The sequence below is a fragment of the Saccharopolyspora sp. NPDC045839 genome (assembly GCF_056431645.1).
In genome coordinates this window covers 173,015-230,685 of sequence record NZ_JBWKKH010000003.1, presented here as the reverse complement: position 1 = coordinate 230,685, position 57,671 = coordinate 173,015, and the positions used below count along the sequence as shown (strand labels likewise).

Genomic DNA, 57,671 nt, shown 5'->3' with positions numbered 1-57,671 from the left:
CTGCGCGAGTGGCTGTTCACGCTGCGCCGATCGAAGTTGCGGGACGGCGGCGTGCGGTTCTCCTAGCACTGGGCGCATGTCGGCGGCCGCTCGCCGGCCTTGGCGAAGCGGCAGACCTGCTGATCCTGGCTCACGAGGTCGGGTCGCCCAGGCATTCCGTGGCGAGAGCGAGGAAGCTTCGCGCCGCCGGTGAAAGCGGCACGGGTCTTCTGACCACGCAGTTCGGCAGCGCGAGAGGAGGGGCCAGGCGCCTGATCAGCGCGCCGCGCTCCTGTGCCCGCATGGCTTGCTGCCGCGTGGTGAAGGCCATGCCGATGCCCCTGAGGACCAACGAGGTCTGGGTGCTGCGGTGCGCGGTCACCAACGCGATCCGGGTGCGCACCCCCGCTTTCCGCAGAGCGGTTTCGACGAGGGATCGCCCGTAGGCGCCTTCGGGAATCGCCGTGCTCGGAATGTCGGGGATCTGCTCAATCGGCAGCGGATCCGGTAGCCCGGGGTCCGTGTCGGGCGGGAGCACGAGCATCAGGGGCGACGGTGGGAACGTCGTGATCTCCACGCCCCGGCGCTGGTGCGGATCTTCATCCGGGGACAGCGGGGTGAAACCGAGCTCGCTGTGCCCCTGGCGCACCTGGTGCACGAGCTCGGACTCCATCGACGGGCACTCCAGGCGGACGAACACCTCCGGGTGCCGCCGCCGGAAGGCCCCGACGGCGGGCAGGGCGAGCTCCAGCGTTCCACCCATGGCAGCGATGTCCAGCTGCCCGCCCCGAATTCCGGCGACCTCGGCGACCGACGCACGTGCGGTGGCGAGATCTCGCAGCAACTGGCGTGCCGGTTTCACCAGTGCTTCGCCGGCCGAGGTGAGCACCAACCCGCGACCGACCCGGTGGAACAGCGGAGCCTTCAGCTCACGTTCGAGGGTCTTGATCGTCTGCGACAGCGAGGGCTGCGCCAGGTGGAGCGCCGCAGCGGCATGCCCCAGGCCGCCGTGCTCCACCACGGCCAAGAACTGCTCTGCTTGCCTGAACTCCATTCACCCTCCAGGCGGCTAAGGTGACCCCATTGTGCGGTACGCGTCGCGGCACGGGCACCTTTCCGGCGGCTTCCCGGTCGGGGACGGTCGGCACCACCTCCTTGCCGGGAACTGGCGCACGGAGCCGCGGAAGATGTCCTGGCCCGGGTGAACAGATCGCGGTGCAATTGGGGAACCTCCACAAGGGTGGGAGGTGGATCAGTTTGCTCTTCGGGGGGATCGGACGACGCCGGCGGAGGTGAGGTCGTCGATCGCGACGTCGGAGTAGCCGAGCCCCGCCAGCAGTTCGCCCGTGTGCTGGCCCAGCCCGGGGGCGCCGGTGGTCGGGAACCGGGGAACGCTGCTCAGGTGCCAGGGCGAGGCCAGCGCGGTGTGGCTGGTCCCCGCCGGGTCGGTGACCTCGATGAAGATGCCCGTGGCCTCGATGTCCGGGTTCTTGCGGACCTCGCCGTAGGAGCTGATGCGGCCCGCGACCACGCCGTTCGGGGTCAACAACGCCATGGCCTCGGCGCTCGTCATCTTCGCGAACTCGGTGCGCAGTTCGGTCAACAGCGGCTTTCGGTTGGCCACGCGCTTCTCGTTGGTCTTGAAGCGCGGGTCGGAGGCGAGCTCGGGTCGGCCCAGCAGCTTGCAGAGCCGGTCGAAATGCACCACCGAATAAGCCGAAACCACGACGGCGCCGTCCAGGGTGGGCATCACATCCGCAGCGGGCGCCACGGTGGGCTGGCCATTGCCCTTGCGCTTGGGCTCGTCGCCGCTGATGAAGTATTCGCCCCAGTTCGGGCCCTGCAGGTGCACCGCGACTTCGAGCAGCGATGTCTCCACGGTGTCGCCGGCGCCGGTGCGCAGGCGCCGGATGTAGGCGCCGAGGATCGCTTGGGCGAACACATGGGCGGCGGCCGCGTCGACCACGGGGAACCCGACGCGCTGCGGTTCTCCGTCCGCCTCGCCGGTCACCGACATGATGCCGCTCTCGGCTTGTGCGGCGATGTCCAGGCCGGCCCGGAGCTTCGACGGGCCGTGCAGGCCGAACCCGCTGATCGTGGCGTAGACGATGTGCGGATGCGCTGCGCGGACCGCATCGGCGCCGAGCCCGAACGAGTCCATCACGCCGGGGCGCAGGTTCTGCACGACGATGTCCGACTCCGAGATCAACTCCTGTGCGATCCGCCGTCCGCGCTCGTCCTTCAGGTTCAACGCGATGCAGCGCTTGTTGCGGTTGTAGTTCCGCAGGATCGCTTCACCATAGGTGCCGATCAATCGCGACGACTCGCCGTCCACCGGCTCGACTTTGATGACGTCGGCGCCGAGATCGGCCAGGATCTGAGTCGCGGCGGGGGCGGCGATGAACTGTCCGAAGTCGACGACCCGGACATCATCCAAGGGTGCATTCACTTCGCAACCTCCTGCATTCGTTCGGCGAGCTTGACCGCATCCCTCTCAGGACGCACGAGGAAGGTGGCGGCTGTGCCGCCGATGGCCATGAGAATGCCGACGAAGCCGAAACCGATCCCGTAGCCGCTGCCGCTTTCGGCTGCGCTGCCGGCGAAATAGCCGAGCACCCGGGGCGGCAGGTGGTCGTTCAGCGAAATAGCGGAGGGTCGAAGCAGATTCTGCTTCGTCGCCCTCGAAGGCTTCGGCGCCGGATGTCTCGCGCTGCGTCATGTAACGACTGCGTGAACCACGGCACGCAGTCATTGAAGGCGTCACGGACCGACTAGGTCAAAGACGGATTTTCACCCGGATCAGGTGAGATCAACTATAGGTTGGGGCGGACCTCGGTGTTGAGGTGGTTGCGCTCGCGCATCCGGTCGTCCGCGTCCTGGGTGGCCAGCGACGCCGCCTCGATCATCGATTCGCCCCGCTCGACGTGGCTCTCGATGTCGCGCAGCCAGTCCTGCAACGAGTGCTTCGCGTAGTTGAAGAACTCGCTGGTGGCCGCAGTCATCCCGGCCTTTCGGTACACCGCTGCGATGGGCCGGGACAGCGCTGGTGCCAGCTCGCGCACCACCCCGCCGCGATGACGGGCATCAAGCGCGATGCGCAGCGGCATGATGGCGGCTCCGCCACCGGAGAGCACCATCGGCAACACCGCACCCCGTTGCGGAACCTCCACGACAACGCGCGGCTCGACGCCGTTGGCCCGCAACGACTGCTCGATGTACTCCCTCATCGCCGTGCCCTTTCCACTCATGACCAAGGGGACGCCGGACAGCGCGGCAATGGGCGTGGGAGCCGGCCAGAACGACTCGGTACCAGGCGGGCAGACCAGGACGAACCGCTGATCGGCCAGCTCCTCGTGGACCAGTTCGGCGGCGATCGACGTGGACAGGAAACCGATCTCGCAGGCGCCGGACCGGACGAGGTCCACGACTTCGGCCGCATCGTCGCGCTCGTCGATGCGGAAGCGCACATCGTGGAACCGGGTGCGAAACCTCGCCGCCCATACCGAGAGCGGATCCGTGGACATGTCCGACAGCGCCGCGATGTCGACGCGCCCGCTGCGGCCGTGCCCGATGCTGCGCACGGCGTTCTCGGCAGCCTCGGCCTCCCGCAAGATCATGCGCGCCGAACCGATCAGGGCTTCGCCAGCGGGCGCGAGTACGAGGCCCCGGCCCACCCGGTGGAACAGCTCCGTGCCCAGCTCCTTCTCCAACCTGCGCACCGCCTGGGACAGCGACGGCTGTGCCACCCGCAAGGCCGCTGCGGCGCGGTTGATGCCCCCGTGGTCGACGACCGCGAGGAAGTACTCCATCTGGCGCAGATCCATGGAGCCAACCTAATGATCGCGAGTTGGTGGCTGGACTGGCGATGGGGAGATCGCTCAAGGTTGCGGTTGCCGGGTGGTGGGTGCGGTGAGGAGTGCTTCAGCGGCGTCGACGAGTTCGGTGACCCAGGGGGCCGGGCGGTCGGGGGCGCTGGGTTCTCCGGTTCGTTCGTGGTCGGCGACCGTGTGCAGGACGACGTGCTCGAGCATGCGCAGGCGTGCCCGCAGCGTCGGCTCCGGCAAGTGGGCCAGGCGGCGGCGGAAGCCGTTCCAGACCAGTCGTAGGCTTGTCGCGGTCTCCCAGTCCCACGAGGTGCGGTAGCGCGGGTCGGTCGAGAACTGCGCGAGGAACCGGGCGTAATGGCTGTCGGGTTCGGCTGTGCTGGCCGCGAGCGGGAGGACGAATGCTTCCAGCAGCGAGCGCAGCTCGTTGCCGCTCCCTTCGACCTGCATCTCTGCGAGAAGCCGCAGGCGCTGCTCGTTGATCGTGCGCATCCGGTAGTCGAAGATCGCCTCGATCAGCGCGGCCTTGTTCCCGAAGTGGTACTGCGCTGCGGAGGTGTTGCGCTGACCTGCCGCGGCACCGACCTCCCGGAGCGACACCTCGCCGATGCCTCGCTCGGCGAAGAGCCGCTCGGCGGCGAGGATCAGTCGCTCGCGAGTGTCGTGCGCCGGTGCGGCCGGGCTTGCCATGTCATCTCCTCCGGGCCTGTCGTCGGGACCGATCCATTGTGCCAAGTCCCTTGTGCGATTAACGCAGGCTTCTTAACATTTGGCACACGAAACTTACTGAAGCTCGATGGGGCGGATCGCGACCTCGCCGAGCGCTGCCACGGTCCTCGGATGCCCCACCGTTCCCGGCTGTGGGCGGAGTTGTGCTGCCCGCGCCGTCTGCATGCCTGCCGGCCCTCGAGGAGGAGTGCTGCCATGACCGCACCTGAGCTGGATTGGGACGACACCGCTGATTGGCAGAACGCCAACCGCGGTCTGCTCGGCCGCCTTGACCCCTGCATCATTCGCGATGCGTCCGGGCGCGTCGTCTGGGACAACGAGCGCTGGTCCTTCCTGGCGACGGACTGCCCGGTGACCGCGAATCCCAGTCTGTGGCGGCAGGGTCGGCTCAACGCCGTCGACGGCCTGTTCGAGGTGGTGCCCGGCGTCTACCAGGTCCGGGGCTTCGACATCTCCAACATGACCTTGGTGGAAGGCGAGACCGGGATCATCGTCGTCGACCCGTTGATCAGCGAGGAATGCGCCGCTGCGGGGCTGGCCCTCTACCGCCGCCACCGCGGTGGTCGGCCGGTCACCGGGGTCGTCTACACCCACAGCCACACCGACCACTTCGGAGGCGTGGGAGGTGTGGTGGACCAGGCCGACGTGGCAGGCCGGCGCGTCCCGGTGATCGCTCCCGCAGGCTTCATGGAGCACGCGGTGAGCGAGAACGTCTTTGCCGGTCCCGCGATGCTGACCCGCGCGCGCTACATGTTCGGGAGGGGGTTGCCCGCGGGACCTGCCGGCATGATCGGTTTCGGCCTAGGGCAGGGCACGTCGGCCGGGCGAGCCGGCCTGATCGCTCCTACGGAGTCCATCACCCGCACGGGACAGGAGTTGGAGATCGACGGAGTCCGGATGATCTTCCAACTGACGCCGGGCACCGAGGCGCCGAGCGAGATGAACTTCCTGCTGCCCGAGCAGCGGGTCCTGCTGGTGGCCGAAAACGCCAACCACACCCTGCACAACGTGCTGACGCTGCGCGGCGCCGAGGTCCGCGATGCTCGGGCGTGGGCCGGCTACCTGACGGAAACCATCCAGCTCTTCGCCGATCGGGCCGATGTCCTGGCGGGCTCGCACCACTGGCCCACCTGGGGCCGCGCCGAACTGGTCAGGTTCCTCTCGGAGCAGCGCGACGCCTACGCCTACCTCCACGACCAGACCGTGCGGTTGATGAACCGAGGGCTGACCGGTCCGGAGATCGCCGAGGAACTGCAGGAATTCCCACCATCGCTGGCGAAGGCCTGGCACGCGCGGGGCTACTACGGCTCGCTCAGCCACAACAGCAAGGCCGTGTACCAGCGCTACATGGGCTGGTTCGACGGCAACCCCGCCCACTTGTGGCAGCATCCGCCGGTCGAGGCCGCCCGGCGCTACGTCGACTTCATGGGCGGCGCGGATGCCGTTGTCGAGAAAGCCCGGAAGTCCTTCGAGGATGGTGACCTGCGATGGGTCGCAGAGGTGCTCAACCACGTGCTCTTCGCCGAACCGGACCACACCGAGGCCCGGGAACTGCAGGCCGCGACCTTCGAACGGCTCGGGCACAGCGCGGAGAACGGGACGTGGCGCAACTTCTACCTCTCCGGCGCGCAGGAGCTACGGCAGCCAACCGAGGAACGGCGGAACATCGCCGGTGGCTTCAACGCGGGCATGGTCTCGGCGTTGTCCACCGAGCAGCTGTTCCAGTCCTGGGTGGTCCGCCTCGACGGCCCGGCAGCCGCTGCCCACCGTCTGATGCTGCGATGGGAGTTCTCCGACCGAGCGGAGACCTGGACGTTGTTGCTCGCCAACGGAGTGCTCACCCCGTTGCGCGGCGACGCCATCGGTGGGGAGCAACCGGACGCCGTGCTGCGGCTCGACCGGTCGGTGTTCGACCGAGTCCTGTCCGGCCGGACGAACTTCCCGGACGCCATCGATGCGGGGGAGGTTGTCATCGAGGGGCACCAGCAGGCTCTGCGAACCCTCCTGGGCCTGTTGGAACAACCCGCCCGCTCCTTCCCGATAGCGCTGCCGTAGAATCGGTTCCCTGGGCGCGGGTTCGAGCCGAGTTAGCCTTCATCGCACGAAAATGGTGGGTTCCTGGCTGTTCTGCTGCGCGTCACCGAGCGGTGCACACAGCGACGCGTTCAGATCATCGAGCAGGCACCCGCCGGCTGGGCCGGTTCGACGACGTGGTGCTCTCGCTGTTCGGCGAACCGATGACCAACCGCGATATCGCCGAGCGCCTCGAGATCACCTGCGGCGCGGAGATCTCCCACGAGACGACGCCCGGTCAGCCCTGCTGGAGGAGGTCGGCGAACGTCCGGGCCGCGGTGGAGAAGCGCTGTGGTCGGTAGAGAACGCCGATCCGTCGCTGGACGGCGGGACGCAACGTGACGATCTCGGCGCCAAGTGAACGTGCGAGCGTGGCTCGGTCGGTGGCCAGCCCGCATCCGAGCCCGGCCAGCACCAGGTAGACCACCATGTCCCGGAAATCGGTGTGCGCGATCGTGAGCGAATCGAGCTCCGGGTGCAACGCCCGAACGCGACGGGCCGCTGCGGAGTTGGCCCAGTAGGGGCCGACCACGAGACCGTGCTCGAGAAACTCGCCGAGCGGCATCACGCCGGACGGCGGGACGGCCGTCCCGGGCGGCAGCATCCCGACGTACTCATCCATCCCGAGGTCGAGGACCGACAGGCGCTCGGGCTGGTAGGTCAGCTCGGTGACCGCGAGATCCGCGGCGCCGGACTCCACTGCGAGATCCAGGTAGTGCGGGACCGGGCGCTCGGGCGCGGTGATCCGGAGCGCCACACCGGGGTGCTCGGTGCGGAAGCGGAGGGCGGCCCTGGCCACGACCCGCTCCGCCAGGCTGGGCAGCGTCATCACGGTAAGGACGCCCCGCTCCAGAGTCTCGACGGCGCCGACCTCGCGCGGGATCGCGTCGAGGAACTGCAGCGCTCGTCGAGCCATCTGCACCGCGATCTGGCCCTGCTGGGTGAGCCGGGGCGGCCGGCTCATCGGCTCGAGGAGGGTCGCGCCGAGGCGGCGCTCCAGGGAGTGCAGCGATCTCGAGATGGTGGCTGGGGCGACCCCCAGTCTGCGTGCGGCGGCGGCTACCCCTTGTGCCTCGACGACGGCGAGGAGGTGCTCGAGCTGGCGGGGCGAGATCCGTTCCGCGAGCCGGGTGGACGGGTTCATCTCAGGACTCCGGGCCAGGCCCGGCCGTGACGCAGAGCCGTGACCAACGTGCGTGCGGGCTCCTGGAGCGCACCGTCGCCATGCACCACGTGGAACTGCTGTCGCAAGCGCGGGGTCAGTGCCCGGATCTCCAGGCCGAGCTTGCTCGCCCCCAGCCGGGCCTGCCGCTCTGGCAGCACCGTCGCGCCGGCGCGTGCCGCCACGAGCAACATGATCGTCTCCCGGTGCTCGATCTCGACCATGACCGACCGGTCGACCGTGAGCGGGTCGGTCACCTCCTGCAGGGCGGTCCTGAAGGTGTCCCCAGGTGGGCCGAGCACCAGGTCCATGTTCAGCAGGTCGGTCACCGGCAGCGGTCCCGGAGACAGATCGGATCCCGGAGGCAGGACGGCCACGTACTCGACCTGGCCGGCCGGTGCGCTGCGGTGCGCCGGCCGGTCGGTGGGGGCGTCGAAGGTCAGCAGTACGTCGACCTCTCCGGCGGCCAACGGGTCTTCGCCGGAGGTCGCCTGGGGATCGGAGATCACCACCTCCAGCGAGGGGTGTGCGCGACGTGTGGTGCCCAACGCCGGCGCGAGGATGTCGCTGGCAACGGCGGCCGGGCAGGCGATCCGGAGCAGATGCCGGCCGCTCTCACTCGCGGCCCGCACCCGGCTGGTGGTGGCCGCCAGCTCGGCGACCACATCACGTGCCGGACGCACGAGCTCATGACCGGCGGGGGTGAGGCGGGCGCCGGCCCGCGTGCGCATGAAGAGGGGGCCGCGGAACTCGGCCTCGAGCGCACTGATCGCCTGGGAGACGGCGGACTGGCTCACCCCGAGCGCGAGCGCGGCCTCGGAGAAGGACCCGTGCTCGACCACCGCCAGGAAGTAGTCCAGCCCGCGAACACGCACGCCATGAGCATAAACATCTCTTATGTGAAATGGCATCCCTGTGACGTTGCCCGGCATGACGCCTGTCGCCAAGACTTGCGAACGCAGTGGCCGTGCCTGGCCAGCTTCGGAGAACGCGGGATCCGTGGACAGCGCGATATCACTGGCCGCCCGCATGACAGCCGTCATCACAACAGGAAGGGGTTGGGGTGTTCGATCTCGAGAACCATCCGACCAGCCGATCGCTCGGCTCGCGGTATCCGATCTTCGGCTTGAGCCACAACCTCGACGTCGTCGCAGCCATCAGCAACGCGGGGGGAATCGGCATCTGGGCGGCCGCCAGGCTCCTGCCCGAGGAGATCGTCGAGCAGAGCCGGATGCTGCGCGAGCGTGTGGGAGACAAGCCCTTCGGGATCAACCTCATGCTGCCGACGAAGGTTCCGCCGGTGCAGGACCGGGTGGCCGTGGAGAGGGGGATTCCGGAGGAGCACAAGGCTTTCGTGGCCGGGCTGTACGCGAAGTACGGCGTACCGGACGATGGTCTGATCGGTGAGCGCAACCGGATCGTGCGGTCCGATGAGCTGTTCGACGACCAGATCGAGGCGGCCTTGCGGTCCTCGGCGAACCTGTTCGCCATGGCCGTGGGGTCGCGGCCGTCGGTGCCGGATCGGGCCCGCGCCGCTGGGATGCTGGTCGTGGCGATCGTGGGCGCACCCCGTCACGTCCCGTCGGCGCTGGGGCTGGAGCCGGACTTCATCGTGGCCCAGGGGTACGACGCGGGTGGCCACACGGGGCAGGTGGGAACGTTCACGCTGGTCCCCAAGATCGTCGAGATGGCCGGCGACGTACCCGTGCTGGCCGCGGGTGGCATCGGCACCGGTTCGCAGATCGCGGCGAGTCTCGCGATGGGCGCCGCGGGGGCCTGGCTCGGGACCGTGTGGCTCGGCACGAGCGAGGAGCATCTCCCGGAGGCGCTGCTGGGCAAGGTGCTCCGGGCCGGATGCGAAGACACCGTGATCACGCGCTGTTCCAGTGGAAAGCCGATGCGGCAGGTGAAGACCGCCTGGGCGCAGGAGTGGGCGGGTGAAGACGCGCCGGTGCCGCTGCCCATGCCCTGGCAGGATCTCCTGGTCGGATCCCTCGAGGGCGCCGCCAAGCGGCACGGCATCGAGCCGTTGCTCTACACCCCGGCCGGCCAGAGCGTGGAGTGGGTGCGAGAGGTGACGCCCGTGGCCGAGGTCATGAACCGGCTGGTCTCGGAGACGAACAAGGCCGCCGCGGTTCTGGCGAGCGCCACGCAGTAGGCGGAGGACTGACGAGGACGACGTCGTCAGCTACGCCCGCCGACCCGGTTCGCCCGAGAGCGCCGAACCAGCTGCACGGCGGTGCGCGCCTCCGCAACGACAGAACCGGAACCGCCTGCGCCGGCCCCACCGGGCCGGTTCAGGTCATCGCAGAGCGGATCATGAGTGCAACGGGTCGGTAGCAAGGCATTGCAGGTTCTCGGGGGAGAGGGCATCGTCGACCGTCACATCGTCTCGATCCTGTATCGCGACGCTCGTCCTCCAGGCCATTCACCGGAGCGATGGTCGACCCGCTACCGGTCGGCTGGGTCGACGGCACCCTCACCACCGGCTGATCCCTCACCGGCGGACGTCTGCTTGAGGAGTTCGTCCAGGCGCTTCAGGACGCGGAGCTGCGCGGGGTTGTACAACTCCGCCAGGGCGTGCGCCACCGCGCTCGTCGCCAGCTCGGCTCCCCGCGGGGAGTTCGCCAACGGGTCCACCATCCTCGGATGCTGTTCCTGGTTCTTGCGGATGACCGGCACCATCCGCTCGGCGAGCCGATCGACGGTGGCATCGTCGGCATCCGCAGGCAGCTGCTCGAACTCGTCGTCGGTGTCGTCCGGCGTGCCCACCATCTCGCGGAACTCCGCCAAGTCCTCCTCGCTGAAGATCGTCGAGTACACCGTCAGGAGGGAGCGCTGGGTGTCGGAGAACTCCCGGGCGAGGGGGCGAAGCCGGGCGGCACCTCGGGCGGTGCGCGATGACGCAGGACCACCGCCAGTTCTTCGCGGATGCGGGTCAGCCGTTCGATCGTGGCCGCGAGCTCGGCATCCAGCACGCGGATCGCCTCGTCCGGCTCCTCGTCGGCGCGCTCCATCGCGGCGATCTGCGACAGCGTGACCCCGAGGTCGCTCAACCTCCGGATCTGCACTAGCCGCACCAGGTGCGACACCCCGTACCGCTTGTAGCCGTTCGACGCGCGTTCGGGCTCATCGAGCAAACCGATCTCGTGATAGTGGCGCACCGCCTTCACCGTCGTGTTCGCGAGATCGGCGAGCTGCCGAGTGCTCCACGCCATTCCCCGCCCCTCCTTCGTCGTCGCGGGGCACCGCCCCGACGGCATGATCAAGCGAGTTGCCGCGGCCGGGTCGAGCCTGCCGCAAGGCTGCCACTCTCACCATCGAGTTGCGAACGGCGGTCACACCGCCTGTGCGACCGAGCCCGAGGTCATCCTCGGAGCAGCGGCGGGATCAGGTAGATGATCTCGAACGCCTCGTAGAGCGCGCCGATGACGAACAGCACCAGCGCGGGCAGGCTCAGCCAACCGAACCGCTGCAACCCACGGACGTACCCCTGCCGACGACTGCGAGCACCGACGATCGCGGGGCGGAGCCATGACCTCCCCAGCAGATAGGCACCGAGCATGAGCAGGGTGTACGCCTGGAACTCGATGAGGGCGGTCAGGGAGTGCGGGATCATGATCTTCGCCGCGGTCTCGTCGACCGGAGCGAGGGTCACCCCGGTGTTGAACGCCCAATACGCGTAGACGGCGATGCCGCCGAAGGGCACGACCATCGAGGGGAGCAGGATCTTCAGCACCCCGACCGTGAGCGTGTTGACCGCGAGGATGGTCAAGCTGAACAGCCATGCGTTCCCGAGCAGTGATCCGACCAGGCCCGCCGTCCCGTCCGCCTGCAAGGAAGAGACCTGCGCGGCGGTCAGGCCGGGGAAGATCAGCCCCGCCCCCATGCCGATCAGGGCCGCTCCGTACACGATCGCGTTCATGGCGAGGTAGGCGCCAAGGTTGCCGCGAATAAGCTGGAAAGGCCTGCGCAGGAACGGCTTCAGCCTGGCGCGGCGGTCGCGGTGCGTGGTGTCGATCAGCTCGGTCCGGGACCCGTGATCCGGTGCGGTGGTCATCGAACGCTCCTCAACAGCAGGGAGTGCGGAGGCGCGGCGCGCCCCGGCTTCACCACCACTCAAGACCGTGCCCCAAGGGCACGGTCAAGTCGCGCCTCATGGGGCTCGCTCGTCCGGGAATGTGAGGGCCAACTCGGAGTGAACGGCCGGAGGACCAGCAGCCCCTGTCCGCCGCGACGACGCGAACCTGGGCGACTACCTGCGCACGGACGGGCTGGTGGTCGTCTATTCCGGTCCGGATTGGACTCTTGAAGAGGTGTCGACGCGACAACAAGTGTCGTTGCAGTACTACGGCTGGGGCGAGTAGGGGTTGGGGGTCAGCGAGCGGGCCAGGGGTGGGCGTCCCGCAGCAGCCCGAGCATCCCGGAGACGAGCCGCATCTGCTCGACCGTCCGGATGTCCGCCTCCAGCAGCCGCGGGCTGCACACCAGCACCGCCACCGACTGCGCTCGCGACAGTGCCACGTTCAACCGGTTGCGGGACAACAGGAAATCCAGTCCGCGGGGCAGGTCGATCGCCGACGAGGACGTCATCGTCGTCACCACCACCGGGGCTTCCTGGCCTTGGAACCGGTCCACCGTGCCGACGCGCACGTCGCCGAAACCGGCGTCGGCCAGCGCGTGCGTGACCGTCCGCGCCTGCAGGTTGTACGGCGCCACCACGAGGAAGTCCGCGTCCGTCAGCGGACGGCCCTGCCACGTGCGCCCGTGCAGGTCCGCGATCACCGACACGACCTGCGCCGCTTCCTCGATCGACCGCGTGGTGTTCCCGCGGTGCTCCACCGACGCGAGGTACAGCCCGGAGGCGAAGCCGTCGACCGAACGGTCCGCGGACGGGTGCGAGTGCAGCAAACCCGCGTACGACAACCGGGAAACCGGCGCGCACACGGCAGGATGCATGCGCCGTGTCTGATCCAGGAAGTAGCCCAGCTCGGGCGGCATGATGTCCGCGTCACCGATCAGGTGCCCCAACGCCGACGCCTCCGCGCCCGCCGGGTGCGTGCCCTGCACTACCTGCGGCAGCTGCTGCGGATCGCCCAGCAGCACCACGTTCTTCGCGCACATCGACACGGCCAGCGCGTCCGCGAGCGCGAACTGCCCGGCCTCGTCGATCACCAGTACGTCGAACGGTTCCTCGCGCACGGCGGCGTTCGCGAATGTCCACGCGGTGCCGCCGACGAGGTGCCCGTCGTTGTGCTCGTCGCGCCACTTGGCGAGCGCGTTGTTCGTCTTCGGCTGTTCCCACGGCAGCGCGGGATCCGGCGTCCGGCGCGGCCGCTTCGCGCACGCCATCGACGGCGCGTTGCCGAGTGCGGCGGACAGCACGTTCTCCACGGCCTTGTGGCTGTTGGACGTCACGCCGACCGTCCGCCCGGACCGCACGAGGTGCGCGATCAGCTTGCCCGCCAAGTACGTCTTCCCCGCCCCGGGCGGGCCCTGCACCGCGAGCACCGACCCGTCGAGCGCGTCGACCGCCTCGATCACGGTGGCCACCGAGTCCTCGCCGGGTGCGGGCAGCGCACCGCCGCGCAACCGCGGGATCCGGCGCAGCAGGTCCACGCCCGGATGCGCGGGCAGCTCCGGGAGCGTTTCCCCGACCAGCCGGGCCAGGTCGGCCACGGCCTCGTCCTTCGGCGCGGGCCGCACCGGGCCGCCCGGCAGGACCGCGACCGGTCGCTCGTTCGACGTGCTGTCCGGTGCGCTGCTCTCCTCCAGCGTCAGCTCGACCGCCGACGCGGCCACGACTTTCGCGTCCCGCGCATCGGCGCCGTACCGCAGCCGCACGCCGTCCCCGACCGCGAACGGATGCGGCCGGTCCGGGTCGCACGCCACTGTGAGCGTGCGCTTGGCCGTGCGCAGCCGTCCCGACGGCGGCACCCATTCCCCCGCGGACACCGACACCGGCACAGCACAGGTCGTGTCCACCTCGAGGTCGCCGACCGGTGCGGCGAGCTGCCGGAAGAACTCCCACCACGCCGGGTTCGTCTCGCGCCGGTGGTAACCGACGGAGGCGGCGAGCAGTGCGCGAGCGTGGTCGTCCGGGGTGAAGTCGGCGGGATCATCGGGCAGGCCGTCGAGCAGCGGGTCGACCAGCGCCGCCAGCGCGGCCGCGCGTTCGGCCCGGCGCAGCGCGGCCTCTTCCTCCTCCGTCCGCCGCAGCAGAGCGTCCACTTCGGACTCCGGCGCCGGGGTCGCGAGCTCGATGCCCGCTTCCTCGCGGACGCGGTGCAGGAATTCCAGCAGCCGCAACGTGGACACGCAGTCGTACTCGTTGTAGTCGGCGATGCCGCGCAGCACCTCGTCGGCCTCTTCGACGTCGCCGGCCTTGGCGAGCGTCAGGTAGTCCTCGTACGCCTCGATGCTCGACACGGCCGTCTTCACGTCGCCGTCGCGGGATTCCGGCATGTACAACGGTTCGAGGTACTTGATCGAGTACGACCGCTGGCCCACGCGCAAAGCCTTGCGCACCACCGCATACAGGTCGACCATCCGGCCGCTGCGCAGCAGTTCGTCCACGGCTTCCTCGCGCGTTCCGTGCACCGCGGCGAGCCGCTTGACGGCCGTGACCTCGTACGGCGCGTAGTGGAAGATGTGCGCGTCCGGATCGTCGGTCAGCCTGGCGGTGGCGAAGTCGACGAACTCCTCGAAGGCACGCTTCTCCTGGGGACGCGTATGCGCCCAGAACGGCGTGAAGCGCGCGTCGGGCGTGACGGCGCCGAACAGGTACTCCAGCCCGGTGCCGGCGAGCGCATACGGGTCGCCTTCCATGTCGAAGAAGATGTCGCCCGGGCTCGGTGGTGGCAGCTCGGCCAGCGCCGACGGGTCGATGATCTCGTACGCCAATTCCCCGGTTTCGTCCTGCCGCACCTGGATCGCGGCCTGCGCGCGCAAGGTCGCGAACGTGCCCGCCGACATGTCACGCGGCCGGTCCGCCGGCTCGGCGGTGGCGAGCGCGTCGATCGTGCCGAGCCCGGCCGTCACGAGCTTGCGCCGCTGTTCGCCACGCATGCCCGCGACCAGCGACAGGTCCCGGTCCGTCTCGCGCGCGGACGAGCAGTGGTCGGCGAAGCCGCAGCCGGTGCAGGCGGGGCGTTCGTCGGCCCACGTGCGTTCCGGCAGCCGTGGCGGCCGCGTGACGAGCCGGTCACGGAGGCGATCGAGCAGCGGCAGGAAGTCGTCGACGCGCAGGCTGCGCGTGGTGCCGTCACCGAGCAGCAGGTGCATCTCCGGCCCGGTCGGCCAACCGGCGCGGCGCAACGCGTCGGCGTACGCGGTGAGCTGCACGACTGCGGATGGCTTCGCGTGCCGCGCGAGCTTCGTGTCGTAGACCTCGTAGCGGCCTTGGTCGTCGCGGAGCAGGAAATCGGCGCGGCCGGAGAACTCGCCGTCGTGGAAGACGGCCTGGTAGATCACCGGCGCGCTCGCCCGCAGCGCTTCCTCGGTGGCCTTAGCGGCGGCGACCTGGTCGCCTTCGTCGATTTCGATCACGGTCTTGCGCTCGCCACGCAGGCGTTCGAGCGTGGCTGCCTCGTGCGCGTGGCCGTGCTTGACGGCCAGCCGGTCGGGCCCGGAGCTCGGGCGCGGCGCGCCGGGCAGTCCCGCCGCCAACGCTTGCTTGAGGATGCTGCGGTGTTCGCATTCGAGCAGGTCGGCGAGGTCGGACGGAGTATGCATCGCCTGGCAGTCTGGCATGCGCGCCCGTCCGGGTCGGCGCCGTGGGTGCCGACACGCCGTGGCTCGCGGCTGCGGTGGGAACGGCGCCACGTCCGGGTTCCAGGTGACGTAGATCTCGCCGAGGTGACGCGGGGCGCGGGGCGCGGGCTGGCCGCGCCCCGCATCGGGGCTTCAGCGTTGGAAGAAGCGGCGGTACTGGTCGGCTATCGCATCCGCTTCTGCCGCTGTGTTCAGGAACATCAGCGAGTCCATCCGGCAGTTGCAGGGGTTTCGCTCCGCAGTGTTCTGCGGGAAGCTGCCGCCGATCTTGATTCCTCGCGGGTTCGTCCTCGTCGTTCCCGACCCGTCGAGCTGCCACGGATCGCCCGGGACCGTGTAGAAGCCGGGGAGCGGTTCGCCGTTGCGGTAGAGGGCGATTTCGCCCGTCGTGTAGTCGAACGTCGCCGCCAGGTGCACCCATTCGCCGGGCGGGAGCAGCTCGCGCCAGTCCTGCTGGGCGGCGAACGTCTGGGAGCTGCCGCCGTCGATGCGGCGACCCAGCCCCACCAGTCGCAGTTCACCGTCGACCTGGATCAGCTCCAGCAGCGCCCGGACGTCGTGGCCGTCGGAGTTGCCGCTGAGGATCCCGGCGAGACCGACGGCGTTGTACCGGTCGCCCGGGTCCGGTGTGTTCGGGTTGGGGCTGGGGTTCTCGCCGGTCGTCTTGAACCAGCCCATCACGGTCGCGCCCTCGGTGCCGTTGAACGCGCTGAGCGACGAGACCCCGTTGCCGTCCCAGACACCGGCTTTCCAGTCGTCGTTGCCGGCCACATCGGGGTTGACCTGCTGCGTTCGGAGGGCGTTGTTGCTGCCGGCGAACGCGCCGTCGGCCACCCGCGTGTCCTCGCCGCCGCCCAGCAGGCTCAGCAGGGTGCGGGACGCGCCGCGGTCGAGCTCGCGGGAATCGTCGGCGGCGAAGGGGCGCTCGAAGTCGTAGTGGGCGACCAGGTTCCGCCGCACCTGCTCGGTGACCTCCGAGCCGGGGGCCGCGCGGGTTCCGGCCACCTTCCAGATCTTGCCGTTGGCCTTGGCGAGCAGGTACAGGTTGCGCTGCGAGTCCGTGCCGAAGCGCAGGTCCACCCGGCCGTCCCCGGCGAAGTCCGTCATCCGCATCTGCTTGCCCGCGGTGTCGAACAGCTGCAACTCGTGCAGGGGCGCGCGTTCCGCGCCGCGCTTCATCCGGTTGACGTCGGTGTAGAAAACGCGTCCGTCCACCAGGTCACCGAAGACGTACTTGCCCCGCAGCAGCGGGAATTGCGCTCCCCGGTACACCTGACCGCCGGAGATCGCGTGGCCGCTGTCGGAGTTGCACGGCCAGCCCTGCGGCGGATCGTGGTCGTAGGCGGCGACCGGGTAGACGTAGCCGTACTTCTCGTCGTCCGCCGGCAGCGGGTACAGGTAGCACTGGTTCTCCGGGCGGAAGGTGAAGTCGCCTTCGCGCTCGCTCCACCCGAAGTTGTCCCCGGCGCGGACCTCGTACACCGCCTCGATCGCGTGCTGGCCGATGTGGCCGAGGTACATCGCGTGCCGACCCTCGGGATCCCAGCTGAACCGGTGCGGGTCGCGCATGCCGACTGCGTAGATCTCGCCCAGCGCGCCGGGTGTGCCGGCGAACGGGTTCGACGCCGGAATGCCGTACCGGCCGTTCGGGCCATCGTTGCCCGCCGGGTCGATCCGCAGGATCTTGCCCGCCGGGGTGCTCATGTCCTGCGGCACGTCGGAGTCCAGACCGATGCCGCCGTCACCGACTCCCAGGTACAGCAGGCCGTAGTCGGGGTCGCCCGGCTTGGCGGTGGGGTTGAAGTCGATCTGCTGGATCGCGTGGATCTGGGTGGTGAACCCGAAGCGGAAGATCTCCCGCTGGGAACCCGAGAACACGTCGGCGGCCGGATCGTCGGCGGTCCACTCGGTCACCACGCTCTGCACGGACGCGTTCGGCTGGTTCGGATAGGTCGGCTCCTCGGAGTCGATGGCCGCCTTGTCCTCGCTGTGCACCGTGTAGAACTTGCCGTTGCGCGCGAAGTCGGGGTGGAAGGCGACGAATCCGAAGCCGCTGCCCATCCCGCGCCCGGAGAAGAAGTGCTCGAAGCGCGCCTTGAAGTCCAGGTACACGTGCTGCCGACCGCCGTCCAGCAGGTACAGCGGGCCGTTGAGGTCGGGCACGAACATCCGGCCGGAGCCGTCGGGCACCTCTCCGATGTAGTTGATCCGGTTGTGCCGGATCAACCGCGGGTCGGTCGCCGGTGGCGTCGCCTCGGACGCGGGCAGCTGCGCGACCTCCTGGAGCACCAGGCCGAGCCGGGACTGCTGCGGCTCTTCGGGGATCGGATCGATGATCGGTTCGTCGGCGGCACCGGCCGCCGGTGGTGCTAACAGGGTCGCTGCGGCCACCACTGCGGTGATCGCGGCGCACCAAGATCTGCGCACGCGCATGGTCGGACTCCATCCCTCGCCGTTGTGGGTTGGTCGTGCACCGCAGGCCGCCGGCGGAAACCGGCGGACTGCGGGAGAAAGGCCGGAAACCGCCGTCAGGAAGCGGGCGCGCCGATGACGGTGACGTCGCGAACGCGCCCGTAGTTGTCGAACGAGCCGAAACCGACCCGGCCACCGGAGAAGGTGGTGTCGGTCGCGGTCATCAGCGGCTCGTCGGCTCCGTCCACGCACACCGCGATCTCACCCGTCGCGGCGCGGTAGTCGAGGCGGACGTCGTGCCAGTCGGTGTCGTCGATGGCGGGCGGTGCGCCGGTGGTGCCGTCCCACTGGTCGTCGATGCGGACCCGGTCGGCGTTGTCGACGACGAAGATCCCGTTGTGCGGGTAGATCGTGTTGTCCTGCGACAGGTGCGCGTAGTAGAAGCGGGTGGGGGACTGGTAGTTCAAGATCAGCACGACATCGCGATCGTTGCGGGTCACCGGTTCGTCGATGCGGACCTCGCCGGTCAGGCTCAGCGAGCCGAATTCTGGTCCTTTTCGGACGATTGCGTACTCGAACGGGCGGCGCGGGCCCTCCGGCGGCACCCCGCGACCGGTCATGACCACCTGGCCGCCGGTGAACTCCCACTTCTCGGGCGTCAGCGGGGCCCAGTGCCGGTTCGCGGCGGCGGGCCGGACCACCACGATCCCCTGGGCGGCGGACGCGGTCGGGACGGCCGTCGCGCTCAGGCCGGCGACCAAACCGGTGAGCAATGTTCTTCGTCTCATGTGGACTTCCTCCTGGCGGCTAGAGGTGCGGCTCCACGAACTCGACGTATCGGCGGGTCAGGGTGGCGACGACGTCGGAGCCGGGGGCGGCCCAGACGTCGGCGTTGAAGATCTCGACCTCGACGTCCCCGCCGTACCCGGCGGCGGAGACGGCGCGCGTGAGCGCGGCGAAGTCGATGTGGCCGTCGCCCACCATCCCGCGGCTGAGCAGCGTGTCCGCGGGCAGCGGGGTGATCCAGTCGCAGATCTGGTAGCTGACGATCCGCTGCCCGGCGCGCGCGATCTGCTCCAGCACGCCCGGCTCCCACCACACGTGGAACGTGTCGACCACGACTCCGACCACGTCCGGCGGGTGCTGCTCGGCGATGTCCAAGGCCTGGGCGAGGGTCGAGATGACCCCGCGATCGGCGGCGAAGATCGGGTGCATCGGCTCGATGCCGAGCCGCACCCCGCGTTCGCGGGCGTGCGGGACCAGTGCGGCGACGGCATCGGCCACGCGCTGCCGAGCACCGGTGAGATCGCGGTCGCCCGGGGGCAGCCCGCCGGGCACGAGCACCAGCGCGTCGCAGCCGAGAGCCGCCGCCTCGTCGAGGGCGGTGATGTTGTCGCCGATCGGATCGCCGGAGGTGAAGAAGCCGCTGCGGCACAGCGAGGAAACTCTCAGCCCGGCATCGCGGATCATCCGCGCGGCGACCTCCAGCCCGACCTCCGCGACCGGTTCGCGCCAGACCCCGAGGGAGCCGAGCCCGGCGGCCGCGCAGCCCTCCACCGCCTCGCGCAGCGACCAGTCGGCGGTGGTGCGCTGGTTCAGCGAAAGCCGGGCCAGCCGCCGGTCACCGGGCTGCGGAGTCGGTACCCGGGCCGGTGCGTTCATCGGCACGTCGTGCGTGCTCATGACACGGCTCCCGAGGCTTCGAGCCACAACCGCATCCGGTGTGCGGCGAACTCCGGATCGACCAGCAACCGCGCGTCGTTGGCCAGCGCGAAGATCCGCGCCAGGTGCACGGTGCTGCGCGCGGACTGCAACCCGCCGAGCATCGTGAAGCCCGGCTGGTGGCCGTTGAGCCAGCTCAGGAAGGCGATCCCGGTCTTGTAGTAGAAGGTCGGTGCGCTGAACACGTGCCGCGACAGCGGGAGCGTCGCGGCCATTTCCGCGTCGTAGGTCGAGAGGTCGCCGTCGTCGAGCGCGGCCAGCGCCGCCGATGCGGCCGGTGCGATCGCGGCGAATGCGCCGAGCAGCGCGTCCGAGTGGTGTTGCGAGTCGCCGCGGATCAGCTCCGGGTAGTTGAAGTCGTCACCGGTGTAGAGCCGCACGCCGGCCGGCAGCGCGGCGCGCAGGCCACGTTCGTGCTCGGCCGACAGCAGGGACACCTTCACGCCGTCGACCTTCGCGGCGTGGTCGCGGACGAGGTCGAGGAAGGCTTCGGTGGCGGTGGGCAGGTCGGTCGATCCCCAGTAGCCGGCCAGGTGCGGGTCGAAGACCTCGCCGAGCCAGTGCAGGATCACCGGCTCGGCGACCTGCCGCAGCACCGCGTCGTACACCCGCCGGTAGTCGTCGGCGGTGCGGGCGATGGCGGCCAGCTGGCGGGAGGCCATCACGATCACCTGCGAGCCGGTCGACTCCACGAAGCCGGCCTGCTCCTCGTAGGCGGCGACGACCTCGTCGAGGGTGGTGGCCCCGGCTCGGTGGTCGGTGCCCGCCCCGGAGGCGATCCGGGCGTCGAAGGAGCGGGCCTGTTCGGCGCTGCGGCGGACGAGTTCCTGCACCGCGGGCCAGTCCAGGCCCATGTTGCGCTGCGCGGTGTCCATCGCCTCGGCCACCCCGAGCCCGTAGCGGAACAGCTCCCGGCGGAAGGCCAATGTGGACTCCCAGTCCACCGCGGCGGGCGCCCCCGGGGTGTTGTCGCCGAGCGGATCGGCGACCACGTGCGCGGCGGCGAACGCGACCCGCGATCCGTAGGGCTGCGGATGTTCCTTCCACCGCCTGGGTTCGCGCAGCACGACCTGCGCCCAGGTGCCCTGGCCGGTGGGCAGTTCGATCGTGCTCATGCCGCGCCGCCGGTGGGCAGCTCGATGCGGCGGCCTTCGGCCGACGAGGTGAGCCCGGCGTGGGCGAGCCGGAGGCCGCGCACCCCGGCTGCCAGGTCGTAGGGGTGCGGCCTGCCGTGGTGCACGTCCAGCAGGAACCGCTCCCACTGCGCGCGGAAACCGTTGTGGAACTCCGCGTTGTCGGGGATTTCGTCCCACTGGTCGCGGAAGTCCTCGGTGGTGGGCAGGTCCGGGTTCCACGACGGCCGCGGGGTGCGCACCCGCGGCTGGATGCGGCAGCCGAACAGGCCCGCGACCGCCGAGCCGTGCGTGCCGTCGACCTGGAACTCCAGCAGTTCCTTGCGTTCCACCCGCACCGCCCACGACGAGTTGATCTGCGCGATGATCCCGCCGTCGAGCTCGAAGATCGCGTACGCCGCGTCGTCGGCGGTGGCGTCGTAGCGCTGCCCGTCCTCGTCCCAGCGCTGCGGGATGTGCGTGACGGCCTTCGCGGTGACCGCGCGGACCCGGCCGAAGATGTTCTCCAGCACGTAGTTCCAGTGGCAGAACATGTCCAGCACCACGCCGCCGCCGTCCTCGGCCCGGTAGTTCCAGCTCGGCCGCTGCGCGGGCAGCAGGTCGCCCTCGAAGACCCAGTAGCCGAACTCCCCGCGCACCGAGAGGATCCGGCCGAAGAAGCCCGCGTCCACCAGCCGTTTGAGCTTCTGCAGTCCTGGCAGGAAGATCTTGTCGTGCACGACGCCGTTGACGACCCCGGCGTCTTCGGCCGCCGTCACCAGTTCCTCGCCTTCGGCCACGGTCTCGGCCACCGGCTTCTCGGTGTAGACGTGCTTACCGGCGGCCACGGCCTTCAGCACGGCCTTGCGGCGCTCGCTGGTGACCTGGGTGTCGAAGTAGATCTCCGCGGCGTCCTCGGCCAGCAGCGCGTCGAGATCGGTGCTCCACTCGGCGATGTCGTGGTCAGCGGCGATGCGGGCCAGCTTCTCGGCGTTGCGGCCGACGAGGACCGGCTCGACCTGGATGCGGCTGCCGTCGGCGAGCGGCACGCCGCCGTCGTCGCGGATCGCCAGCACCGAACGCAGCAGGTGCTGGCGGTAGCCCATCCGTCCGGTGACGCCGTTCATCAGGATGCGGTAGGTGCGGTCGCTCATGAAAGCGGGCTCCCTGTCTTCAACGTCTTCGAGGATGCGGTGCTGGAGCGTCGGTTGCCGAGGTAGAGCTCGCCGAGCTGCGGGTCGGCGAGCAGGTCGGATGCCGGGCCGGAGATGTGCACCCGGCCGAGGTCGAGGACGCAGCCCAGGTCGGCGATCTCCAATGCGCGGCGGGCGTTCTGCTCCACCAGCAGCACCGCCGTCCCGGCGTCGCGCATCCGCGCCACCTGGGTGAACACGGTCTCGGTCGCCTTGGGGTCCAGGCCCATCGACGGCTCGTCGAGCAGCACGACCTTCGGGCTGACCATCAGCGACCGGGCGAACTCGACCTGCTTCTGCTGTCCGCCGGAAAGCGCCCCGGCCAGCGCGTCCCACCGCTCGGCCACGACCGGGAACAGCTCCTTGACGAAGGCCACGCGGTCGGCGATCTCGGACCTGTCCCGCAGCGTGTACGCGCCGAGCAGCACGTTCTCCGCGACCGTCATCTCCTTGAACACGCTGTGCCCCTGGAGCACGTGGGACAGACCGGCTTCGAGCATCTGCTGCGGGCGGCGGCTCGTGACGTCCTTCCCGCACACCAGAATCCGGCCGGATCGCGGCGCGAGCATGCCGCTGGCGACCTTGAGCACCGTGGACTTCCCGGCACCGTTCGGCCCCACGAGGCAGACCACGCTGGCCGGCGGCACCCGCACCGTCAGCCCGCGCAGCACCAGCGCCGCGCGCCCGTAGCCGGCCTCGACGTCGACGAGTTCGAGCAGGTGCTCGCTCGAACCCCGCTGCTCAGATCCCAAGGTAGGCCTCCAGGACTCGCGGGTCGTTGCGGACCTCGTCGGGCGTGCCCGCGGCGATCGGCCGCCCGCGGTCGAAGACGACCACGTGGTCGGACAGGCTCATCACCAGGTCCATGTTGTGCTCCACGATCAGGAAGGTCCGGCCCTCGGCGTTGAGCGCGCGCACCAGCTCCCCGATCCGCTCGATCAGCGCCGGGTTCACCCCGCCCGCGGGCTCGTCGAGCAGGACCGTCTCGGGATCGGCCATCAGCACCCCGGCGAGTTCGAGCAGCTTCTGCTGGCCGTAGGACAGGTCGCGGGCCTGCACGTCGGCCAGGTGCTCGATGCCGACGCGGGTGAGCAGTCCGCGGGCCCGGTCCAGGTCGGCGCGCTGGCGTGCGGAGACCAGCCGGCCGAGCAGGGTCCGGGAGCGGACCGGGACCAGCAGGTTCTCCAGCGCCGTCATCCGGGGGAAGATCCGGCACAGCTGGAAGCTGCGGCCGATGCCCGCGCGGGCGATCCGGTGCGGCGGTCGGCCGGTGATGTCCCGGCCGCGGTAGCCGACGGTGCCGGCATCGGGCTTGATCATCCCGGTGACGCAGTTGAAGAACGTGGTCTTGCCCGATCCGTTGGGGCCGATCAGCGCGTTGACCTTGCCGTGCCGGAAGGCGACAGTGGCCTCGTCGACGGCGAGCACGCCGCCGAAGGACTTGGTCAGTCCGGTGGTTTCCAGTCCCGCGCTCACAGCCGCGCCTCCTCGACGGTCCCGGCCCGGCGCTGCTCGGCGAGCTCCGCCTGGCTGACTTCCCGGATGGACGCCGTTCGCGGGCGGAACCGGTGCAGCAGGTCGCGCAGCGCCGGGATGATCCCGTCCGGCATGAACAGCACCACCGCGGCGAGCAGCACGCCCAGCGCGACCAGGTGCAGCTGGGTGTCGCCGTACTGGGCCTTGAAGTACTCCACGGCGTAGCCGACGATCACCGCGCCGAGCACCGGCCCGAACAGGCTCCGCACGCCGCCGAGCAGGCTCATCAGCACCAGGTAGGAACCGGTCAGCACGGAGAACTGGAAGATCGGGTCCAGGAACCCGAACCACAGCGCGTAGAGCCCGCCGCCCAGCGCGGTGAAGAACGCCGAGACCACGAACGCGACGAGCTTGTAGGTGAAGGTCGGCACCCCGAGCGCTTCGGCCTTGTCCTCGTCCTCCCGGATCGCCTTCAGCCCGGAACCGAACCGGGAGCGGTCGATCGCCCACCAGCACAGCAGGGCGACGGCCAGCAGCGCGGCGTGCAGGTAGAAGAACCGCTCGTGCTGCTCGGGGCGGAGCACGTCCGGACCGAACGGGCGCGGCACGCGCAAACCGTTGGAGCCGCCGGTGAAATCTCCCCAGCTCTGGAAGATCAGCAGCGTGATCAGCACCAGCGCGATGGAGACGATGACGAACGACGCACCGCGCACCCGAAGGCTGGCGATGCCGATCGGCACCGCGAGCACCGCGACGACCACGCCGCCGAGGACCAGTGCGAGCCACGGGTTCAGGTCCGCGCGCACGACCAGCAGTGCGGTGGCGTAGCCGCCGAGCCCGGAGTAGGCCGCGTGGCCCAGCGAGATGTAGCCGGTGAATCCGCCCACGAAGTTCCACGACGTGGCCAGCACGGCATAGCTCGTGATCACCACGCCGACCGACAGGATGAACGGATCCGGTGCCAGCGCGGGGAAAGCGACCACCAGCGCGGCCAGCGCGAGCAGTCCGACGAGCTTCGCGGCGCGGGCGGGATCAGAAACGCTGCGCAAGGCGGCCTCCGAAGAATCCCTGGGGGTGCAGCAGCAAGGTGGCGAACAGCGCGACGTAGAAAACCGTTTGCGCCCAGGTCGTTCCGAGCGGGAGCTGGAGCAGGCTCTGACCGAGCCCCAGCACCATGGCGGCGATCGCCGCGCCCGGGATGCTGCCCAGCCCGCCCACCACGATGATCGCCATCAGCGGTCCGATCCAGTGCCAGTGCAGCGACGGGTAGATCGTGGAGTCCAGGGCCAGCGCGGTGCCGCCGATCGCCGCGGTGGCCAGGCCCATCCCGAACCCGTAGCCGGCGATCCGGCCGGTGTTGATGCCGACCAGCTGCGCGGCCTCCCGGTGCTGGATCGTGGCGCGCAGCGCCTGGCCGAACCGGGTCTTCTTCAGCAGCACGTAGAGCCCGGCCAGCGACACCGCGGCGAGGCCGAAGGCGATCAGCTTCACGACCGGGATGCTGGCGCCGAAGAACTGGATGTCCGCACCGGCGTAGGGCAGCTGGATGCGCCGGTGGGTGCCGCTGAAGACGAGCCCGAGCGCGCCCTCGATCACCAGCGCGATGGCGAACGTCAGCAGCACCGACATCATGGTCAGCGTCGCCGGGCGCAGCCGCGCGATCAGCAGCCGCTGCATGAGCACACCGACCGCGAAGAACAGCGGGACGGTCACCAGCAGCGACAGCAGCGGGTCCAAACCGGTCTGGAGGTTGAAGAACCAGGCCAGGTAGGCCGCCAGGATCAGGAAGGCGGAGTGTGCCAGCATCACCACGCGCATCACACCGAAGTACAGCGTCAGGCCCGCGGCGAGGAGGGCGTAGAGCCCGCCGAGCAGCACGCCGAGCACCACGCTCTGCAGCAGGAGAGATCCGGTCATTTAGAGCCTCTTCTCAGACTCGTTTTGCGTTGCGGTGCGGGTGGCGGAACCCCGGTCTCTTGTGCCTCACCACGCCGGCTTGGGGTGGACCAGGTCGGCTTCCTTGGTCTCCGCTGGCAGCACGATGCGGATCCGGCCGCCGACGTACTGCTGGATCAGGTGCGCGCCGCGCGGCTTTCCGGTGGCGTCCCAGCTGAGCTTGCCGACCACGGTGTCCACCTCGTTCCGGCGCAGCCAGTCGATGAGCCTGCGCTGGCAGTCGGGGTCCGGATCGGCGCAGCCGACGGCTTGCACGGCGGTGGCCACGACCTGCCCGGTGGTCCACGCGTTGGCCTCGTCCTCGTTGGGCGGGGCGTTGAACATCCGGGTGTAGTGCTCGACGAACTCCTTGTTGGACGGGAAGTTCGCCTCCGGCGTGTACCCGGTGGGGGAGAGGATTCCCTCGGTCTGCTCGCCGATGGCCTTGGCGAACTCCGGGTTGGTCGGTGCGGTGGAGAAGGCCGCCATCGCGGGCTGGTAGCCGAGTTGGCGCAGCGACAGGATGAGGTTGACCGCGTCCTGGTACTGCGTTCCGCCGACGAAGAGGTCCGCCCGGGAATCGGCGATCTTGGCCGCGATGGAGCCGAAATCCGTGGTGTTGGGCGGGTAGACCTCATCGACCACGGTGCGGATTCCCGCCGCTTCGAGCTTGCCCTTCAAGCCGTAGGCGGTGCCTTGCGCGAACGGGTCGTCCATGGCCGCGTACGCGGCGGTTTTCGGGCGTTGGTCGGCGGGCATCGCCAGGATCGCCGCGGCCAGGTGGTCGTAGTGGTCCTCGGCGACCGCGGGCGCGGCGTAGAAGAGGTTGTCGAAGCCCTGGTCGAACACTTCCTCGGCGGCGCCGGCCGGTTCGACGAACAGGAAGCCGTAGTCCTTGGCGACCTGCGCGGCCGGGATCACCAGACGGGTGGAGAACGGTCCGAAGACCAGGTCGGCGCCGTCCTGGTTGATCAGCTTCTCGTAGTCGGCGGCGACGCGGTCGGCGTTGGACTGGTCGTCGAGGATGGTCAGCTCGACCTTGCGGCCCAGCAACCCGCCGCGGGCGTTGACGTAGTCGGCCCACGCTTCGTAACCGCGGCGGACGCCCTTGCCGGGCTCGGAGAAGTCGCCGGTGAGGGGCAGGGAGATGCCGATCTGGATGCTGTCGTCGTTGCTTCCGGCGCCCGAGCTGAGGCAGCCGGTCAGCGCGAGGCTCGCGCTGGTCACGAGTACACCTAGTCGAAGACGTTGTGAAATTTTCATGGTCCACCCGTCGTTGGGGGCATCCGCAAGCGTTTTCGTAAGCGCTTACGGCAGAATAGGAACCAGTGGGCGAAGTGGCAAGGGCCACGGATCATGATGGTGGTCCGCGGTCCGCGGCGCGGACCGGAGCGGAAGGGGTCACGGATGCCACAGCAACGCGCGAGGCTCAGGCTCATCGACGTCGCGGAGCGGGCCGGGGTGTCGATCGCGGCGGCGTCGCGGGCATTGTCCGGGTCCGCGGGCGTCAGCGATGCCATTGCCCAGCGGGTGCGCGAGGTCGCCGCGCAGATGGGCTACGTCGCCAACGTGCACGCCCGCACGCTGGCCGGCGGCGCGAGCACGAGCGTCGGGCTGCTCGTGCACGAGATCGGCGACCCCTACTTCACCGAGATCGCCAGCGGGGTGCTGCGCGTCGGTGCGCAGCAGGGCCTGACCGTGCAGATCTGCCACACGGGGCGCGACCCGGAGAACGAGCTCGCCCAGGTCCGCACGCTGATCGCCAACCGGGTCCGGGCCATCATCATCGCCGGCTCGGGTTTCGTGGATGCGCGGAAGCAGGCGTCGGTGAAGCAGGACCTCCAGGCGTTCCAGGAAGCAGGGGGCCGCGTCGCGGTGATCGGACGCCACCACCTCGGCACCGACGCGGTGCTGCCGGACAACACCGCGGGTGGCCGGTCGATCACCGAACACGTGCTTTCCCTGGGGCATCGGCGGATCGCCTTCGTCGCCGGCCCCCGGGGCCTGACCACAGTGGCCGATCGCCTCGCGGGCGCCGCGCAGGCACTGGAAGCGGCCGGACTGTCGATTGAGGACATTCCTGTCATCGAGGAAGCGTTCACGCGCGACGGCGGCACGCTGGCCATGCGGCGCGTCCTCGACGAGCACCCCGACGTGACCGCGGTGATCGCGCTCAACGATGACATGGCGATCGGCGTCCTCGCGGCCCTGCGAGCGCGCGGAATGGCTGTGCCGAAGGACATTTCGGTGGCGGGATTCGACGACGTGGCCGTCGCGGAGCACCTGTCGCCGGCGCTGACGACGGTCCGGTTGCCAATGGCGGAAATGGGGGAGCAGGCGTTGCTCCTCGCCTTGAAGGAACCGTCGGCCCGCCCCCGTCGCCGGACCACGGCGCACTCCCTGGTGGTGCGCGAGTCCACCGCCCCGCCCCCGCGCCGCAAGCGGTGACTCCTCGCCACCACTCGGGCTGCGCAGACCGGGCGACGTCACCAGGGCACGGACACCGCGGCGATTTCGCGCGAAATCGCCCAGGGGCAGGGCGGCCGGACGCGCGTTGCGCGAGGCCGTGGTGCGCAGGCCGGGGTACTGGGTTGCCGGGGCGAGCTGTCGAGTGAGCACGTGCGACGGAAGCCGTAGCCCGCCCCGGCGGGTTCAGCGGGTCACATGAACCCGCGGTTGGTGCCCAGCATGGCCTGCCATTCGGTGGTCTCCGACGCCTGGTACTCCGCGGGCGGTGCGGTCTGGCCCCCGGCGCTGTCCTGCTCGAACGCCGTGTGGTCGGTCTCCAGGTCTTCCAGGAGGTTCTTCAGCGCACCGTCCTCGGTGACGTGTGGCATGACGAACAGGTGGCACAGCGTGGTCGTCTCGTCGATCGGGACGCTCGCCAGCGAGTACTTGCGGACGATGCGCTTGTTCGGTTGCAGGAACTGCACGCTGAGCGTTTCCGGCGTGTAGCCGGGGCGCAGGTCCCTACCGAGCCGCTTTCCGAGTTCCTTGAGCTTGTGGTAGGTCTGGCGGGCGAGCTTGACGCTCTCGGCGATGCGGTGGACCTGCGCCTCCTCGGGGTATTTGGCGAGCTGGTTCCACAGCACGATGGGTGAGAAACCGTTGCGCGAGCCGGCGAACGTAGTGTCCGGCGAGGCCACGTAGGCGGCCATCGGCGGCGGCTGGATCTCGAACTCGCGCCGCGTCATGTAGATCCCGCACGCCCACGGCGATCCGGGGTACTTGTGGCCGCTGGTGACGATGGAGCTGACCTGCTCGACGCGGAAGTCGAAGTCCGGGATGTCGACCTTCTCGTCGCCCAGCAGACCGGAGTCGTGGGCCTTCTTCAGGTACGGCAGGTAGGAGGCACCCAGTGCGCCGTCCACGTGGATCCAGAACGCGCGCCGTTGGTCCTTGATCGGCTTGCCGCCCTTGGTGTTGACGGTGAACTCCCGCTCGCCCATCGAATAGTGGTCGAATACCTCCTTCTGGAGCCGTTGGGCGATGCGTCCCACGTTGTCGTAGGCGCCTTTGAACGTGGTGCCGAGGTTGCAGACCACCAGTACCGGGTGTCCCCGCCGGGCGAAGAAGTCCACAGTGGTCACGAGCCGCTCGATGTCGATGCTGCCGTCCGCGTTGGACGGGATCTCGGCGGGCCAGCAGTCCTGGTAGCCGCAGGTCTCGTACTCGCGGAACTCGCTGTAGTACTTGTTCCCGACCTCACCGAAGGTGGGGATGGCGAGCGTGTGCGCGGCCTTGGCGACCGAGTAGTGGCTGTCCTGCGAGAAGAACGCCACCGGCTGCAATGCGTTGGCCCGCTTGGTCGGCGTGTCCAGGTAGGGCGCGCTGACCGCGGCCTGCGACATGAGCAGACCCGGGTCCTTGCCGGGCTTGGCGAGCAGGATCTTACCGGACAGGTAGTCCCGGGCGTTGAGCAGCCCGTAGACGTTGCCCTCGGAACTGCCCATGGACAGCACGTAGCCCCACGCGCTCTTCCACGCCTTCTCGCTGCTGGACGGGTCGTACGGGTGGATGCCCCACAGCTCCGCGTACCGCTTGAGCACCGCCTTCTCCAGCGGCTTGGTGTGCGTGGCGAGGTTGGAGTCGACGTAGGGATCGCCGATGTTGTTCGTGTGCACGCCGAGGAAGTGCGACAGGTCGTCCCGGATCGCGTGCAGGTCCTGGTTCACCTGGTAGCCGAGGAAGCGCTCCTGGTAGTAGTCCAGGTACTTCTTCAGCTCCCCGAGCCGGGCAATGCGCGCCTCGTCGTTGAGCCCCTTGGGGGTCAGCTCGAACGACTTGTCGTCGAGCTTGGGTGGTTTCTGCTCGGTCATTTCATCCTCCTCGTGATCACTGCTGGGACAGGGCTTTGAGGAACAGGGCCTGGGCGAGCGTCATCCGCTCCAGTTCGCCGAGGTGGACGCTCTCGTGGGGCGCGTGGATGCGGGCAGCGGGCTCCTCGCAGCCCCAGAGCAGCACCGGTGCGTCGGGATTGCGGGTCTGGAGCAGGTTGACGAGCGGGATCGAGCCGCCCTGGCCGAGCGTGGTGGGGTCCTGCCCGTACGCCTCCTTCAACGCCGCCTGGGCCTTGGCGAAGGCGGTCGAGCCGGTCCGGGCCTCGAAGCCCTCGCCGCCACCGGCGTAGGTCACCTCGACCGGCAGGAACCACGGGCGGTGCTGGTCGATGTGCCTGCGCAGCGCCGCGACCGCGTCGGTGGGCTGCTGCCCCGGCACCAGCCGGATGCTCACGCGGGCGGTGGCATCGGGATGCAGCGCGTTGAGCGACTGGTGCACGGGTGGCGGAGCCCCGTCGAGCCCGGTCACGTTGATCGACGGCTTGAAGTAGAGCCGTTGGGCCACGGATCCGGTGCCGATCAGCGGTACGCCACAGCGCACGCCCGCGTTCTGCCGGTAGGTCGTCGCGTCGGGATGGTCCGCACCGGTCCACGGCTTGCTGAGCAGGCCCTCGACCGCCACGTCTCCCTTGTCGTCGTGCAGCGTCGCCAGGATGCGGCTCAACGCCATGAACGCGTCCGGGGCCGGACCGCCGTACATCCCCGAGTGCACGGGCGCGTCGAGCGTCCGCACCCTGACGTCGGCCTGGGCGATCCCGCGCAGCGTGGCGGTCAGTGCCGGACGGCCGACCGCGACACCGCCGGTGTCGGCGACGACGTAGGCGTCGGCCTTGAACCTGTCCTTGTTCTCCGGCTTCGCGAGGAACTCCTCCAGCGAGCCGGTACCGCTCTCCTCCTCGCCCTCGATGAGGATCTCCAGGTTTACCGGCGGGTTGCTGTCGAATGCCCGCAGCGCGCCGACGTGCATCATGATCCCGGACTTGTCATCGGCCGCGCCACGCCCCCGCAGGCGGCCGTTCACTTCCTTGGGTGTGAAGGCTTCCGCCTCGTCCCACGACCCGGCCGGTTGCACGTCGTAGTGCGCGTAGAGCAGGACCGTCGGCTTTCCCGTCCGGCCGGTGATGCTGCCGTGCACCAATGGTGCCCTGCCGGCTCCGATGTCCACGGTCGTGGCGTTGCCGACCCCGGCCCCCTTCAGCAGCTCCACGACCTTGTTGGCCGCTTCCGTGGTGGCGCCGCCCCTCGTGGACTTGATCCTGACCAGGTCGCACAGGTCGGACTTCAGGGTGCTCATGAGCGACGACACCTTCTGTTTCAGCGCGGTGTCGCCGGACGTCGTGGCGGTATCGGTGAGCATCAGACTCCTCGTGTCGCACGCGCGGGATCACGCCGTTCGCGCGACGCGAGCGGCGGAGAACCCGTCGTTCTGGGAAGATCCCCGGCTGAGGTGGAAGTCGGTCAGGTGCGCCGTGCGGTCAACGCGATCGTCCACGGAGGACTATTTGCCATCGAAAACGGTGACGGAGGACGACCGGCTTGCCATGGGGCGAATGGGGAAACTCGCGCACCCTGACCTCTCGAACGTTGGCGAAGGGGACGACTCCTGTATCCCACAGCCGCGGAACCGCTGGCGACCGTAACTGGCCACCTTCACTCCCCGGTGGCCGAGAACCCGCGTTCAGCCCAAAGTCGCTTCACGATCCGTGTCTCTCGACTCCGGCGAATGGCTGATCAGGTAGCAGACGAGTGATGAAGCACGCCGGGTGTCGAAAATGGGGACAGCACAACAAGAAAGGTCCTGTTGATCTATGCGCGAGTGCTGTCGGGTAGTCCGAGGAGGTAGTCGCCGCAGGGCGAGGGAGATCAGGGCATCGGAGTGTGCCGAAGGCCAGGCTGGCGGCCGGGCCGGAAACGCCGAGGGCGGCAAAGCCGGTTCGTCGGGGTGCCGGCGGTTGAGGGGTTGGCCTCGGCCGGGCGGGAAGGCGGTCCGGGCAGATTTGGTGCCCAGAGGACTCCTGATCGGCTCGTGTCGGCGAGGAGTCGGTCTTCGTGCCTTTGACTTGATTCGGAGTGCTATCAGGAGGGCCGGATTGTCTGAAGTGGATCGCCGCAGCGTGGAGATGTTATGGGAGGAGTACGAAGCGTATCGTCGGCTGGCGAAGAACGAGTTGTCGGAGTTGGTGACCCGCACGATCGCCGATGCCCGGGCCAAGCTGAACGACCAGCTCGCGGAGATCATGACGCCGATGATGCCGCCCGGATTGGACGTGAAGGCCATGCTGAACGGGGAGATCAGCGCCGAGAAGCCGGCCCTCGACGAGTCCAAGCTGCCGCCCCTGCTCAGGGAGCGGCCGAACCGGCGCTGAGATCTGGGGTGGTGTGGTCGGTGGTGTGAGTCCGAATCGGATGGTGTGGTGAGTGATGGGTGAGATCCAGATTCCCCGGGATGGTGTCTGGGCGCCTATTTACTATTCGCTGACTGCGCTGATCGAGAAGCCGCCGTTGGTGATCTCGAATGATATGTACGCGTTGGCTCGTGAGATGCGGGACAACGCGGACGCTGACGTGAACACCATGAGCAATGTCAATTCGTTGTCGTCTGGTGTGCGGGCGAATCTTGAGGGTGAGACCGCGAAGGCGTTCGGTGATCATGTTCGGGGGTTGACCGATCCGGTTCTGGCGCGTGCGGCGGCGTTGCGGTACGCGGCGGACATGGTGGATGAGTTCGGGTTGAACGGGGAGGAGGCCGAGTACGATATCCTGATCGGTCTGGCGTTTTTCGCGTCCACGATCCTCGGGCTTTATCTGAGCGGGTTCTTCGAGGCGATTCCGGCGTGGATCGCGGCTGGGCGTCGGCATCTCTCGCAGATCATCGCGACGGCCAAGCAACAGGCCACGACGCTTTCCGGGCAGTTGCGGATGGCGTGGGAGCCTGTTCAGGAGTTCGGTGAGGAGTTCTTCCAGGCATTCTTGCCCCAGGGGATCACGACGGCGAACGGTAATCGCAAGAACGGCTGGGACGTGAAGGGCATGGCGCTGGAGGGCGCTGTGGGGGCCGATTCCGCGTTCAACGCTATGATCTTGCATCGTCTGGCGAAGCTGAACAGGCACACGGACGATTTCGTGCGTAAGCCGATCGGGGCGGGGCAGCTCGACGCCGCTTCGGAGTTGCCGGCCGAGGGGATGGTCATCACGCTCGCCGGCGGCAATTTCGACCCGTTCCAGACCTATATCTCGAGTGTCACGATGGGCACGATCGAGAGGGACGCGCAGATCAGGTCGCGTGAGTGGCGGAACAACCGGAACACGAACAACTCGCCTGCCGGAGGCCCGGACCAGCCGCCGCCGCCTTCCTATGACCCGGACGGTAAGGGTCTGCCCGGCGGGGAGGGCACTCCCGGTGGGGGGCCGGATTCGAAGGTGCCACCGGTGGGGTCGGATTCGAAAGCCCCTGCGGGTTCCCCGGATGGGATGCCCTCCGATGTCCCGCCGCCTCCGTACTCGCCGCGTGGTGAGGCGCCGCTGTCCAATGAGGTGTGGGGGACCGAACAGGCCCCGCCCGCGTACCAGCCCCCGGCCGCGGAGCAGCCCGCAGGCTCCCCACCGCCTGGGTCGGCTCCACCGCCCGCGGGCGTGTCGCCTGTGTCGGCTCCGCCTGCGGGTTCTCCGTCACCCGCTTCGGTTTCGCCGCCTGTGTCGGCTCCGCCGGTGGGGTCTCCGCCCCCGGGCGTCGGCGGGGAAACGCTGCCACCTGCGGGCGTCGAAACCGGACCGGTTTCGGTGGAGCAACCGGCTGGGCAGCCGCCGGTTACCGGCGGGCCGCAGGATGTAGGCTCGGACCAGGGCTTGCCCGGTTTCGAAACGACGACGCCACCGGGTAGCGCGCCGCAGGGCGTGGATCCGGTGGTCGGTGACCAGAATCCCCAGGCCCAGCAACCGTCCGCCGAGCAGCCGCCGGTGCGGCACACGCCCGTCGAGCAGCCGCCCGCCCAGCAGCCGGGGAGCGAGCAGTCCCCGAATCAGCAGTCGCCGAACCAGCAGTCGCCCGGACAGCACGCTCCCGACCAGCAGAACCCCGGTCAGCAGCCCCAGCGCCAGCTGTCGCCCGACCAGCAGGTTCCGGGTCAGCAGTCGCCGAACCAGCAGGTCCAGGGGCAGCAGTCGCCGGAGCAGTCGGCGCCAAGCCAGCAGAACGCCGGTCAGCGCGGCCTCGACCAGAACTCGGTGTCGCTCGAGCGTGACCAGCCGAGAGCGGATCAGCAGGAGCAGGGCGAGAACGGGTCCGCGCAGCTCCGTCCGTCCGGTCAGCAGGCCGGGCTGGGGCAACCGGCGGGGACGCTGAGCGCCACGTCCACGCCGTCCGGTCAGGCCGGCAACTCGCAAGCACCCGCGAACCCCGCCGGCACGCCGAACACCTCGACCCAGGACGTGTCCCGGGACAAGTCCGGCCAGTCGGCCGTGGGCGATCAGGTCGGCCGGTCCCGGCCTTCGACGCAGCTGTCCTACGAAGCACCGACGGGTGAGACGTCGACCGGGAACCAGCCCCTGACCCAGCGCGACGCCCCGTCCACTGTGTCCTCCGGCAGCGATCAGCAGACGAATTCGACCACGCCCGGCAAGGCTGGAACTTCGAAGAGCGGCAGTGAACCGGAACCGGAGGTGGCGCCGGCACAGCCGGTGGTGCCGGTGGAAAGCTCGTTCGTCGACGAAGGTTATGAAAGTGGGGATGAGTCCGATCGCGACGTAGCTGTCCAGAGCCCGTCGGAGACTCCGGCCGAGACTGCTTCGCGTGATCTGTCCGAGTTCGAGCACTGGCAGGGCCCGCTGCCCCAGGTACCGAGTGGTTGGGGTGGTGAGTCGTCGGCGGTGTCGGGTGAGGCGCCGGTGCGTCCGGGCGTGGTGTCGGCGGAGACGTTCGAGAATGATCCTGCGGGCGCGGATGCGTACCTGAATCAGCATTTGCCGCATTTGCTGGATGTGAATGCCAGGAATGTGGGTGTCGAGGGTGGCGACACGAACTGCCTGGATTCGTCTCTTCAGACGATCAACGCGGATTTGCATCCTGAGCGGGCCGGGGAGTTCAAGGCCGAGCTGAGCGGGCTGGTGGACCCGAACCGCGTCGCGGAGTCGGGCTTGCCGCCGTTGTCCTGGCAGGGGCGGGGGCAGCAGGGTTATGACAAGGTGATCGACTATGTGGCCGGTCGGAAGAACGACGGTCCGCATGGTCTGGTGTACGCGTACTTCGGCGAGGGCAAGGGACATTTCTTCACCGTGCACAGGCGCGGTGGCGAGATCGTGTTTTACGACGGCCAGAGCAAGAAGATTGCGACGCTGGGCAACCCGGTCCAGGTGTGGTTCTCGAAGGTGACTTCGGACAAGGTGCTCAAGCATGTGGTTTCGCCGGTGGGCACCAAGGCTCATGGGAGGGCCGGGAACCAGGAGCGCCCCGCCCAGCCGCGCTCAGCGCCTCTCGAGCACATCAGAAACCTGGCCGAAAACTACCAGGCGGACATCATTCAGGCGACCAGTGCCGAAATGGACCGGCACCCGGCAGAGTCGAACAACGTTGCCCTCCGCGACGGCCCGAACATGATCTGGCTGACTCCGGCGCTAGCCCGGGCATGGCTGGCCGAAAGCGGCATCACCTATCCCCGCAAAGGTGGCATACCGCTGGCCGTCAAGAAGTACACCGCCCCCCCGCCGGACCCGCTGAAGGCGTCTCCTTCCCGGAGTTACAGCCTCGACGAGGCACAGCTCTTCTACGACACGATTCGGGATCTGGCGGACCAGCACCAGCAGGCCGAGTGGCAGGGCGTCTTGACCGCGATGGATGCGCTGGCGGGTCTCATCGTCGACATCTATCCGCCGGACCGGTACAGCTATGCGGGTATCGGCCGCAGTCCGGCTCCGGTCGTCGCCGCTCTCCTGTCCCGGGGTCACGACGCGGTGTCCATTCCGCTGTCGTCCTTCCGGCCGTCCCCGCCGCCAGATTCGGTCCTGTACGGGCCCTTCCAGACCGCTGGCCGCGAACCCACGTCCGAGCGCTACTACGAACCCACGCCCGAGCAGATGAGCATGCTCGAAAGGCATTTCGACGAGTTCCTGGGGCATCTGCCCGCGGACCGTGATGTGCTGCTGTTGGACTACACCCAGTCCGGGCGTTCGCTGATCGCGGCGCAGTACTACCTCCAGCAGCACCTGATCGACCGGGCCGGTGGTTCCCACCGGGTGGTTCGCGCGGTCGCGATGTACGCGCCCGATCAGGAAAAGAAACTGCTCGCCATCGTCGCCGGCATCGCTGACAACGCTGCTTTCAACCGGGCGAAACGCAAGCTGTGGCGGGACCAGTTCGTGGTCATGCCGCTCAACTCGAAACTCCTGGACGAACGCGCCAAGACGCTGGTGCAGGCGTTCGAAAGCCAGACGTTCGACGTACAGGCCGAGTACGGCAAGTACGAGATCCTGAGCGCGAACCCGGACGACCCCATGCCGGTGCGAGCCGACCGCCAGGACGGCCATCGGAAGCTGCGGGACGCCATGGACATAGCCCGTGGGATAAAAGACCCGGTAGCCGAGGACACCCCTCCCAGCCGAGACGGTGCGCTGCCGCGCCCGCCGGGCATGGGCGGTGCGCCATCCTCGGCGTTCTTGCGGCCGTTCCGGCATTTACGGCATTTGCGGAATGCGAATGCCAGGAATGTGGGTGGCGACACGAACGGTCTGGATGCGTCTCTTCAGGCGATCAACGCGGATTTGCATCCTGAGCGGGCCGGGGGCCTGCAGCGGATCTCCGAAGTCGCCAAGAACCTCCCAATGGACATCATTCAGGCGACCTCTGCCGAAATGGACCGGCACCCGGCAGAGTCGAACGACGTTGCCCTCCGCGACGGCCCGAACATGATCCCGCTGACTCCGGAAGTAGCCCGGGCATGGCTGGCCGAAAACGGCATCGCCTATCCCCGCGGTGGTGGCATACCGCTGGCCGTCGCGCTTTACACCGCCGGCAGAGGGGACCCGGATAACGCGCCTCGCCTGGAATACAGCCTCGACGAGGCACAGCTCTTCTACGAAACGGTTCGGGATCTGGTGGACCGGCACCAGCAGGCCGAGCGGCAGCACACCTTGATCGGGATGGATGCGCTGGCGGGTCTGATCGTCCGCACCCATCCGCCGGACCGCTACAGCTATGTGGGTATCGGCCGCAGTCCGGCTCCGGTCGTCGCCGCTCTCCAGTCCCGGGGTCACGACGCGGTGTCCATTCCGCTGTCGTCCTTCCGGCCGTTGCCTCCGCCAGACTCGGTTCTGCACGGGCCCTTCCAGACCCCCGGCCGCGGCGAACCCGCGTCCGAGCGCTACTACGAACCGACGCCCGAGCAGATGAGCATGCTCGAAAGGCATTTCGACGAGTTCCTGGGGCATCTGCCCGCGGATCGTGATGTGGTGCTGTTGGACTACACCCAGTCCGGGCGTTCGCTGATCGCGGCGCAGTACTTCCTCCAGAAGCACCTTGGTTCCGGCCGGGTGGTGCGCGCGGTCGCGATGTACGCGCCCGGGGGGAGACTGCTCGATACCCACGCCCGCATCGCTAACAACGATGCTTTCGACGTGGCGGAACGCAAGCAGTGGTGGGAGCGGTTCGCGGTCCTGCCGGTCGAATCGAACAGATGGCTGGGCAATCGCGCCGATCTGGTGGTGCAGGCGTTCGAGAGGGAGACGTTCGACGAACAGGCCGAGTACGGTTCGTACAAGATCCTGAGCGCGAACCCGGACGACCCCATGCCGCGGCGAGCCGACCGCCAGGACGGCTCCCGGAAGCTGCGGGACGCCATGGACATAGCCCGTGGGATAAAGGACCCGGTAGCCGAGGACACCCCTCCCGGCCTCGGTGGTTCGCCGCCGCGTCCGCCGGGCATGGGCGGTGCGTTGCCGACCACCATCGTCGCGTCCGGGCCGACGGGCCAGGCGCACGTCGATGAGGGGCATGTCGCGGATTCGGATGACAGCGACTACAACTCGGAGTCTGATGACGAAGAGCTGACTGTTCTTCCTGCGGCGAATCAGGAGTTCCTGGATGCTCATCCTGATTTGTGGGGTGTGAACGGTCCGCGGTACGCGGCCGGGCCGGAGGCCTATACGGAGAACTGTGCGCCGTCGTTGGTCGCGGCGGAGCGGACGCTGGTACGCAACTTGGAGAACGCCAGCGGCGACAATGCCGGTACCGCCACGAATCTTCCGCTCGACGCGCGGAACCTGCTGGTCAGGGCGCCGAATCTGCTGGTCGGGAACCGGAACGCCATCAGTGTGGCCGAGGCTCAGGACGTGGCGAGCAGGATCGTCGACCTGCCCGGTGATATCGGAGATCTGGTTCCCGGGTATGAGCGGGTCCTCACGGAAACCCAATCCGGAGCCGTGCCCGACTTCGCGGCTCTGAGCCGGGATGTGGGGCGCGGCAAAGCACTCATGGCGTTCGGTGCTGCGGCGGTCGTCGAGATGAACAGCAGCAGGTACGACCGGCACCCGTTCACCCCCGCGCAGCTGGGTGCCAGGTACGGTCTGGACGAGGCGGTGGCGACGCCGCTGGTCCATGCGGCCGCGGTGATGGATGTGCAGGACCACGCGGGATCTCGGCGTCCGCTCAACCCCGACCGGCTGGCTAGGCGGTATGGCTTCGAATTCGCCGATGCCCAGCACCTCGTGGCCGAGGCGGTGGTTGGCGTCAAGCGCATGTGGGCGCGTGCTCAATCGTTCCGGGCCGGCGCCCCGCACGAAATGTTCGAAGACCTTGCCAGAAGGTTCGATGTGCACCGCCAGTGGGTGGTCGACACGCTCCGAACGGCCGTAGTCGCCGATATACGTGCGGCCGCGGAGAACGGCCGCCCGCACTCAGTTGCGGACGTGGCCGGGAAGTACGGCCTGACCGAGCAATTGGCGGCCGACTGGATCAGGGCCGCGGTGCGGGCCGATGCGCGGGAGGCCGTTAATGGTGCCGGGGGCTACGTTGTCGGAGATCTCGCTGGGAAGTACGGGATCTCTGTTGAGGAAGCGGAGCGGCAACTGGTCGGGGCGGTGCTCACTGAAGCGTTCGAGCGTCGGGATCACGCCAATGCGGTGGCGGATTCTCTGGGCAGGTATGGCGTCGGTGAGGTGTCGATCGATGACCACGTCGATGCCCTTGCGGCCCAGGACATCCGGGCCGGCGTGTATGCCAATCGGCGCGTTGCCGTCGATGACCTTGCCGTGAAGTACGGCAGGACTGCCGGTTGGGCCCGTCGCCGGGTCGAGTCCGTCGCGATCGATTACGTGATCGAAGCCGCGAATCGCGGAAGCCTGGTCACCGGGGAGCAGCTGAACGACGGGTTCGATCTCGGCGGGCTTGGCGCGGAGGTGCTGCACCGGGCTCGGCTGGCCGATGTCCGCCGGGCAGCGGACGCCGGCGCCCCGTTCAGCGCCGCCGATCCCTTCCACAACAGACACGGTCTGCCTATCCCGGAGGCCGGGCAGCTGATCGACGATGCTGCGGTCGACGACGCGAGGCAGGCCGCGAGGGAAGGCCGGCCGTATGTCGCTGAAAAGCTGGCCAAGAAGTACGGCAAGTGGCTCTGGAACGACGAGACGTCCCGGAGTGAGCCTGACCTCGGATGGGGGAACGCCCGTATAGCCGCTGCCGTTCGTGCCGATGCGCGGGGCGGTGGGGGAGCCAGGGTGCTGGCGGTGAAGTACGGGATCAAGCTCGCTGCGGCCAAGGCCGAGGTCACTGCGGCGGCGTTGGTCCATGCGCGGACGGCGAACCTCAGCGGAGACTCGGTCACGGTTGCCGAACTCGTCAGGGATTTCGATATCAGCGGCGCCGAGGCGGCGCGGCACTTGCGGTCCGCCAGGCACGTTCCGGCGGATTCGGGCACCGAAACCGAACCGGAGGCGTTCTCCGACGATTCGTCCGACGATGATTTCGGTGGTGGACCTGTGGGTGGACCGCATCATGGTTCGGCGGGTGGGGTCCGCGTTGAGCCCGATGGCGATGTGTCCATGGTGGACGTGGATGGCGAGTTCGATGGTGGCGATTCCGATTCCGCGTCTGATGGCTCGTCGGTCTTCACCGAGCCTGAAAGGGACGAGTTCGCTTCGCCTGTGGTGATGACGGCTCGCAGTTTTGATGGGGACGCCGAGGCCGCGGCGGAGTACTTCCAGGTGTTTTTCCCCGAGTTCGTGGGGGTGAACGGGTCGAGTGGTGAGCGAGATGAGCGGGATCGCCTCCTGAATTGTGTGCTGGTGCTGGTGGCTTCGGATGAGAGGCTGTCGGGGCGTGACGGTCGTGGCGGAGGCCGGTGAGCCGGAGACGATCGAGTCGCTGGAGGGGCGTTTCGGTGCTCCTGCGGTGCGTGCGGTTTTCGATGATGTCGTGGCGCACATGAGTCGGTCGTTCGATGATGCGGTGGAGCGCACTGGTCGGCAGCCGGGGAGCATTTCGGGTGCGGCGCTGGTGCAGGGCCTGGGAAGCATGGCGCATGCCGTGCTGGTTCGGGTTGGATCCGATGGTGTTGTCCACTTCGTTGATCCGCAGTTGGAGACGATGGCCGATGCGGGCGGGGACAACGTGATCGGTTTCCTGCCGCTTCACCGGTTGGGTTCGACGCCGATGCGCGGCGAGCGAATGGATCCGGACCTCCGGGTCGGCGCGGGCGCCCGTGGTCGAGCTGCGGAGTTTTCCTGGACATTGGCAGGAAAACTCGACGCGCAAGGCAAGAACCTGCGCATCCGGGCGGGAGCAGGGCCGTTGCCCCGTCCGGAACCGTATCCCGCGCCGGACGATTTCACCGAGGTCGGGCTACCGGTGCACAGCCGGGCGACCGACGGCCGCTGGGAGATCAGCGGAGGAGCCGAGTACGGCCCGGACATGGTCTGGCACCGAGGCGCGAACCTGTTCGGCATGCGGTTGGACCGGATGCCGATGGGCAACTACGTGACCGACGAATACGGCCGCTTGTACACTGCGATGACCGATGTCCCCGTGTTCGAATGGTATGTCGGCTCGACCAGCGGAAGACCCATCGCGTACAGCCTGTTTCGAGTCACCGACCCACCAGCATCCTCGTCGAGCCTCTCCAGCAGGCCGCCGGTGAATCCGGCGGCAGTCGCGATGCCCGGCACGGTTTTCGGCGAAGCGCCTCGTTATGCGCTGTGGCGGCAAGACGCCAACATGCTCTACCACCTGAACAAGAAAACCCCCGAACAAGTGGTGGAGGAAGGTGGACTGCGGCCAAAGGGGCCAGTGACCGGAGCGGACCGTCACCTGGCGGAGTACGCGTGCATGGGGCCTACCGACACGAACTTCCTCAGCACTGCGCGGAATCCGTACGCGATGACACGTGTGCGCGATGTCAACCCCACCGTGTCGGCGAGCGGCTACAGATATATGTACTTGATCAATGCGCCCGGCGGGATCGATGTCAATGCCACGCTCGGCATCGCGTCACCTTATCCGGAACAGGAGGAAGGACTTTCATCGGCGGAGTCCGGTTGGAATACATAGCTGGTTACCAGGAGGTCGACGACGACCGTCCGGTCGGGCCTGTTCTCCCGATGCCGGGCTGGAGTTAGTCGTCGCGGCCGTTGAGGGTGCAGAACAACAACGCGATCGGTGCGTACGAGGCGGGATCCGGTTCCACCTCGGTGAACGAGAGCGTGTTCAAGTTCCTGGCGTTCGAGCAGACCTCACCGGCCTCCCGGCGTAGGCCGTGCCGGTGGGGTTTTCCCGGATGACGTGTGCGAGCCGGCGCGGAAGCCGGGGATCACGGCCCATGATGGACGTGCTCGACGGCTGCTCCAGCAGGGCGCGGCGGCCGGAGCGACCCCCCGACCGACCAGAGACCGAGCTGCCGGACGAGACATACCGAGGTGACGATGAGCCGACCCCGCCAACAGGGCAGCGGAGTGGCTGGAACGCATGTACGGGGGTCTGGTCACCCTCACCGATAGCCAGCCCCTGCTCGACGGCGAACGGACCCAGCTGTTCGGCTGCGACTGCGCGGGCGGCTCTGCCGACCCGCTACTGGCCGCCACGATCGCGGTGCCCAAGGACGGCGGGCAGCCGTTCCCGGTGTCCAACGCCGACCCGTTGGACGAGGAGCTGAACGCGACGCTGGCGATGGACCTCAACCCCGAGCCGTGGCGGTGGCGGGTCAACGCGCGCGGCTGCCTGGTCGCGACGGACGCCGCCGTGGACCGCCGCCCGGCCTCGGCGCTGCCGTGGGCACCGGCGGATGAGGCGCCCGGCTGGTGGGACCGGATGCTGGCCGCACACTTCCCGGACGCCGAGGTGTTCACCGCCTCCACGTGGGCGGACGTGACATCGACGCTGCTGGAGGGCGGTCCGGGCACGCGCACCGCGGTGTGGCTGCGTCGGCAGCTGTCCGGCGCCGAGCTCACCGGCCACCTGCTGTACGGCTTCCAGGACCAGAACCAGGCAGTGTTCCTGGACGGGCAGCGGGGTTCGCCGGCCCGGCTGAACGACGACGAGATCGGTCAGCTCGTGGTCGCGCGGTTCTTCCGCCCGGTGATGACCGAATCGGCGAACCTCACGGTTCCCTGGGAGGCACCGGCGTCGAACCTGCAGGCCGCGCTGGACAAGGCGAACAGCTGGCTGGATCACACCTACCCGGAGCCGGTAGTCGTCGTCGGGCCCGGCGACGAAGACGAAACCGAACGCGGCTGGCTGTTCGCGTGCACCACGCAGCGGTTCCTGGACACCGGCGAGTGGCAGGACCAGATGCTGGACGCCGCGCTGGTGGTGCCCAAGGAAGCAGGCCAGGCACCGTTCGGCCTGCCCAACAACGACCCGTGGTCCTACATGTCCGGATGGGATGCCGGACGAGACGGAATCGGCCGGCCCCCGGCGCCCGGGGCGGCCGCCTGGTACGCGCCGAGCGCGTGGTGGCCACCGTGTTCCGGACCGCTGCCGCCGGCCGCCATGAGTTGCGGCAGCACAGCGATCATCCACGCCATGGCGGCCATCATCATCGCGTGATGGATCTGCGCCGACCACCCGCCGTGCGAGCGGCCCGTCCGCAACCACGCACTTCCCACGGCCAGGACGAGGAACCACAGCGCCGCAAGCCCGAAGAACACGATCTGCGGGAACGCGGGCAGCTGCATTCCCCAGGGCCATGCCATCGGCACCATCAGCGCACTCATCACGGCATGGCTCGCCGAGCTGACCCGGTCCGACGTGCGCGGCCCCTGCCGCAGCGCGTGAATCAGGAACCACACCGCAGTGGCGGCGAACAGGATCGTGAGAACCCATCGGAGCAGAGCGGACTCGATCATCTTCAAGCACCTTCCGCCTGCCGCGCGAAGCGCCGCCGAGCCAGCCACCCCAACGTGATGTCGATGAAGAGGAACAGCAGCAGCGAGCCGCCGAGCAACGGCAGGGTGTAAGCGACGAACACGAAGGCGCGCTCGCCGGGACGTGCAGCTCCCGGTCGTAGACGAGCTGTTCGAGCTGCGGCGTGAAGACGTAGCGCAGACCGGTCACGGCGGCGACGACCAGGAGCGGTGCTATCAGGATCCCGGCGAAGAAGTGCAGGCGCAGGATCAGCGGCCGTAACACCGCCTACCAGGAACCCCGCCCCGGGCCGCCGGGGGAAGCGTCCGGATCTGGTTGTGCCTCGGGCGGATCAGCGGCGAAACCGACTCTGGACTCACCGGCGATCATGTTGCTCCCAATCCGTTCGCACGCGCATGAAGCCCGATCCGGCGTCCCCGGGCGAGCTTCCACTGGTGTAGATGTCGGAAGACCTCACATGCCGGTTCCCGCCGCCGCCGACAACATCAGCTTTGTCACACCGCTGCTCCGGAGCGCCGGGCCTGTTGGCGGCACGTTGGTGACGGACCCGAAGCGGTGTCCGCTCTCCAGGATGCCTCGGCAGAAGAGCGCTCATGCACCAGCGGCAGGTGGCCGGCACCGACTCTGGTCACGGTTGCGCGAAAAAGTTCGATTATGATAATCATTTTCACTTAAGACGTTCATCCAGTGACTCCGGAAGTGACGCCCGTGACAAGATCGCTTCGCATCGCCTTCGCACTGGCCCTCCTGGCTCCGCTGCTCAGCGCCGCCCCTGCAGGCGCCGAAGCAGTGCGGTTCGGCCCGTGCTCACCTGATGGCCCCGACGAGCCAGGGGCCGAATGCGCCGAAATCGCCGTGCCACTGGACTACGACGCGCCCGACGGGCGCACGATCTCGCTCGCGGTCTCGCGGGTCCGGGCGTCCGGCACGCCGGCGGAATATCGAGGAGCGTTGCTGGTCAACCCCGGCGGCCCCGGCGGCGCGGGACTTGACTACGCCGTGACCAAGCGCAGGAAGATGCCCGAGTCCGTTCGGCGCTCCTACGACATCATCGGCTTCGACCCCCGCGGCGTTGGCCACAGCAACCCCGTGGACTGCGGGCCGCTCGGAGGGGTGTTCGGCCACCCCGGGCCGGGCCCTGTTCCTTCGACCGAATCCCAGGAACACGACTACCTGGACCGCTTACGCGCGATGGCCTCGGACTGTCGTCAACACCTCGGCGCGGTGTCCGGCTGGATCAGCACCATGAACACGGCACGGGACATGGACCGCATCCGGGGCGTCCTCGGGCAATCCCGGCTGAACTTCCTCGGGGTCTCCTACGGCAGCTACCTCGGCGCCGCCTACGCGGCCGAGTTTCCCGATCGCGTTGGACGGATGGTCCTCGACAGCGTCGTCAGTCCGGACCGCTGGCACGACTTCGACACCCAGCAGGCATTCGCCATGCTGGAGCAGCGCGACGTGTTGTTCCGCTGGGTCGCCGATCATCCGGGTCTGGGCCTCGGGTCGACGCCCGAGGGGGTCCGCGAACGCTACTCGCGCGCTCGATCCAGGCTGGCCGAACATCCAGTGCGAGGGAGGTTCGGTCCCAGCGAGTTCGACTACCTCGTCTACCGCGCACTGTCCCGAACCGAACGGTGGGAGCCCTTCGCTCGAGCGCTCAGCGACTACGTCCACACCGGCAACGGTGACGGGCTGGCCCCCGAAATCCCCGGAACGGGACCCGATTCGCGCAACTACGAAGCAGCGCTGCGCGCCGTCAAGTGCGCCGACAGCACACGGCCCTCCGCTGCCGAGGTGATCGGCGCGGTGCGCGCGCTCCGCGCAGCCGACCCGGAGCCGGTGCTCGCCGGGCTGGAAGCGCCGACGTGCCACTATTGGCCGCAGCCTCGCGAGACCGCCCGCCTCGGACACCCGGCGATGCCGCCGATACTGCTCACGCAGGCCGAACACGACCCAACGACACCGTACGCGGGCGCTAGGAGAATGCAGGCGGTGTTGCCTGGTTCCCGGATGGTGCTCCTGCGCAACAGCTATTCGCACGGAGCCTTCGCCAGCCAGCAGAACCCGTGCGTCGACGAGACTGCGGCCGCATATCTCGTCAGTGGGACGGTTCCGTCAGGTGACGTCGAGTGCCAGGGGGCTGGTCTTCCCGCCGTGCGATGAGTGTTCCGCCGTGGCCGCAGGAATCTTGTCGCGGACGATTTTCGCGACGACTCAGTGCTCGTCGTAGTGATCGTCGTGCCACCGGTGCAGGTGGCCGTCGTGCACGTAGTCGATGTGGTCGCGGTGGGGCACGGCGACGTGCCCGCAAGCTTCGCCGTGGTCGTGGCCGGTGTGCTGCTCATGCGCGGTGGTCATCATGGCTCCGAACGGACGCGGGTGAAGGTCTGTCCGGCCCAATCGTAAGTATTGATGGCTACCCATGCATGAATAGCGGCTGAGCTTCGCGTCCTGCTGGGCCGCTGCCGTGGCATGCCGATGAGACCGGCGGGCGATGTAACACGAATCCTTCTTCGGTGCGGCTGACCTGCCTGGCCATGAGCAGCTCGAAGACGGAAGACATCCGTCTGGCCATGTTGGAGCTCGGCGTCCGATTTGGATGGACGTGCTCGTGGTGCCGAGGTCGTTGGTGACCGCGTCCTCTTCGCGGACACCGCTTGGTCACCGCCGATGGGACCGCGATCTTCGGACTGTCCACATTGTTCGGTCGAGGGTGAGTCGGGAATGTGGGTGGTACTCGCGGGCCACGGGCGGTGCCGGCGGCGACTTCGAGGAGACGGCACCGCCCGCGGCCCAGTGATCAGCGCCATGTCGGGCGTACCGCGGCGGTCGCGCTGATCACGTTCTTGAGGGCGGCGCGGCGAGCACCGTGGCCCGGAGATCGCGAGCCCGGTCGAACAGCGCGAACTGGTGGTGGATGTCGAGGTGGTTGCTGGGCTCGTCCATCACCAGCAGCCGGGGCTGGGCCACCACGGCGCGGGCGATCAGGGCGCGTTGTCGTTCCCCTCCGGAGAGCTGTCCGAACCGCCGCTGCGCCAGTTCGGTCAGCAGGTGTCCCCGGCGGAGGACGCGAGGTGGCTGATGTCGTTCAGCGTGTGCAGCGTTCGGTTGTGGAAGTAGTCGTCTTCCTGGAGGACCGTGATCCCGCCGCTGATCGAACGGAACGCGGCGTACGCACATGCGCTGACGGGGATGCCGAGCCAGGCCGCGACGACCCAGTTCAACGATCCACCGTGCGTCACGACGATCTGGTGGTCGCAGGCGCGGGTGCGGAGGTATTCCACTGCGCGGTACACCCGCTCGATCCACTGGAGCTTCGCTTCCGCTCCCTCGATGCCCTCGTCGTGCTTCAACCGCTCACCGAACTCGGGTGGCGGGACGAAATGCTCCCGGAACCAATCCTGGCGCCTGCCGCCCGCGACGCCGTACGACTTCTCGCGGAGATCGGCCAGGAGAACCGCTTCCGTCTTGAACGCGGCCTCGATCGGCCGCGCCGTCTGGACTGTTCGCCGCAGATCCGAGCTGTAGAGTTCGGCACGAGCATCCCCGGGGACGAGTTCCCGCAGCCTTGCCGCGATCGCGGCGGCGTGGGTTCTGCCGAGGGCGGTGAGTTCGGAATCGAACCACCCTCCGACACGACCGTCGACGTGATGTGTCGCTTCTGGATGGACCACGGCATAGAGCCAACGCATCAGATCACCTTCGCAGAAGGCATCGGGATCACTCACAGCGGGCGCGGAGCTCGGGGTGATTTGGGTGCGAGCGAATCAGTCGTACCCGGTGCACGGGTCAGGGAATCCGGTCGGAAGCCGGAGCTGACGCGCTAAGGATGCCGACGATGCTGTTCCCCGCCTCAGATCCGGACCGAGCCGGGCAGGCTGCGCGATGGCGAACGCGCACCGCTTGCTTTGTGGCGCTCGGCACAGGGCGATCTGGTTTTTCTCCGGGAACTTCCTGGGCGCCCCTCACGACTCTCTGGTCGGAGTGCTTGTGGACCGGCGTACGCGGGTCCACAAGCGCGATGTCCGAGGAAGGGACCGGCCGCCGCGCGGCTGTGCGTGAAAGGTTCACACGGCTTGTCTTCGAACCCGTTGCTCACCGACGACACGCACGATCGTGAGGTCGAGCTGTCAGTGGGCGGCATGACGTGCGCGTCGTGCTCGGCACGCGTTGAACGCAAGCTCAACAAGCTCGAAGGCGTGCACGCCACCGTGAACTACGCGACCGGACGCGCGAACATCCTCGCCCCTGTGGCGGTCGACGACCGGATGCTCGTCGACACTGTGGAGAAAGCGGGTTATCAGGCGGAGGTCGTTCCCGCTGCGGCGGATGCCCGGCCGCCGGAGGAATCCGATGAGCGGCTTCGCGGCCTGTGGTGGCGGCTCGTCGTGTCGATGTTGCTGTTCATCCCGCTGTGCGACCTGTCGGTCCTGTTCACGCTGATGCCGGCCGCTCGTTTCCCGGGCTGGCAGTGGCTGCTGGTCGCGCTGGCCGCCCCGGTCGTCGGATGGGCCGCCTACCCGTTCCACCGCGCGGCTTTCGTCAACGCCCGGCACGGTTCGTCGTCGATGGACACGCTGGTGTCGATCGGCATTCTTTCGGCCGCGCTGTGGTCGCTGTACGCGATGTTCGGCCAGCCCGGTCCGCCGGCGGACGCCTCCGGCTGGTGGCTGCTGATCCGAGCGGACGGGGCGATCTACCTGGAGGTCGCCGCGGGGGTCACCGCATTCCTCCTCGCCGGCCGCTACTTCGAGGCTCGAGCGAAACGCAGCGCGGGCAGCGCCCTGCGCGCCCTTGCTGCGCTCCGCGCCAACGAGGTCGCAGTCCTGCTCGATGACGGTTCGCAGCGCCAGATCCCGATCGAGAACCTGCGGGCGGGGGAACGCTTCATCGTGCGTCCCGGCGCCACGATCGCCACCGACGGACGCGTGGTCGACGGGCGGGCGGCCGTGGACCGCAGTTCGATGACCGGCGAGTCGATGCCGGTGGAGACCACGCCGGGGGACGAGGTCGTCGGCGGCACGATCCTGCTCAGCGGGTGGCTCGTCGTCGAAGCCACCAAGGTCGGCGGGGACACCCAGCTCGCGGCCATGATCCGCCTCGTCGAGCAGGCGCAGGCGGGCAAGGCGGGCGTGCAGCGCCTGGCCGACCGCATCTCCGGCTACTTCGTTCCCGCCGTTCTGGTCCTCGCGGTCGCCACCTTCGCCGGGTGGCTGCTGGCCACCGGGATGCCGGAACGAGCCTTCTCCACCGGGCTGGCCGTGCTGGTCATCGCCTGCCCGTGCGCGCTCGGGCTGGCGACGCCGACGGCGCTCATGGTCGCCTCCGGGAGAGGCGCCCAGCTCGGGATCTTCATCAAGGACTACCAGGCTCTCGAAGCGACCAAGAACATCGACACGGTGGTGCTGGACAAGACCGGCACGGTTACCGCGGGTCGACTGTCCGTTGTGGACTTCTGGTGCGCTGACGGCGCTGACCGGGCAGCGACGTTGCGTCTGGCCGGGGCGTTGGAGGATGCTTCGGAACACGCCGTCGCGGCGGCGATCAGGTCCGCGGCCCGCGACGAGCTTGGCCCGTTGCCCCGTGTGGAACAGTTCACCAACGAGCCGGGCCTAGGCGTGCACGGCATCGTCGAGGGCCGAGAGGTCGCCGTCGGACGCGCCAAACTGTTCACCGACCGGGGCCACGTGGTTCCCACCGAACTCGACCGGCAGCGCGAGACGTGGGAGCAGCAGGGGAGGACGGCGGTTCTCGTCCAGTGCGACGGCCGGATCACTGCTGTGATCGCGTTGGCCGACGAGGTCAAGCCGTCATCGAAGCGGGCGATAGCCGAACTGCACCGCCTCGGCCTGCGCACGTTCTTGCTCACCGGTGACAACGGGGCGACGGCCCGCGCCGTCGCCGACGAGATCGGGATCGCGGAGGTGATCTCCGAGGTGCTGCCCGCGGGCAAGGCCGAGATCGTGGCGCGGATGCGGCGGGAAGGCCGGACCGTGGCGTTCGTGGGCGATGGTGTGAACGATGCGCCCGCGCTAGCCGCGGCGGACCTCGGGCTCGCGGTGGGAACCGGTGCCGACGTGGCCATCGAGACCGCGGATCTCATCCTCGTTCGCCAAGACCTGACCACGGTCCCGGACGCGATCGTCCTCGCCCGCGCGACCCTGCGCACCATTCGCGGCAACCTGCTCTGGGCCTTCGGCTACAACGTCGCCGCACTTCCGCTGGCCGTCGTCGGACTGCTCAACCCGCTGATCGCCGGCGCGGCAATGGCGCTGTCCTCGGTGTTCGTCGTCTCGAACAGCCTCCGACTCCGCCCTTTCGGGAGACCACGCTGATCGACACCACCAGCGGCGCCGACCGCGCGCCCATGCCGTCCTAGCTATCCTCCGCTTCTGGGGAGACACGAACGAGCACGTTCCCAGAACACCGTGCGGTATCTCGGGAAGCCGCCCGCCGTGCAGGCGTGCGGCTTCGGCCGGCTCCGCCTGCTGGATCGAGTGGGCCGACGCCGAGCGCGCTGGTGGAGGTCCACGGTGGTGAGATGACGGACGAGCTCGGCGGGGCAACGCACGGCCTCGACCCGGCGTCCATTGTGGAAGTGCTGGCCCGTGCGATGCCGTAGGTGCCGGATCACCGTGCGCTGCAAGCGGAGTTGCTCGCGGACGTGGTGTGCCGGTCGGCGGGTACTGTGCGCGGCTCAGTCCAGTTCTTCGAATGCTGCGACGGCTTCCCAGCGGGCGCCGAGTGCGTTGAGCAGCGTTGCGATGTTGGCGTCGCGGGCGATGTCGCCGCCGGCGAGCAGTGCCTCGTCCAGTTGCCGGGCTCGGTGGTGCACCTCGGTGAGCACCGCCTCGCCTTCCTCGGTGAGGGACAGCAGTTTGCGCCGGGCGTCGCGCGGGGATTCGATGCGCTGGATGAGACCTCGCCGCTCGAGCCTGCGGCACAAGTCGGCCATCGTCGAGGTGTCCAGCGCGGCGGCACCGGCCAGCGAGCTCTGGTCGCTGCCCGGATAGGCGCGGACGGCGGAGAGCACCGCGAACTGCGGACCGGTCAGCACCGAGTCGACGTGCCGGTTCCAAGCGGCGAGGTAGGCCTGGTACAACCGGCGGGCGCCGTAGCCGGGGGCGGCCAGCAGGTCGGCGGGTGGTGCCGGAGCGACGGCAGACGTATCTCCAACACGTCGGTCCGTGCGCGCTGGCTCCCCCATTGCGTTCCTCCCAAGCAGCTCGGCACCCGGGTTGGGTGCCCATTAATAATACGTACCCGGATGGTTGTACTGGTACGGGACCGGCTTGGCCGGGGTGAATCCAGGTCGCTCCGGTGCGATCCGAGCCAGGTCGAGCTGGTCCAGGCGTGGGCTCGCCTGGATGGCGTAACTCGGTGCCGTGCAAGGGAATCATCTTGCCCAGGTCGACCGGCTCTCCGCGTGCAGCAGGGGTTGTCCGCGCGCGTGCCGGGTGCAAGCGCCGTTGCTGATGTGTGGATCTTGCTCGCGAGTTCGGCGCACACAGGTTCCGCGAAAACAACTCTTGCGTGCTCGGATAATACGTGTTCGGATTATACGCGGAGGTGGTCAACGGTGGACCAGAACCTGTTCAACGACATCTGCTTGCAGCAACTGCGCCTGTCCGGCGTGCACGAAGGTGAGACGGTCGTCGTGCTCACCCGCGGCGGGGAGCGTGCGGAGTACGCGGACGCGTTCCTGTGGGCCGCTCAGCAGTTGGGAGCTGCGGCGTTCCACATGCGGTTGCCCTCGCCGGCGAGCGCCTCGGGGGCGTGGGCCGTGGGTGACTCCGGCCTCGGGAACATCCCCAAGGCCGTGGATGCCCTCAAGGGCGTCGACATGGTCGTGGACTGCACCTTCTTGCTGTTCAGCAAGGAGCAGTTCGCGATCCAGGACGCCGGAGTCCGGATCCTGACCGCCGTCGAGCCGCCGGAGCTGCTCGCCCGGCTGATGCCGACCAGGGAACTGCGCGAGCGGGTGGAGATCGGCGCCGAGCTGCTGGCCAAGGCAGGCACGATGCGGATCACCAGCCCGGCCGGTACCGACGTCACCTACCAGCTCGGCATGTACCCGACGTTGTCGGAGTACGGCTACACCGACACCCCGGGTCGATGGGACCACTGGCCGGCAGCGTTCGTGTTCACCGGCGGAGCCGACGACGGTGTCGACGGGAAGATCGTGCTCTCGCCGGGGGACGTGCTCCTGCCGTTCAACACCTACGTGCAGACCCCGGTGGAGATCACCATCGAGAAAGGTTTCATCCGGGACATCCGCGGCGGCGCCGGGTCCTCCGGGCTGGACGCGGACCTGCTGCGCTCGTACATCGAGAGCTTCGACGACCCGCGCGGCTACGGGATGAGCCACGTCGGCTGGGGGCTCGACGAGCGTGCCCACTGGCACGGCCTGACCCAGTTCCCCGGCGGGATGGGCATGGAGCTGCGCAGCTTCTACGGCAACGTGATGTTCTCCATCGGGCCGAACAACGAGCTGGGCGGCCCGAACGACACCGCCTGCCACTTCGACATCCCGATGCGCGGCAACTCGCTGTACCTCGACGACGAGCTGATCGTCGACGCGGGCGAGCTGACCGTTGCCGAGATGCGCCCGGTCGGTGGCCGATGAGCGCCGAGGCGGCGGTGCGCGAGCACCACATCGGAATGATCGTGCCCAGCTCGAACCTCACCATGGAGACCGAGCTGCCGCGGATGCTGCGAGCTCGGGAGGAGGTCGATCCGGGGGACCGGTTCATCTTCCACTCCGCGCGGGCGCGGATGCAGCACGTGACCCCGGAACAACTGCGGGCAATGAACGCGCAGGCCGAACGAGCGGCGGCGGAACTGGCCGACGCTCGCCCTGCGGTCGTGGCCACCGCGTGCCTGGTGGCGATCATGGCGCAGGGGCCGGGTTACCACTGCACCGCGGAGGACGACATCACCCGCGCGCTGCGCACCGAGGGGTCCGATGCCCCGGTCGTTTCCAGCGCTGGTGCACTGCTGTCCGGCATCGGTGCGCTGGGCGCGCGCAAGGTCGCGATCCTGACGCCGTACATGAAGCCGCTGACCAAGGCGGTGGCGGACTACATCGAGGACGCCGGGGTCGAGGTGGTGGACGCGCTCTCGCTGGAGGTGCCGGACAACCTCGCCGTGGCGCGGCTGGATCCGGCCGATCTGCGCGAGCACTACCGCAAGCTCGACCTGTCCAACGCTGACGCGCTGGTCCTGTCGGCCTGCGTGCAGATGCCGTCCCTGCCCTCGATCCAGCCGGTCGAGGACGAGGTGGGGATCCCGGTGCTCTCGGCCGCGACCGCCACCACCTTCCGGATCCTGTCCGAACTCGGACTCGAACCCCGAGTGCCCGGTGCGGGCAAGCTGCTCAGCGGAGCGGTCGCCGCCCCGGGAGTGCCGACGCACGCGGTCTGACCCTCCGGCGCGCGACGCTCGTGGCCGGGACTGCCCTCTGGCGGGGCGTCCCGGCTCCTCGGGCCGCGCTACACGTATTCACCCGACGCGAGCTCGTGCTCGCTCGTCCGCATCCTGATCGCCTGCGCCCTCTTCGCGCTGATCAGAAGCGCATCAAGCGGTAATCACCTGCGAACAAAACCTTTTCAAACAAGACCTTGCATATCCGGATAGTACGTGTTCGGATCACCTGAATCCGACGCGGGTTCGGGCGAGGACGAGGAGGCCAGCGTGGCTGCGAGCCAGTCGTTCGAAGTCGTTGTTGTCGGTGCCGGCCTGGGCGGCCTGTGCACCGCGCTGTCGCTGCGGCAGCGTGGCCTGCGGGTCACCGTGGTCGAGGCGGCGGCGCAGCTGGGGGAGATCGGCGCGGGTATCCAGACCGCGCCCAACGCCAGCCGGATCCTGATCGGACTGGGGCTTCGCGCCGAGCTCGAGCGCGTGCGCACCGAACCCCAGGACCAGGTCCGCCGTCGCTGGGCCGACGGGAGCATCATCGGCCAGCTGCCGCTCGGGCAGCGGGTGATCGACCAGTACGGGGCGCCCTACTGGCACTACCACCGCGCCGACCTGCACGGCGTCCTGCTCGAGGCGTGCTTGGACCCGACGGGGCCCGGCCCGGTGGTCGAGGTCGCCACCTCGGCGAAGGTGGTCGATCTCGATCGCACCGATCCGGCGCGCCCGGCGGTGCTGACCGCTGATGGACGCCGGTTCACCGGGGACCTCGTGGTCGGGGCGGACGGCATCCGGTCCGCGGTGCGGGATCTGGCGGGATTCGACGACACCCTGGAGTTCTCCGGGGAGATGGCCTATCGTGCGCTGATCCCCGGCGACATGGTGGCCGCCGACCCGGCGACCCGGTTCCTCGTGGACCGCTTCCACTCCACGATCTGGTACGGCCCGGACAAGCACCTGGTGCACTACATGATCCGCGGCGGTCAGTACCTGAACATCGTCGCGATCGTCCCGTGCACCGAGGAGATCGCCCGGGACTGGAGCGGCCCGGCGACCGCGGCGCAGCTCGCCGCGGAGTACGACGACTGGGACGACCGCGTTCCGGCCGTGCTGGCCAAGGCGAAGGACGAGGACGTGTCGGTGTGGGCGATGTACCGCCGGCGCCGCGACCCGGTCTGGGTCGACGGGCGGGTCGCCCTGCTCGGCGATGCCTGCCACGCGATGCTGCCCTACCAGGCGCAGGGCGCTTCCCAGGCGATGGAGGACGCCGCCGTGCTCGCGGAGGAGCTCGGCCGGGTGACCCGCGACGGGATCGAGGCGGCCCTGGTCCGCTACGTCGATCGGCGGGCGAAGCACGCGGGCATGGTCCAGGATGCGTCCCTGCAGAACATGAGCTTCTACCACCTGCCCGATGGCCCGGAGCAGCGTGAGCGCGACGAGAAGCTGCGTCGCTTCGATGGTGAGTCCGACGTGTCCTACGACTGGCTGTGGAACGGCAGCCCGCTCACGGACCCGGACACCGAATCCATCCATTACCAGTTCGCACGCTGACGCGTGACGCCGCTACAGCACAACGGAGTGACTCATGCGTACCGGAGACCAAGTCGTCCAGGACCTGCCCTGGCGATGGAGCGTGCAAGGCAAGATCTTCCTGATCGGCGGACTGGGCTACATGTTCGATGCCTGGGACGTCGCGCTGAACGGCTTCCTCACCCCGCTGGTGGGGACCGAGTTCGGGCTGTCGCCGGGCCAGAAGGGGTTGGTGGCCACCGCTAACCTGATCGGCATGGCGGTCGGTGCGGTCGCCTGGGGGACGGTGGCCGACCGCATCGGGCGCAAGCGCGCGTTCAGCATCACGCTGCTGCTGTTCGCGCTGTTCTCCGCGGTCGGGGCGCTGTCGCCGAACCTGGAGATCTTCCTGCTCCTGCGCTTCCTCGCCGGCGTCGGTCTCGGTGGGTGCATCCCGGTCGACTACGCGATCGTCAGCGAGTTCTCACCCCGCCGGCAACGGGGACGGGTGCTCTCGGCGATGGACGGCTGGTGGCCGGTGGGGACCACGCTGGCAGGCGTCTCGGCGACGTTGCTGGTTCCGGTGCACGGCAACTGGCGCTGGATGCTGGTGCTGATGATCCTGCCGGCGGTTCTGCTGATCTGGGTGCGGCGCGGTGTTCCGGAGTCTCCGCTGTACCTGGTCCGCAAGGGCCGTGAGGAAGAAGCGCGCGCGGTCATCGACGATCTAGTGCGACGCACCGGAGCGAATCCGGAGCCCTACGTGATTCCGGCGGCGGTCGTGGAGGACACTCGCGGTGGGGCACTGGCGGCAGCGTTCGACCAGCTTCGCCGGGTGTGGGCCTTCAACCCGCGGATCACTGCGGTGTCGTGGACGCTGTTCACCAGCGTGATGCTGGTGTACTACGCCGCGCTGAGCTGGATGCCGTCGATCCTGAAGGCGGAGGGCTTCGGCGAGATCGCGGCCTTCGCTTCGACCGCGCTGATGAACGCGGTGGGCATCGTCGGCGTCGCACTGGCGGTGCTCGTCGTCGACCGGGTGGGCCGCAAGCGGGTCATCGCGACCGCGGGGCCGGTCATGTCGGTGATGCTGGTGGTGTTCTCGTTGCTGCTGGGAACGCCCACGTTGGCGGTCGTGGCGATCGGCGCCTTCGGCCTGTTCGCCCTGGTGGTCATCCCGGTCATGTACGCCTACGTCTCCGAGCTCTACCCGACGGAGCTGCGCGCCTCGGGCTTCGGCTGGGCGTCGTCGTCGAGCCGCGCCGTCACCGGCTTCGCCCCGCTGCTGTTCGGCAGCGTGCTGTGGCCGGTGCTGGGCCTGCCGTTGACCTTCACGGTGCTCGGTGTGCTCGTGGTGGCCGCGGTCGTGTTCATGATGGTCGCCGCGCCGGAGACCCGAGGCCGCGAACTCGACCACATCACCGAGCTCGGTGCTGAGCCGACGGTCGTGAAAGCCGCTGCCACAACGGAGACTTCGGCGCACTGACGGCTAAATCCGTTCCAGGTATCGAACAACGAGGAGGTTGACCGCGTGAAGCCCGCTGCGTTCAGCTACCACCGGGCGCATGACGTCGCCGATGCCGTCGGCTTGCTCGGCGAACTCGCCGCAGCGGGCGAGGAGCCGAAGCTCATCGCCGGTGGTCAGAGCCTGATACCGATGATGAACTTCCGGCTCGCCCGGCCGACGGTCCTGGTCGACATGGGACTGCTGCGCCGCGATCCGGCGATGAGCTCGATCCGGCGCGACGGCTCGGAACTCCGGATCGGGGCGTTGAGCACCCATCGTGCGGTCGAGACCGCCGGCCACACCTTGGGGCCGGAGTTCGACGTGATCTCCCGGGCCATGCGGTGGGTGGGCCACCTGCCGATCCGCTCGCGCGGCACCGTCGCGGGCAGCATCGTGCACGGAGACGCCACCGCCGAGTGGTGCCTGCTCGCCCTGCTGCTCGACGCCGTGATCGTCGCCGAAGGCCCGAACGGGCAACGGGAGATCCCGGCCGCGGAGATGTTCTACGGGTTCTACGCCACGGCCGTCGAACCCGACGAGGTCGTCGTGGAAGTGCGCTTCACGCGCCCGGCGCCGCGAGCCGCGCTCACCGAGTTCGCCCGCCGCCACGGGGATTTCGCGACCGTCGACGCAGCGGTCGCGCTCGACGCGGACCCCGTCGCCGAAGCGGGTCCGCTGACCGGAGGCCGGGTGGTGCTCGGTGGAGTGGCCCCGGCGCCCATCCGGGTTCCCGAGGCCGAGGCCGTGCTGGCCGGTGGTGTCCCCGGGCCGGATCTGTTCACCGCGTGCGGGGATGCCGCCGCCGCGGCCATCGATCCACCCGACGACGCAGCGGGTACCGGCGCCTATCGCCGTCGGCTCACCCGGACGCTCGTCGCCCAAGCCCTGCACGAGGCGTGGGAGAAAGGAGTTGCGCGATGACCGGAGGTGATGCCGGTGTCCGACACGGATCTCCGCAGTCCGGCGGGAAGCGCTGGGTCGGGGCCGCCGTCCCCCGGCGCGAAGACCCACGCCTGCTGCGCGGCCGGGGGCGGTTCATCGACGACGTCCAGCTGAGCGGGATGCTGCACGCGGGTTTCGTCCGCTCCACCGTCGCGCACGGCCGGATCCTCGGCATCGACCTCTCCGCGGTCCGCGAGGTCGAGGGCGTCGTCGCCGCCTACACCGCTGAGGATCTCGGCCTCGGCGACATCGTGGCGCTGCTCGATCGCCCGCCGGAGGAGTTCGCGCCCACCGCGATGCCCATCCTCGCAAGGGAGAAGGTGCGCTTCGTCGGCGAACCGGTGGCCGTGGTCATCGCTCGCGACCCGTACAGCGTGGAAGACGGCATCGAAGCCGCGGTGGCCACCTACGAACCCTTCGACGCGGTCGTCTCGGAGGAGACCGCGTTCGCCGCGGACGCACCGCTCGTGCACGAGGAAGCGCCCGGGAACGTCCTCCTCGACGTGTCGATGTTCGACACACCCGGTGTCGACACCGCGTTCGAGGCCGCCGAATCCGGACCGGGGTGCGTGGTCGAGGTCGTCACGCGAAGCGGGCGGCAGAACGCGCTGCCGCTGGAAACGCGCGGTGTGGTCGCCTCCTGGGACGACCGCGACGACCAGCTGCTGGTGCAGACCTGCACGCAGGTCCCGCACCAGGTGCGCACTGTGCTGGCCCGCTCGCTGCGCGTTCCGGAGCGCACCGTGCGGGTCACCGTCCCCGACATGGGCGGCGGATTCGGCCAGAAGTGCGTGGTCGGCCGCGAGGAGATCGCGGTCGCAGCGGCGGCCCGGAAGCTGGACCGCCCGGTGAAGTGGATCGAGGACCGCCGGGAGGCGCTGACCGCCGCATTCCTGGCCCGCGAACAGCGCTACCGCACCCGCGCGGCGTTCGACGCCGAGGGCAGGATCACCGCCCTGGACGTCGACGTCGTCTGCGACATGGGCGCTTACTCCTGCTACCCGTTCACGGCCGGCATCGAACCGCTGATGGCCTCCGCCGAGATGCCGGGCGTCTACCAGGTGCCCGCCTACCGGGTCCGCGGCCGCGCCATCACGAGCAACAAGGCGCCGACCGCGCCCTACCGCGGGGTCAGCCGTCCGCAGTACGTCATGGCGATGGAACGCGTCATGGAGCGTGCCGCGCGCGAACTCGGCATCGACCCGGTCGAGATCCGCCGGCGCA

43 protein-coding genes and 2 pseudogenes (2 of these 45 running past the window's edge) are annotated in these 57,671 nt (G+C 68.8%); 16 read left to right on the top strand and 29 right to left on the bottom strand.

Annotated features, from left to right (window positions below):
- On the top strand, nt 1-66 hold the end of the coding sequence (locus AC07EQ_RS06595; protein ID WP_478386923.1) for a flavin-containing monooxygenase. Its footprint begins 1,386 nt before the window's first position; the window shows 66 of its 1,452 coding nt (coding positions 1,387-1,452); the start codon falls outside the window, past its left edge; it ends in the stop codon at nt 64-66.
- A 64-nt stretch (nt 67-130) separates the two neighbouring features.
- On the opposite strand, the gene AC07EQ_RS06590 is transcribed toward AC07EQ_RS06595, so the two are convergent.
- The 5 genes from AC07EQ_RS06590 to AC07EQ_RS06570 all read right to left on the bottom strand — a co-directional run bounded on the left by AC07EQ_RS06590 (nt 131) and on the right by AC07EQ_RS06570 (nt 4,493).
- Nucleotides 131-1,033, bottom strand: coding sequence for a LysR family transcriptional regulator (locus AC07EQ_RS06590; protein ID WP_478386922.1), 903 nt, complete (start codon nt 1,031-1,033; stop codon nt 131-133).
- 198 nt (nt 1,034-1,231) lie between these two features.
- Nucleotides 1,232-2,428 carry a CaiB/BaiF CoA transferase family protein gene (locus AC07EQ_RS06585; protein WP_478386921.1) on the bottom strand — a complete coding sequence of 399 codons (1,197 nt, stop codon included), beginning with the start codon at nt 2,426-2,428 and terminating at the stop codon, nt 1,232-1,234.
- Nucleotides 2,425-2,595, bottom strand: a complete 171-nt coding sequence (locus tag AC07EQ_RS06580; RefSeq protein ID WP_478386920.1) for a hypothetical protein — start codon at nt 2,593-2,595, stop codon at nt 2,425-2,427. The genes AC07EQ_RS06585 and AC07EQ_RS06580 overlap by 4 nt, the downstream gene beginning before the upstream one ends.
- 197 nt (nt 2,596-2,792) lie before the next feature.
- On the bottom strand, nt 2,793-3,803 hold the full coding sequence (locus AC07EQ_RS06575; RefSeq protein ID WP_478386919.1) for a LysR family transcriptional regulator: 1,011 nt from the start codon (nt 3,801-3,803) through the stop codon (nt 2,793-2,795).
- A 54-nt stretch (nt 3,804-3,857) separates the two neighbouring features.
- Entirely contained in the window at nt 3,858-4,493 is a 636-nt protein-coding gene (locus tag AC07EQ_RS06570; protein WP_478386918.1) for a TetR/AcrR family transcriptional regulator, read from the bottom strand.
- Between the two features lie 234 nt (nt 4,494-4,727).
- On the opposite strand from AC07EQ_RS06570, the gene AC07EQ_RS06565 reads away from it, so the two are divergent.
- Entirely contained in the window at nt 4,728-6,587 is a 1,860-nt protein-coding gene (locus tag AC07EQ_RS06565) for an alkyl/aryl-sulfatase (RefSeq protein WP_478386917.1), read from the top strand.
- Nucleotides 6,588-6,843: 256 nt separating this feature from the next.
- Here AC07EQ_RS06565 and AC07EQ_RS06560 read toward each other — a convergent pair whose 3' ends face one another.
- Nucleotides 6,844-7,749 (bottom strand): LysR family transcriptional regulator, encoded by a 906-nt coding sequence (locus tag AC07EQ_RS06560; protein ID WP_478386916.1) that lies wholly within the window; start codon nt 7,747-7,749, stop codon nt 6,844-6,846.
- A complete protein-coding gene (locus AC07EQ_RS06555) occupies nt 7,746-8,642 on the bottom strand; it encodes a LysR family transcriptional regulator (protein WP_478386915.1) in 897 nt (298 codons plus the stop codon). The genes AC07EQ_RS06560 and AC07EQ_RS06555 overlap by 4 nt, the downstream gene beginning before the upstream one ends.
- 188 nt (nt 8,643-8,830) lie before the next feature.
- On the opposite strand from AC07EQ_RS06555, the gene AC07EQ_RS06550 reads away from it, so the two are divergent.
- A complete protein-coding gene (locus AC07EQ_RS06550; protein WP_478386914.1) occupies nt 8,831-9,925 on the top strand; it encodes an NAD(P)H-dependent flavin oxidoreductase in 1,095 nt (364 codons plus the stop codon).
- 293 nt (nt 9,926-10,218) lie between these two features.
- On the opposite strand, the gene AC07EQ_RS06545 is transcribed toward AC07EQ_RS06550, so the two are convergent.
- The 14 genes from AC07EQ_RS06545 to AC07EQ_RS06480 all read right to left on the bottom strand — a co-directional run bounded on the left by AC07EQ_RS06545 (nt 10,219) and on the right by AC07EQ_RS06480 (nt 26,617).
- Nucleotides 10,219-10,590, bottom strand: a complete 372-nt coding sequence (locus tag AC07EQ_RS06545) for a hypothetical protein (RefSeq protein WP_478386913.1) — start codon at nt 10,588-10,590, stop codon at nt 10,219-10,221.
- Between the two features lie 2 nt (nt 10,591-10,592).
- Nucleotides 10,593-10,985, bottom strand: a complete 393-nt coding sequence (locus tag AC07EQ_RS06540) for a helix-turn-helix domain-containing protein (protein ID WP_478386912.1) — start codon at nt 10,983-10,985, stop codon at nt 10,593-10,595.
- Between the two features lie 149 nt (nt 10,986-11,134).
- The gene (locus tag AC07EQ_RS06535) at nt 11,135-11,827 is read right to left on the bottom strand and encodes a stage II sporulation protein M (protein ID WP_478386911.1); all 693 of its coding nucleotides are present in this window, start codon (nt 11,825-11,827) and stop codon (nt 11,135-11,137) included.
- Between the two features lie 317 nt (nt 11,828-12,144).
- The gene (locus tag AC07EQ_RS06530) at nt 12,145-15,501 is read right to left on the bottom strand and encodes a TM0106 family RecB-like putative nuclease (protein ID WP_478386910.1); all 3,357 of its coding nucleotides are present in this window, start codon (nt 15,499-15,501) and stop codon (nt 12,145-12,147) included.
- A gap of 171 nt (nt 15,502-15,672) precedes the next feature.
- A complete protein-coding gene (locus AC07EQ_RS06525; RefSeq protein WP_478386909.1) occupies nt 15,673-17,973 on the bottom strand; it encodes a PQQ-dependent sugar dehydrogenase in 2,301 nt (766 codons plus the stop codon).
- Nucleotides 17,974-18,068: 95 nt separating this feature from the next.
- Nucleotides 18,069-18,740 (bottom strand): hypothetical protein, encoded by a 672-nt coding sequence (locus AC07EQ_RS06520; protein WP_478386908.1) that lies wholly within the window; start codon nt 18,738-18,740, stop codon nt 18,069-18,071.
- Nucleotides 18,741-18,759: 19 nt separating this feature from the next.
- Nucleotides 18,760-19,635, bottom strand: coding sequence for a sugar phosphate isomerase/epimerase family protein (locus AC07EQ_RS06515; protein ID WP_478386907.1), 876 nt, complete (start codon nt 19,633-19,635; stop codon nt 18,760-18,762).
- Nucleotides 19,632-20,789, bottom strand: coding sequence for a dihydrodipicolinate synthase family protein (locus AC07EQ_RS06510; protein ID WP_478386906.1), 1,158 nt, complete (start codon nt 20,787-20,789; stop codon nt 19,632-19,634). Before AC07EQ_RS06510 ends, AC07EQ_RS06515 begins: the two co-directional genes overlap by 4 nt.
- Entirely contained in the window at nt 20,786-21,940 is a 1,155-nt protein-coding gene (locus tag AC07EQ_RS06505) for a Gfo/Idh/MocA family protein (RefSeq protein WP_478386905.1), read from the bottom strand. The genes AC07EQ_RS06510 and AC07EQ_RS06505 overlap by 4 nt, the downstream gene beginning before the upstream one ends.
- Nucleotides 21,937-22,731 carry an ABC transporter ATP-binding protein gene (locus tag AC07EQ_RS06500; RefSeq protein WP_478386904.1) on the bottom strand — a complete coding sequence of 265 codons (795 nt, stop codon included), beginning with the start codon at nt 22,729-22,731 and terminating at the stop codon, nt 21,937-21,939. The genes AC07EQ_RS06505 and AC07EQ_RS06500 overlap by 4 nt, the downstream gene beginning before the upstream one ends.
- Nucleotides 22,721-23,455 carry an ABC transporter ATP-binding protein gene (locus AC07EQ_RS06495; RefSeq protein WP_478386903.1) on the bottom strand — a complete coding sequence of 245 codons (735 nt, stop codon included), beginning with the start codon at nt 23,453-23,455 and terminating at the stop codon, nt 22,721-22,723. Before AC07EQ_RS06495 ends, AC07EQ_RS06500 begins: the two co-directional genes overlap by 11 nt.
- A complete protein-coding gene (locus AC07EQ_RS06490) occupies nt 23,452-24,504 on the bottom strand; it encodes a branched-chain amino acid ABC transporter permease (protein WP_478386902.1) in 1,053 nt (350 codons plus the stop codon). The genes AC07EQ_RS06495 and AC07EQ_RS06490 overlap by 4 nt, the downstream gene beginning before the upstream one ends.
- Nucleotides 24,488-25,372: a branched-chain amino acid ABC transporter permease gene (locus AC07EQ_RS06485; protein WP_478386901.1), complete on the bottom strand. Its 885-nt coding sequence runs from the start codon at nt 25,370-25,372 to the stop codon at nt 24,488-24,490. Before AC07EQ_RS06485 ends, AC07EQ_RS06490 begins: the two co-directional genes overlap by 17 nt.
- Before the next feature lie 66 nt (nt 25,373-25,438).
- Nucleotides 25,439-26,617 carry an amino acid ABC transporter substrate-binding protein gene (locus AC07EQ_RS06480; protein ID WP_478386900.1) on the bottom strand — a complete coding sequence of 393 codons (1,179 nt, stop codon included), beginning with the start codon at nt 26,615-26,617 and terminating at the stop codon, nt 25,439-25,441.
- A gap of 180 nt (nt 26,618-26,797) precedes the next feature.
- On the opposite strand from AC07EQ_RS06480, the gene AC07EQ_RS06475 reads away from it, so the two are divergent.
- Entirely contained in the window at nt 26,798-27,838 is a 1,041-nt protein-coding gene (locus AC07EQ_RS06475) for a LacI family DNA-binding transcriptional regulator (RefSeq protein WP_478386899.1), read from the top strand.
- Between the two features lie 212 nt (nt 27,839-28,050).
- On the opposite strand, the gene AC07EQ_RS06470 is transcribed toward AC07EQ_RS06475, so the two are convergent.
- Entirely contained in the window at nt 28,051-29,709 is a 1,659-nt protein-coding gene (locus tag AC07EQ_RS06470) for a pyridoxal-dependent decarboxylase (RefSeq protein WP_478386898.1), read from the bottom strand.
- A gap of 16 nt (nt 29,710-29,725) precedes the next feature.
- Entirely contained in the window at nt 29,726-31,087 is a 1,362-nt protein-coding gene (locus AC07EQ_RS06465) for a M20/M25/M40 family metallo-hydrolase (RefSeq protein ID WP_478386897.1), read from the bottom strand.
- Nucleotides 31,088-31,820: 733 nt separating this feature from the next.
- Between AC07EQ_RS06465 and AC07EQ_RS06460 the strand changes: the two genes are divergently transcribed.
- From AC07EQ_RS06460 to AC07EQ_RS06445, 4 genes are all read left to right on the top strand, one after another.
- Nucleotides 31,821-32,096 carry a hypothetical protein gene (locus tag AC07EQ_RS06460; protein ID WP_478386896.1) on the top strand — a complete coding sequence of 92 codons (276 nt, stop codon included), beginning with the start codon at nt 31,821-31,823 and terminating at the stop codon, nt 32,094-32,096.
- Between the two features lie 55 nt (nt 32,097-32,151).
- On the top strand, nt 32,152-40,059 hold the full coding sequence (locus tag AC07EQ_RS06455; RefSeq protein ID WP_478386895.1) for a hypothetical protein: 7,908 nt from the start codon (nt 32,152-32,154) through the stop codon (nt 40,057-40,059).
- Nucleotides 40,034-41,260 carry a scabin-related ADP-ribosyltransferase gene (locus AC07EQ_RS06450; RefSeq protein ID WP_478386894.1) on the top strand — a complete coding sequence of 409 codons (1,227 nt, stop codon included), beginning with the start codon at nt 40,034-40,036 and terminating at the stop codon, nt 41,258-41,260. Before AC07EQ_RS06455 ends, AC07EQ_RS06450 begins: the two co-directional genes overlap by 26 nt.
- 414 nt (nt 41,261-41,674) lie before the next feature.
- Entirely contained in the window at nt 41,675-42,754 is a 1,080-nt protein-coding gene (locus AC07EQ_RS06445; RefSeq protein ID WP_478386893.1) for a YrhB domain-containing protein, read from the top strand.
- Here AC07EQ_RS06445 and AC07EQ_RS06440 read toward each other — a convergent pair.
- A pseudogene (locus AC07EQ_RS06440) lies at nt 42,700-42,900 on the bottom strand (DUF5134 domain-containing protein); the annotation flags it as partial. The gene AC07EQ_RS06445 and the pseudogene AC07EQ_RS06440 overlap by 55 nt on opposite strands.
- A gap of 880 nt (nt 42,901-43,780) precedes the next feature.
- Between AC07EQ_RS06440 and AC07EQ_RS06435 the strand changes: the two are divergent.
- Entirely contained in the window at nt 43,781-45,238 is a 1,458-nt protein-coding gene (locus tag AC07EQ_RS06435) for an alpha/beta hydrolase (protein WP_478386892.1), read from the top strand.
- 51 nt (nt 45,239-45,289) lie between these two features.
- Here the strand turns inward: AC07EQ_RS06435 and AC07EQ_RS06430 are convergent, their stop codons facing one another.
- From AC07EQ_RS06430 to AC07EQ_RS06415, 4 genes and pseudogenes are all read right to left on the bottom strand, one after another.
- Nucleotides 45,290-45,433 carry a hypothetical protein gene (locus tag AC07EQ_RS06430; RefSeq protein ID WP_478386891.1) on the bottom strand — a complete coding sequence of 48 codons (144 nt, stop codon included), beginning with the start codon at nt 45,431-45,433 and terminating at the stop codon, nt 45,290-45,292.
- Nucleotides 45,434-45,913: 480 nt separating this feature from the next.
- Nucleotides 45,914-46,048, bottom strand: a complete 135-nt coding sequence (locus AC07EQ_RS06425; protein ID WP_478387079.1) for a hypothetical protein — start codon at nt 46,046-46,048, stop codon at nt 45,914-45,916.
- 15 nt (nt 46,049-46,063) lie between these two features.
- A pseudogene (locus tag AC07EQ_RS06420) lies at nt 46,064-46,114 on the bottom strand (hypothetical protein); the annotation flags it as partial.
- Nucleotides 46,115-46,119: 5 nt separating this feature from the next.
- Complete coding sequence (locus tag AC07EQ_RS06415; RefSeq protein WP_478386890.1) at nt 46,120-46,767, bottom strand: histidine phosphatase family protein; 648 nt, start codon at nt 46,765-46,767, stop codon at nt 46,120-46,122.
- Nucleotides 46,768-47,151: 384 nt separating this feature from the next.
- Here AC07EQ_RS06415 and AC07EQ_RS06410 point away from each other — a divergent pair, with 384 nt between their 5' ends.
- A complete protein-coding gene (locus tag AC07EQ_RS06410; RefSeq protein WP_478386889.1) occupies nt 47,152-49,410 on the top strand; it encodes a heavy metal translocating P-type ATPase in 2,259 nt (752 codons plus the stop codon).
- A 362-nt stretch (nt 49,411-49,772) separates the two neighbouring features.
- On the opposite strand, the gene AC07EQ_RS06405 is transcribed toward AC07EQ_RS06410, so the two are convergent.
- Nucleotides 49,773-50,282 (bottom strand): MarR family winged helix-turn-helix transcriptional regulator, encoded by a 510-nt coding sequence (locus AC07EQ_RS06405; protein ID WP_478386888.1) that lies wholly within the window; start codon nt 50,280-50,282, stop codon nt 49,773-49,775.
- A gap of 372 nt (nt 50,283-50,654) precedes the next feature.
- Between AC07EQ_RS06405 and AC07EQ_RS06400 the strand changes: the two genes are divergently transcribed.
- The 6 genes from AC07EQ_RS06400 to AC07EQ_RS06375 form a co-directional block, all read left to right on the top strand.
- Entirely contained in the window at nt 50,655-51,701 is a 1,047-nt protein-coding gene (locus AC07EQ_RS06400; RefSeq protein ID WP_478386887.1) for a 2,5-dihydroxypyridine 5,6-dioxygenase NicX family protein, read from the top strand.
- A gap of 14 nt (nt 51,702-51,715) precedes the next feature.
- A complete protein-coding gene (locus tag AC07EQ_RS06395) occupies nt 51,716-52,498 on the top strand; it encodes a maleate cis-trans isomerase family protein (RefSeq protein ID WP_478387073.1) in 783 nt (260 codons plus the stop codon).
- Between the two features lie 270 nt (nt 52,499-52,768).
- Entirely contained in the window at nt 52,769-54,040 is a 1,272-nt protein-coding gene (locus AC07EQ_RS06390) for an FAD-dependent monooxygenase (RefSeq protein WP_478386886.1), read from the top strand.
- Nucleotides 54,041-54,074: 34 nt separating this feature from the next.
- Nucleotides 54,075-55,484, top strand: coding sequence for an MFS transporter (locus tag AC07EQ_RS06385; protein ID WP_478386885.1), 1,410 nt, complete (start codon nt 54,075-54,077; stop codon nt 55,482-55,484).
- Between the two features lie 45 nt (nt 55,485-55,529).
- The gene (locus tag AC07EQ_RS06380; RefSeq protein WP_478386884.1) at nt 55,530-56,426 is read left to right on the top strand and encodes an FAD binding domain-containing protein; all 897 of its coding nucleotides are present in this window, start codon (nt 55,530-55,532) and stop codon (nt 56,424-56,426) included.
- Nucleotides 56,423-57,671 carry the 5' portion of a xanthine dehydrogenase family protein molybdopterin-binding subunit gene (locus AC07EQ_RS06375; RefSeq protein ID WP_478386883.1) on the top strand. It continues 1,199 nt past the right edge of the window, so 1,249 of the gene's 2,448 nt are visible here — the first part of the coding sequence; it begins with the start codon at nt 56,423-56,425; its stop codon lies beyond the right edge, outside the window. The genes AC07EQ_RS06380 and AC07EQ_RS06375 overlap by 4 nt, the downstream gene beginning before the upstream one ends.

What these genes read in the sequence shown, in the direction of transcription:
- AC07EQ_RS06525 (WP_478386909.1), bottom strand. Translation starts at nt 17,973, where the DNA reads ATGCGCGTGCGCAGATCTTGGTGCGCCGCGATCACCGCAGTGGTGGCC.
- AC07EQ_RS06520 (WP_478386908.1), bottom strand. Translation starts at nt 18,740, where the DNA reads ATGAGACGAAGAACATTGCTCACCGGTTTGGTCGCCGGCCTGAGCGCG.
- AC07EQ_RS06575 (WP_478386919.1), bottom strand. Translation starts at nt 3,803, where the DNA reads ATGGATCTGCGCCAGATGGAGTACTTCCTCGCGGTCGTCGACCACGGG.
- AC07EQ_RS06510 (WP_478386906.1), bottom strand. Translation starts at nt 20,789, where the DNA reads ATGAGCACGATCGAACTGCCCACCGGCCAGGGCACCTGGGCGCAGGTC.
- AC07EQ_RS06445 (WP_478386893.1), top strand. Translation starts at nt 41,675, where the DNA reads ATGTACGGGGGTCTGGTCACCCTCACCGATAGCCAGCCCCTGCTCGAC.
- AC07EQ_RS06455 (WP_478386895.1), top strand. Translation starts at nt 32,152, where the DNA reads ATGGGTGAGATCCAGATTCCCCGGGATGGTGTCTGGGCGCCTATTTAC.
- AC07EQ_RS06505 (WP_478386905.1), bottom strand. Translation starts at nt 21,940, where the DNA reads ATGAGCGACCGCACCTACCGCATCCTGATGAACGGCGTCACCGGACGG.
- AC07EQ_RS06415 (WP_478386890.1), bottom strand. Translation starts at nt 46,767, where the DNA reads ATGCGTTGGCTCTATGCCGTGGTCCATCCAGAAGCGACACATCACGTC.
- AC07EQ_RS06590 (WP_478386922.1), bottom strand. Translation starts at nt 1,033, where the DNA reads ATGGAGTTCAGGCAAGCAGAGCAGTTCTTGGCCGTGGTGGAGCACGGC.
- AC07EQ_RS06565 (WP_478386917.1), top strand. Translation starts at nt 4,728, where the DNA reads ATGACCGCACCTGAGCTGGATTGGGACGACACCGCTGATTGGCAGAAC.
- AC07EQ_RS06560 (WP_478386916.1), bottom strand. Translation starts at nt 7,749, where the DNA reads ATGAACCCGTCCACCCGGCTCGCGGAACGGATCTCGCCCCGCCAGCTC.
- AC07EQ_RS06485 (WP_478386901.1), bottom strand. Translation starts at nt 25,372, where the DNA reads ATGACCGGATCTCTCCTGCTGCAGAGCGTGGTGCTCGGCGTGCTGCTC.
- AC07EQ_RS06475 (WP_478386899.1), top strand. Translation starts at nt 26,798, where the DNA reads ATGCCACAGCAACGCGCGAGGCTCAGGCTCATCGACGTCGCGGAGCGG.
- AC07EQ_RS06430 (WP_478386891.1), bottom strand. Translation starts at nt 45,433, where the DNA reads ATGACCACCGCGCATGAGCAGCACACCGGCCACGACCACGGCGAAGCT.
- AC07EQ_RS06385 (WP_478386885.1), top strand. Translation starts at nt 54,075, where the DNA reads ATGCGTACCGGAGACCAAGTCGTCCAGGACCTGCCCTGGCGATGGAGC.
- AC07EQ_RS06465 (WP_478386897.1), bottom strand. Translation starts at nt 31,087, where the DNA reads ATGCTCACCGATACCGCCACGACGTCCGGCGACACCGCGCTGAAACAG.
- AC07EQ_RS06405 (WP_478386888.1), bottom strand. Translation starts at nt 50,282, where the DNA reads ATGGGGGAGCCAGCGCGCACGGACCGACGTGTTGGAGATACGTCTGCC.
- AC07EQ_RS06530 (WP_478386910.1), bottom strand. Translation starts at nt 15,501, where the DNA reads ATGCATACTCCGTCCGACCTCGCCGACCTGCTCGAATGCGAACACCGC.
- AC07EQ_RS06535 (WP_478386911.1), bottom strand. Translation starts at nt 11,827, where the DNA reads ATGACCACCGCACCGGATCACGGGTCCCGGACCGAGCTGATCGACACC.
- AC07EQ_RS06540 (WP_478386912.1), bottom strand. Translation starts at nt 10,985, where the DNA reads ATGGCGTGGAGCACTCGGCAGCTCGCCGATCTCGCGAACACGACGGTG.
- AC07EQ_RS06570 (WP_478386918.1), bottom strand. Translation starts at nt 4,493, where the DNA reads ATGGCAAGCCCGGCCGCACCGGCGCACGACACTCGCGAGCGACTGATC.
- AC07EQ_RS06470 (WP_478386898.1), bottom strand. Translation starts at nt 29,709, where the DNA reads ATGACCGAGCAGAAACCACCCAAGCTCGACGACAAGTCGTTCGAGCTG.
- AC07EQ_RS06515 (WP_478386907.1), bottom strand. Translation starts at nt 19,635, where the DNA reads ATGAGCACGCACGACGTGCCGATGAACGCACCGGCCCGGGTACCGACT.